This is a genomic window from Vibrio sp. SS-MA-C1-2 (genome assembly GCF_021513135.1).
Taxonomy (GTDB): Bacteria; Pseudomonadota; Gammaproteobacteria; order Enterobacterales; family Vibrionaceae.
Genome location: NZ_CP090980.1, coordinates 519,044 through 576,714, shown reverse-complemented (window position 1 = coordinate 576,714; position 57,671 = coordinate 519,044). Strand labels below are relative to the sequence as shown.

Annotated in this window: 48 protein-coding genes (2 of these 48 running past the window's edge); 24 read left to right on the top strand and 24 right to left on the bottom strand. The window is 38.4% G+C overall.

Features of this window, described 5'->3' with window-relative positions; translation table 11 throughout:
* Window positions 1–699, bottom strand: partial view of a plasmid segregation protein ParM domain-containing protein gene (parM, locus tag L0B53_RS02580; RefSeq protein ID WP_235058918.1) — the 5' portion only. The gene continues 303 nt to the left of window position 1, outside the view; the window shows 699 of its 1,002 coding nt (coding positions 1–699); it begins with the start codon at window positions 697–699; its stop codon lies off the left edge, out of view.
* A 593-nt stretch (window positions 700–1,292) separates the two neighbouring features.
* Here parM and melB point away from each other — a divergent pair.
* Window positions 1,293–2,666 (top strand): melibiose:sodium transporter MelB, encoded by a 1,374-nt coding sequence (melB, locus tag L0B53_RS02575; protein ID WP_235058917.1) that lies wholly within the window; start codon window positions 1,293–1,295, stop codon window positions 2,664–2,666.
* A gap of 146 nt (window positions 2,667–2,812) precedes the next feature.
* On the opposite strand, the gene L0B53_RS02570 is transcribed toward melB, so the two are convergent.
* Together L0B53_RS02570 and L0B53_RS02565 are read right to left on the bottom strand one after the other, a co-directional pair.
* Window positions 2,813–2,995, bottom strand: coding sequence for a hypothetical protein (locus L0B53_RS02570; protein WP_235058916.1), 183 nt, complete (start codon window positions 2,993–2,995; stop codon window positions 2,813–2,815).
* Between the two features lie 311 nt (window positions 2,996–3,306).
* Window positions 3,307–3,546, bottom strand: a complete 240-nt coding sequence (locus tag L0B53_RS02565) for a YdcH family protein (protein WP_235058915.1) — start codon at window positions 3,544–3,546, stop codon at window positions 3,307–3,309.
* 215 nt (window positions 3,547–3,761) lie between these two features.
* On the opposite strand from L0B53_RS02565, the gene L0B53_RS02560 reads away from it, so the two are divergent.
* Genes L0B53_RS02560 through L0B53_RS02545 form a run of 4 tightly spaced genes read left to right on the top strand, consistent with a single transcriptional unit; the run spans window position 3,762 to window position 9,358 of the window.
* Window positions 3,762–6,599: a xanthine dehydrogenase family protein molybdopterin-binding subunit gene (locus tag L0B53_RS02560; protein WP_235058914.1), complete on the top strand. Its 2,838-nt coding sequence runs from the start codon at window positions 3,762–3,764 to the stop codon at window positions 6,597–6,599.
* Window positions 6,600–6,601: 2 nt separating this feature from the next.
* A complete protein-coding gene (locus tag L0B53_RS02555; protein ID WP_235058913.1) occupies window positions 6,602–7,132 on the top strand; it encodes a (2Fe-2S)-binding protein in 531 nt (176 codons plus the stop codon).
* Window positions 7,129–8,394 carry a cytochrome c gene (locus L0B53_RS02550; protein ID WP_235058912.1) on the top strand — a complete coding sequence of 422 codons (1,266 nt, stop codon included), beginning with the start codon at window positions 7,129–7,131 and terminating at the stop codon, window positions 8,392–8,394. The genes L0B53_RS02555 and L0B53_RS02550 overlap by 4 nt, the downstream gene beginning before the upstream one ends.
* Window positions 8,381–9,358, top strand: a complete 978-nt coding sequence (locus L0B53_RS02545) for an XdhC family protein (protein WP_235058911.1) — start codon at window positions 8,381–8,383, stop codon at window positions 9,356–9,358. Before L0B53_RS02550 ends, L0B53_RS02545 begins: the two co-directional genes overlap by 14 nt.
* A gap of 93 nt (window positions 9,359–9,451) precedes the next feature.
* Here the strand turns inward: L0B53_RS02545 and L0B53_RS02540 are convergent, their stop codons facing one another.
* The 5 genes from L0B53_RS02540 to L0B53_RS02520 form a co-directional block, all read right to left on the bottom strand.
* Window positions 9,452–10,210, bottom strand: coding sequence for a hypothetical protein (locus tag L0B53_RS02540; protein ID WP_235058910.1), 759 nt, complete (start codon window positions 10,208–10,210; stop codon window positions 9,452–9,454).
* Window positions 10,211–10,841: 631 nt separating this feature from the next.
* Window positions 10,842–11,135, bottom strand: coding sequence for a DUF406 family protein (locus tag L0B53_RS02535; RefSeq protein ID WP_235058909.1), 294 nt, complete (start codon window positions 11,133–11,135; stop codon window positions 10,842–10,844).
* 392 nt (window positions 11,136–11,527) lie between these two features.
* Window positions 11,528–13,177 carry an AMP-binding protein gene (locus tag L0B53_RS02530; protein ID WP_235058908.1) on the bottom strand — a complete coding sequence of 550 codons (1,650 nt, stop codon included), beginning with the start codon at window positions 13,175–13,177 and terminating at the stop codon, window positions 11,528–11,530.
* Between the two features lie 180 nt (window positions 13,178–13,357).
* Window positions 13,358–14,302, bottom strand: a complete 945-nt coding sequence (locus L0B53_RS02525) for a LysR family transcriptional regulator (RefSeq protein WP_235058907.1) — start codon at window positions 14,300–14,302, stop codon at window positions 13,358–13,360.
* Window positions 14,303–14,373: 71 nt separating this feature from the next.
* Window positions 14,374–15,201, bottom strand: a complete 828-nt coding sequence (locus L0B53_RS02520) for a LysR family transcriptional regulator (RefSeq protein WP_235058906.1) — start codon at window positions 15,199–15,201, stop codon at window positions 14,374–14,376.
* Window positions 15,202–15,537: 336 nt separating this feature from the next.
* Here L0B53_RS02520 and glgC point away from each other — a divergent pair, with 336 nt between their 5' ends.
* The 4 genes from glgC to L0B53_RS02500 all read left to right on the top strand — a co-directional run bounded on the left by glgC (window position 15,538) and on the right by L0B53_RS02500 (window position 21,442).
* Window positions 15,538–16,755 carry a glucose-1-phosphate adenylyltransferase gene (gene glgC, locus L0B53_RS02515; RefSeq protein ID WP_235058905.1) on the top strand — a complete coding sequence of 406 codons (1,218 nt, stop codon included), beginning with the start codon at window positions 15,538–15,540 and terminating at the stop codon, window positions 16,753–16,755.
* Window positions 16,745–18,208, top strand: a complete 1,464-nt coding sequence (glgA, locus tag L0B53_RS02510; RefSeq protein ID WP_235058904.1) for a glycogen synthase GlgA — start codon at window positions 16,745–16,747, stop codon at window positions 18,206–18,208. The genes glgC and glgA overlap by 11 nt, the downstream gene beginning before the upstream one ends.
* A 411-nt stretch (window positions 18,209–18,619) precedes the next feature.
* A complete protein-coding gene (locus tag L0B53_RS02505) occupies window positions 18,620–20,026 on the top strand; it encodes a cation:dicarboxylate symporter family transporter (RefSeq protein ID WP_235058903.1) in 1,407 nt (468 codons plus the stop codon).
* Between the two features lie 90 nt (window positions 20,027–20,116).
* Complete coding sequence (locus tag L0B53_RS02500) at window positions 20,117–21,442, top strand: CoA-disulfide reductase (protein WP_235058902.1); 1,326 nt, start codon at window positions 20,117–20,119, stop codon at window positions 21,440–21,442.
* A gap of 124 nt (window positions 21,443–21,566) precedes the next feature.
* On the opposite strand, the gene L0B53_RS02495 is transcribed toward L0B53_RS02500, so the two are convergent.
* From L0B53_RS02495 to L0B53_RS02485, 3 genes are all read right to left on the bottom strand, one after another.
* Window positions 21,567–22,610, bottom strand: coding sequence for a GMP reductase (locus L0B53_RS02495; protein ID WP_235058901.1), 1,044 nt, complete (start codon window positions 22,608–22,610; stop codon window positions 21,567–21,569).
* A 317-nt stretch (window positions 22,611–22,927) separates the two neighbouring features.
* Window positions 22,928–23,473 carry a YaeQ family protein gene (locus L0B53_RS02490; RefSeq protein ID WP_235058900.1) on the bottom strand — a complete coding sequence of 182 codons (546 nt, stop codon included), beginning with the start codon at window positions 23,471–23,473 and terminating at the stop codon, window positions 22,928–22,930.
* A gap of 129 nt (window positions 23,474–23,602) precedes the next feature.
* Window positions 23,603–25,612, bottom strand: coding sequence for an exoribonuclease II (locus tag L0B53_RS02485; protein ID WP_235058899.1), 2,010 nt, complete (start codon window positions 25,610–25,612; stop codon window positions 23,603–23,605).
* Between the two features lie 387 nt (window positions 25,613–25,999).
* On the opposite strand from L0B53_RS02485, the gene L0B53_RS02480 reads away from it, so the two are divergent.
* A complete protein-coding gene (locus L0B53_RS02480) occupies window positions 26,000–26,299 on the top strand; it encodes a putative signal transducing protein (RefSeq protein WP_235058898.1) in 300 nt (99 codons plus the stop codon).
* Window positions 26,300–26,353: 54 nt separating this feature from the next.
* Here the strand turns inward: L0B53_RS02480 and L0B53_RS02475 are convergent, their stop codons facing one another.
* Window positions 26,354–26,758, bottom strand: a complete 405-nt coding sequence (locus L0B53_RS02475) for an ACT domain-containing protein (protein WP_235058897.1) — start codon at window positions 26,756–26,758, stop codon at window positions 26,354–26,356.
* A 129-nt stretch (window positions 26,759–26,887) separates the two neighbouring features.
* Complete coding sequence (locus L0B53_RS02470; RefSeq protein ID WP_235058896.1) at window positions 26,888–27,352, bottom strand: GNAT family N-acetyltransferase; 465 nt, start codon at window positions 27,350–27,352, stop codon at window positions 26,888–26,890.
* A 228-nt stretch (window positions 27,353–27,580) separates the two neighbouring features.
* Between L0B53_RS02470 and L0B53_RS02465 the strand changes: the two genes are divergently transcribed.
* The gene (locus L0B53_RS02465; RefSeq protein WP_235058895.1) at window positions 27,581–27,967 is read left to right on the top strand and encodes a type II toxin-antitoxin system RelE/ParE family toxin; all 387 of its coding nucleotides are present in this window, start codon (window positions 27,581–27,583) and stop codon (window positions 27,965–27,967) included.
* 235 nt (window positions 27,968–28,202) lie between these two features.
* On the top strand, window positions 28,203–28,541 hold the full coding sequence (locus L0B53_RS02460) for a PTS sugar transporter subunit IIB (protein WP_235058894.1): 339 nt from the start codon (window positions 28,203–28,205) through the stop codon (window positions 28,539–28,541).
* Window positions 28,542–28,642: 101 nt separating this feature from the next.
* On the opposite strand, the gene L0B53_RS02455 is transcribed toward L0B53_RS02460, so the two are convergent.
* Both L0B53_RS02455 and rluF read right to left on the bottom strand, forming a co-directional pair.
* Window positions 28,643–29,299, bottom strand: coding sequence for an OmpA family protein (locus L0B53_RS02455; RefSeq protein ID WP_235058893.1), 657 nt, complete (start codon window positions 29,297–29,299; stop codon window positions 28,643–28,645).
* Window positions 29,300–29,513: 214 nt separating this feature from the next.
* Window positions 29,514–30,470 carry a 23S rRNA pseudouridine(2604) synthase RluF gene (rluF, locus tag L0B53_RS02450; RefSeq protein ID WP_235058892.1) on the bottom strand — a complete coding sequence of 319 codons (957 nt, stop codon included), beginning with the start codon at window positions 30,468–30,470 and terminating at the stop codon, window positions 29,514–29,516.
* Window positions 30,471–30,669: 199 nt separating this feature from the next.
* Between rluF and L0B53_RS02445 the strand changes: the two genes are divergently transcribed.
* Both L0B53_RS02445 and hpf read left to right on the top strand, forming a co-directional pair.
* Complete coding sequence (locus tag L0B53_RS02445; protein ID WP_235058891.1) at window positions 30,670–31,002, top strand: PBPRA1643 family SWIM/SEC-C metal-binding motif protein; 333 nt, start codon at window positions 30,670–30,672, stop codon at window positions 31,000–31,002.
* A gap of 399 nt (window positions 31,003–31,401) precedes the next feature.
* Window positions 31,402–31,758, top strand: coding sequence for a ribosome hibernation-promoting factor, HPF/YfiA family (gene hpf / locus L0B53_RS02440; RefSeq protein ID WP_235058890.1), 357 nt, complete (start codon window positions 31,402–31,404; stop codon window positions 31,756–31,758).
* 115 nt (window positions 31,759–31,873) lie between these two features.
* Here the strand turns inward: hpf and L0B53_RS02435 are convergent, their stop codons facing one another.
* Window positions 31,874–32,674, bottom strand: a complete 801-nt coding sequence (locus tag L0B53_RS02435) for a helix-turn-helix domain-containing protein (protein ID WP_235058889.1) — start codon at window positions 32,672–32,674, stop codon at window positions 31,874–31,876.
* Between the two features lie 230 nt (window positions 32,675–32,904).
* Here L0B53_RS02435 and L0B53_RS02430 point away from each other — a divergent pair, with 230 nt between their 5' ends.
* Window positions 32,905–33,837 carry a DMT family transporter gene (locus L0B53_RS02430; RefSeq protein ID WP_235058888.1) on the top strand — a complete coding sequence of 311 codons (933 nt, stop codon included), beginning with the start codon at window positions 32,905–32,907 and terminating at the stop codon, window positions 33,835–33,837.
* 279 nt (window positions 33,838–34,116) lie between these two features.
* Here L0B53_RS02430 and L0B53_RS02425 read toward each other — a convergent pair whose 3' ends face one another.
* Window positions 34,117–34,776 (bottom strand): NAD(P)H-dependent oxidoreductase, encoded by a 660-nt coding sequence (locus tag L0B53_RS02425; RefSeq protein ID WP_235058887.1) that lies wholly within the window; start codon window positions 34,774–34,776, stop codon window positions 34,117–34,119.
* 593 nt (window positions 34,777–35,369) lie between these two features.
* Between L0B53_RS02425 and L0B53_RS02420 the strand changes: the two genes are divergently transcribed.
* A complete protein-coding gene (locus L0B53_RS02420) occupies window positions 35,370–37,244 on the top strand; it encodes a DEAD/DEAH box helicase (RefSeq protein ID WP_235058886.1) in 1,875 nt (624 codons plus the stop codon).
* Between the two features lie 107 nt (window positions 37,245–37,351).
* On the opposite strand, the gene L0B53_RS02415 is transcribed toward L0B53_RS02420, so the two are convergent.
* Window positions 37,352–38,089, bottom strand: a complete 738-nt coding sequence (locus L0B53_RS02415) for an EAL domain-containing protein (RefSeq protein ID WP_235058885.1) — start codon at window positions 38,087–38,089, stop codon at window positions 37,352–37,354.
* A gap of 455 nt (window positions 38,090–38,544) precedes the next feature.
* Here L0B53_RS02415 and L0B53_RS02410 point away from each other — a divergent pair, with 455 nt between their 5' ends.
* The 3 genes from L0B53_RS02410 to L0B53_RS02400 all read left to right on the top strand — a co-directional run bounded on the left by L0B53_RS02410 (window position 38,545) and on the right by L0B53_RS02400 (window position 42,085).
* Window positions 38,545–39,738 carry an acetate/propionate family kinase gene (locus L0B53_RS02410; protein WP_235058884.1) on the top strand — a complete coding sequence of 398 codons (1,194 nt, stop codon included), beginning with the start codon at window positions 38,545–38,547 and terminating at the stop codon, window positions 39,736–39,738.
* 315 nt (window positions 39,739–40,053) lie between these two features.
* The gene (locus tag L0B53_RS02405; RefSeq protein ID WP_235058883.1) at window positions 40,054–41,031 is read left to right on the top strand and encodes a GTP-binding protein; all 978 of its coding nucleotides are present in this window, start codon (window positions 40,054–40,056) and stop codon (window positions 41,029–41,031) included.
* An 82-nt stretch (window positions 41,032–41,113) separates the two neighbouring features.
* The gene (locus tag L0B53_RS02400; RefSeq protein WP_235058882.1) at window positions 41,114–42,085 is read left to right on the top strand and encodes a LysR substrate-binding domain-containing protein; all 972 of its coding nucleotides are present in this window, start codon (window positions 41,114–41,116) and stop codon (window positions 42,083–42,085) included.
* A gap of 207 nt (window positions 42,086–42,292) precedes the next feature.
* Here the strand turns inward: L0B53_RS02400 and L0B53_RS02395 are convergent, their stop codons facing one another.
* The 3 genes from L0B53_RS02395 to L0B53_RS02385 all read right to left on the bottom strand — a co-directional run bounded on the left by L0B53_RS02395 (window position 42,293) and on the right by L0B53_RS02385 (window position 47,804).
* Complete coding sequence (locus L0B53_RS02395; protein ID WP_235058881.1) at window positions 42,293–42,793, bottom strand: HPP family protein; 501 nt, start codon at window positions 42,791–42,793, stop codon at window positions 42,293–42,295.
* 1,128 nt (window positions 42,794–43,921) lie between these two features.
* Window positions 43,922–46,177 carry an acyl-CoA dehydrogenase gene (locus L0B53_RS02390; protein WP_235059706.1) on the bottom strand — a complete coding sequence of 752 codons (2,256 nt, stop codon included), beginning with the start codon at window positions 46,175–46,177 and terminating at the stop codon, window positions 43,922–43,924.
* A 502-nt stretch (window positions 46,178–46,679) separates the two neighbouring features.
* Entirely contained in the window at window positions 46,680–47,804 is a 1,125-nt protein-coding gene (locus L0B53_RS02385) for a M20 family metallopeptidase (RefSeq protein WP_409202775.1), read from the bottom strand.
* 889 nt (window positions 47,805–48,693) lie between these two features.
* Between L0B53_RS02385 and L0B53_RS02380 the strand changes: the two genes are divergently transcribed.
* From L0B53_RS02380 to secF, 3 genes are all read left to right on the top strand, one after another.
* A complete protein-coding gene (locus L0B53_RS02380) occupies window positions 48,694–49,143 on the top strand; it encodes a hypothetical protein (protein WP_235058880.1) in 450 nt (149 codons plus the stop codon).
* A gap of 246 nt (window positions 49,144–49,389) precedes the next feature.
* Window positions 49,390–51,207 carry a protein translocase subunit SecD gene (gene secD / locus L0B53_RS02375; RefSeq protein WP_235058879.1) on the top strand — a complete coding sequence of 606 codons (1,818 nt, stop codon included), beginning with the start codon at window positions 49,390–49,392 and terminating at the stop codon, window positions 51,205–51,207.
* A 3-nt stretch (window positions 51,208–51,210) separates the two neighbouring features.
* The gene (gene secF / locus L0B53_RS02370; RefSeq protein ID WP_235058878.1) at window positions 51,211–52,110 is read left to right on the top strand and encodes a protein translocase subunit SecF; all 900 of its coding nucleotides are present in this window, start codon (window positions 51,211–51,213) and stop codon (window positions 52,108–52,110) included.
* Between the two features lie 460 nt (window positions 52,111–52,570).
* Here secF and glgX read toward each other — a convergent pair whose 3' ends face one another.
* Window positions 52,571–54,538 carry a glycogen debranching protein GlgX gene (glgX, locus tag L0B53_RS02365; RefSeq protein ID WP_235058877.1) on the bottom strand — a complete coding sequence of 656 codons (1,968 nt, stop codon included), beginning with the start codon at window positions 54,536–54,538 and terminating at the stop codon, window positions 52,571–52,573.
* Window positions 54,539–54,788: 250 nt separating this feature from the next.
* On the opposite strand from glgX, the gene rbsK reads away from it, so the two are divergent.
* Window positions 54,789–55,715 (top strand): ribokinase, encoded by a 927-nt coding sequence (gene rbsK / locus L0B53_RS02360; protein ID WP_235058876.1) that lies wholly within the window; start codon window positions 54,789–54,791, stop codon window positions 55,713–55,715.
* A gap of 81 nt (window positions 55,716–55,796) precedes the next feature.
* Window positions 55,797–56,810 (top strand): substrate-binding domain-containing protein, encoded by a 1,014-nt coding sequence (locus L0B53_RS02355; RefSeq protein WP_235059703.1) that lies wholly within the window; start codon window positions 55,797–55,799, stop codon window positions 56,808–56,810.
* 105 nt (window positions 56,811–56,915) lie between these two features.
* Here the strand turns inward: L0B53_RS02355 and L0B53_RS02350 are convergent, their stop codons facing one another.
* Together L0B53_RS02350 and L0B53_RS02345 are read right to left on the bottom strand one after the other, a co-directional pair.
* Window positions 56,916–57,458 carry a manganese efflux pump MntP family protein gene (locus tag L0B53_RS02350; RefSeq protein WP_235059702.1) on the bottom strand — a complete coding sequence of 181 codons (543 nt, stop codon included), beginning with the start codon at window positions 57,456–57,458 and terminating at the stop codon, window positions 56,916–56,918.
* Between the two features lie 192 nt (window positions 57,459–57,650).
* Window positions 57,651–57,671, bottom strand: the 3' end of a protein-coding gene (locus L0B53_RS02345) for a succinylglutamate desuccinylase/aspartoacylase family protein (protein ID WP_235059701.1). 963 nt of this gene lie beyond the right edge of the window; 21 of the gene's 984 nt are visible here — the last part of the coding sequence; its start codon lies off the right edge, out of view — the gene reads right to left on this strand; its stop codon occupies window positions 57,651–57,653.

Sequence of the window (57,671 nt, the reverse complement as noted above, 5' to 3'; positions counted from 1 at the left end):
GATCAACTCATTGGTCACTAAGAAAGAGGCATCACTGTCTGCATTCGCTAATGAGTTTTTAGCCACATCAGTTACCCAACTTACCCCCATATTAGCATTGCCTTTAATTTCGGCAACTTCATCAAACTCACCAACAATAACGGCCATATCGATGCTACAACCGCCAATGTCGACAGCTAATGTGCGTGAAAATTGACTAACATTCTCTTTTAAGATTTCTGATAAGACGCCACAAACGCTCTCTGGCATCACTTCTACCTCTGCGATAGTAAACGTTTCCCCATTATTGAGCTCGACATCGTTGCGAAGAAGATTATTTTTTTTACGCTCGATATTCGTTTCATTCTTCTGACAGTCATCTGCATTATAAAATTCGGTAATTGGCAAAGTACAGATGATTTTGACAGGTTGAGGAGCCAGTCCTGTTTCTAATAACGCATGATGAATGGCCAGCAAATTCAAATCAGAATATTGATAATCGATATGAGTTGTCGGGAGTGAATGTTCAGAGGTCACATCATAGGTATATTTGTTACCATTGATTAAGTAGTTTGCCACGCGTTTATTTTGACGCAAGGCAGCTGACTTAAATCCTTTTCTCCATGAGTTTCCGATCGTTAGAGTTTGCATCTCACCAATGTCATTTATGTAAGATAATTTGGTATTTGTTGAACCGTCATCAATTGAAATCGTTAACATATCTATTCTATTCCCTGTTACTGAGTATTTTATTATTGGTAATACCGGATTTCTTCATTGTTATCCCGTTAAACTTTTTTACCAATAAACTTAGTCATTATGGTGTCAAAAAGTGAATAAAATCAATCCAATTTGTAAAATAAGCGTTGTAAATGTTAAGTGTGAATATTTGCCCAGTTATTGTTGAAAAGATTTGAACTCTTTCATATTGAGTTTGAATTTTACTTTTCATTGACAATATGTGTTTGTTTTCTTATTTGTGATGGGAAGATTATTGCTTGATAAGTTGATGATATGTTTTTGTTTTTTATTTTCAGAACCCATTTTGTAATCGTTCCCACTGGATTTTGTTAAAAAATTAAACAAAAAAGGTAATTTTGATGATAAGGGGAAACTAATATTGCATTTTTAGTGACGGGCTTCACAGTTCCAATTTATAGGTTGTAAACGTTTCCATTGATCGTGCATAGATCACAGAATCTATGTAATTAGTTACATACAATCCTTTTCGAAATTTACACCTGAATTGAATGAGTCACTGAGATAGCTAATTACACTAGCGATTTAATTGAAGATGACTAAAAGGAATAATGATGTCAGACCAAATTACACTAAAAACAAAAATGTCTTATGGCGTGGGTGCATTAGGTAAAGATTTTGCTTGTGCGCCAATCTATATCTTCTTAATGTTTTATTTTACGGATGTGGCTGGAATTTCAGCCGCCTTTGTTGGTACGATTTTCCTCGCGGCACGTATCCTTGATGCGGTTACCGATCCTATGATGGGGGTGATTGTTGATAATACTCGCTCTAAGTTTGGTAAGTTCCGTCCTTGGATTGTGATTGGTACACTATTAAATGCAGTGGTTCTTGTTGGCCTTTTCAGTACTCATAATTTTGAAGGCACTGCACTTTACGTTTATGCAACGGTTGCTTATATCCTTTGGGGTTTAACGTATACCATTATGGATATTCCATATTGGTCAATGATCCCTGCACTTTCAAGCTCTCGTCCTGAGCGTGAAAAATTAGTTGTATGGCCTCGCTTGTTTGCTAGCCTAGCATGGTTCATTACCGGTACTTATGGCCTTCATATTGTTGGTGTGTTAGGTGATGGTGATCAAGGCAAAGGCTTCTTTAACGTTTCAATCATTATTGCTGTTCTGTTTGTATTAAGTGCGATTCTTATTGCGCGTAATGTGAAAGAGAAAGTCGCAACCGCAACAAATACCGCACCAGAGAAATTTAACTTTAAAGATGTGATGGTCATTATTGGTCAAAATGATCAACTTAAAGTGCTAATTGGTACTATCTTATCGTTCCAAATTGCAAACTTATTGGTTGGTGGTTTCGCAATTTACTATTTCTCTTATGCGTTAGGTAATCCTGAACTGTTCCCAGTATATATGATGGTTGCTGGTGCAGCTGAAGTTGCAGGTGTATTCTTATTCCCTCGTCTAGCTGGCTTAATTCCACGTAATAAGCTCTGGTTAACGGCGTGTGGTTTCCCAATTCTTTCATGTCTTATCCTTCTAGCAATGACTATTCTTGCACCAGGCAATATTGTGTTAATTGGTCTAGCGGGCGCATCAATTAAGTTTGGTATCGGTATTGCAAACGCACTTCAAACGGTAATGTTAGCTGATGTTGTTGATTACGGTGAGTACAAAACAGGTCGTCGTAGTGAGAGCGTTATCTTCTCAGTACAAACTATGCTGGTGAAATTTGCGGGTGCTGCGGGTGGTTTCATCGTTGGTGTTGGTTTAACTGTTGTTGGTTATATCCCTAATGTTGAACAGTCATCAGAAACGATTATGGGCATTCAATTTATGATGGTGGGTTTACCAGCTATTCTAATGGCAGTAAGTGCAGTGATCTATAAGAGTAAATACCGTTTACATGAAGGCTTTGATCCTGAAACGGTAGAAGAGATTATTGCAGCTAAACCACAGCAAGTTGAAGCTTAAGCGATCTTTTTAAGCGAATCTTTTAAGTTGCTGATTGAGTCATGTATTAAAAGATATCCACTAGAGTAAAACCCCTGTTTATCCGTTTAATTATAAATAGATAAAGAGGGGTTTTTTGTTTAGGTTTTTTCATGATTCAATTGATATTAAAATATTAAGTGGATATCTTCATCATCATCGGTCGACAGAATGGCTTGATGTTCATTGATTAATCGAGAAGCACAAGAAGGAATGACAGCTTGTGTTTGTCCTTTGACGCGAAAGATTGGCGCTTCCCAAACTTGTTCTCGAAAATACCCTGTTTCTGTAAATTCAATTAAGACTTTCATAATTATCCTTAATAATTGAAGGTACCTATAATTCTAGTCGTTGATGGAATAATCGCCATGTTATTTGTGGGATCTATTTTTTCAGTATTAGATAGGTAAGATAATAAAATTACAAACAAGCTTAATGTATTGATATTAAACGGTATTTTTAGTTTGGGTTAGGCGATATATTTAAATTATTACATTGAACGTCTCAATAATTAATTAAATACATTTTAATAGGCACAAAAAAGGCTTAAATAATTGTCTCTAAACGAGAAATTATTTAAGCCTTTTCTATTTTAATTAAAAAGTACTTATACTTTATTAAGTTAAGCTTCTTTAATCATTTTTAATAGGTCATCTTTTAATGCAACACGCTGAACCTTTAATGTTTCCATTTCAGCATCTTCAATTGGGCTACCTAGCTCTTCTAAACGACGAATTTTATGATCAATTTCATCATAAGTAGCCGCTAGCTTTTGGAAGTGACGGTTAGATGTTTTTAATGCAGTGATCTGCTCTTTGTACTCAGGGAAGTCAATAAATAGTGCGTGGTTGTCATGTAACATAGTGATTCCTAAATTAATCTGCATTGGATAATGTGTTGAATTATAGCGTCGAAGCTTTAATTAACAACGATCAAAAATTCAATATAAAATTCACAAAAAAAGACCTTTTTATTTAACTCGGTATTTTTTGATATTTTATAAATAATTAGAATAGTTCAGAAATGTTTTTTTTCAACTATAGTTTAAATAACCTTGAATGTGCTATAGGGATAGAAATGACTAATTTATTTAAAACAAGTCGACGTTCGTTTATTAAACAGTGTGTCGTTGGGGGCGTTACTGTATATAGTGCGCCGATGCTTTTTAATAAAGCAGAAGCAGCAACTTCACCCGTCCATCAAAAATTAAAAGCAGATTGGAAGCAAGGCGATACACCACAGTATCGTTTTGATGCGTTAGAGAAAGTAACAGGGCAGAAAATTTATGGCCGAGATTATCGCGCCAAAGATATCCCCGGCTGGCCTGACAAACAACACTTTGGATATGTGGTAAGAGTGCCAATTGCTGACCGTGTTTATCTTGGGTTGAATTTAGATCTTCTTAGTGGTGATTTAAAACCATATCGTGTTGTAACCGCAAATGATCTAAAAAATAATGCAATTAAACTCCCACCTTATTACGGTGACAATATGTTACTGGCGGAAGGGCATGTCCCTGATTACCTTGGTCATGAAGTCGCTATTTTGTTGTTTGATTCCTTTGAGTCTTTCCAGAAAGCCAAAAACAAAATTCAATTTAATGAAAAATTTATCAACTTTGGCGATAAAGCCCCATTGGTTGCTCTCTCTAAAGACCCTTATGCTGCATGGCGAATTGTGCGTCAAGAGGGGGCTCAAGGTTCGATGGGGGAAGATAACTTTAGTACATTAAAGAATGGACTGTTCTTCCCTAATTATGTCGACCATAAACCGGTTTGGCCGACAGCAGATGCTAATAGTCATAGTACCGGTGGTATCGCGATGTCGTTAGCAGAAGGGCTTCGCAAAGAGATAACGCAGCGTGAAGATTGGCATGTCATTGATCGCCAGTTTAAAACACAGTCCATTGAACCGATGATGTTTGAAGCGGAAGCCTTTAATGGCTGGTATGACATTAATGATAAAACGTTACATGTCGTTATCACCACTCAATCCTCTCAAGATTTTCATCAACAAGCTGCCGAAGTCCTTGCCAATAGCCCACTGACATCGAGCATAAAAAATCTTGTGGTACATACCCCTTATATCGGTGGTGGGTTTGGTGCGAAAGATCATACGATTTTCCCCTATTACGGCATGCTAGCAACCCTGTTTGCTAAAGCACCAATTCGAATTGCCAATGACCGTTTCCAACAGTTCCAATCGGGTTTAAAACGTCACCCATTTGATATTAAAAATCAATTAGCATTTGATAAAAAGACCAAAAAAATTGCCGGTTTTGTCTCTGATATGGTGGTTGATGGTGGCGGTCGCGTAAACTTCTCCTCCTCGGTGACGATGGTAGGTGCAAGTGCAGTACAGGGGGTTTATTATTTCCCTCAAAATGACATTGAAGCGGTCTGTTATGCCTCCCAAACACCGCATGCGGGTTCGATGCGTGGTTACGGTACACTTCAGGCGATGCCGACTGTTGAGATGATGTTTAATGAAGCTGCGGCGGAGATGAATGTTGATCCTATCGAATTAAGAAAGATTAATGTTTTACGCTCAGGAGAGAAAAATACTCAAGGGGCCGTTCCGATTGGTGCTGTTCGTTATCATGAAATGTTAGAACTCGCTGAAAAACATCCTCTTTGGACTGAGAGAGATAAAAACAAAGCAGAGTTTGAGCAAGCAAATCCAGGTAAAAAATATGGTGTCGGTTTTAGTATTGTCACTAAAGATTATGGTACAGGTGGAGCGGCGCCGTCATCATCAATCGAGATCACCCCTGAAGGTGAGATTGTATTGAAAACCTGTTCTGTCGAGATGGGAACGGGTATCGATACTTCTCAAGGTGCATTAATTGCCAAGTATATGGGTAATTTTGCTGATCAGATCAAGATGGCGGTTATTCAAGAGTTTGATGCGATGGAGCTCTTTGAGACGGATGATCCCTACATGATATCTCAAAAGCAACAAGATAAAATGGCGAAAAACCCCCGTTGGACACCGGTTGTAGGAATGGCATCGTCGGCCAGTATGTCGAGCTTCTTCCAAGCGCACTCAACAGAGCAAGCAGCAAGAATTCTGTTTGAAGAGACGCTTTTCCCTGCCGCCGTTGAAATTTGGAACAGTCAGTATGCTAATGGTGCTTACGCTAGACCGGATTTTGATAATGCCAATGATGCTGAATGGGTCGATGGAAAATTGACTGTTGAAGGTTACCCACCTTTAGATTTTAAAACTTTGGCACTGAAAGCTCATGCGATGGGATTAATTACCAGTGTGATGACCCATGGTTTTAACCGCTGGGCATGGTCAACCGCTGATTTTGAAGTTAACGGTAAAGTAAAAAATTACCCACTTGATGGCCTTGCTGTGCAATATGGTATTGGCGCGAAAGGCAAAGGGCGTTCTAACAAGCACGGTTATCATGTCATTGAACGTAAAGCCGCTTTCTATCCTGATACCTCGCTCAATAATGCGATGGTTACGTATTATACCCCTTGTGCCACATTAGCAGCCGTTGCCATAGAAAAAGCAACGGGTCGTGTTCAGGTACTTGAAACGCAGACTTGGTTAGAGCCTGGTACGATGCACGTAGAAAAGCTGGTTGAAGGTCAGCTACAAGGTGGTTTGACAATGGGGTTAGGTCATACCTTATATGAATACCTTCCTGCCGATGAGACTGGCGCAGGTAATGGGACTTGGAACTTAAATCGTTACCAAGTGCCTTTGGCTAAACATAATGGTGTTTGGAATATGAATCACACGATTATGCCACCACTTTCAGCTTCAGATCCAGCTAAAGGGGTTGCAGAAGTTGTGATGATCCCGATTGTCGCTGCACTCGTTGAGGCCATTTACCAAGCAACCAATAAGCGTTTCTATCACTTACCAATTACACCGAAAGATATTATGGAGGGAGCATAATCATGGCGACTATTTCTTTAACAATTAATGATAAATTATATGGCCCAATTGATGTTGATCCACAAATTATGATGGTGGATTTTCTCCATGAATATCTTAATTTAACGGGAACAAAATTTGGCTGCGGGCAAGGTGTCTGTTATGCCTGCTCTGTGATTGAAGATAAAGCAGACGGCACCAGTGAAATTGTGCGTACCTGTATCACCAATGCCGTGGCATTTAATGGCAAAAAGTTAAGAACCATTGAAGGTCATGCCGAAGTGAATACTAACGGTGAAGTGACAGAAGTTCACCCTGTTCAAGAAGCCTTCATGAAGCATTTCTCATTCCAGTGTGGTTGGTGTACTTCAGGTTTTGTCAATGCGGGAGTTGCGTTAGTTGAAGAGCTAAAAAGAAACCCAATTAAGGCTGATGATGTACAAGGTGTGATTGAAGAGGCTCTGGGTGATCATGTTTGTCGTTGTACGGGTTATGTGAAGTACTATGAAGCGATGAAAGAGGTGATCTTAGCAACAGAAGGAACCACGGTATGAGTAGAAAATCACTGATATTAATGGCTGGTGTGCTGAGTTCTCCACTCTTTTTTAGTGCTCAGGTGATGAGTGCTCCAAATGCGAGTAACAGCTCAACAAGTCATGCAGAGTTAATTGCAAAAGGAAAGTATCTCGCGACCCTTTCTGATTGTTATGGCTGTCATACTACCCGTGATGGTGACCCTTTTGCCGGTGGTTTAGGGTTTGATTCTCCATTTGGTCTAATGTATTCCACTAACATTACACCGGATAAAGAGAATGGTATTGGGAATTACAGCTATCAAGATTTTTATGATGCAATGCACAGCGGTGTGGCACCTAAAGGAAATCTTTATCCTGCGATGCCTTATACCTCTTATAACAAGATTACTGAGGAAGACACGAAAGCACTTTATGCTTATATGATGTCGGTTACTCCATCTAGCCAGAAGAATAAAGAGAATGATGTATCATTTCCCGCAAATATTCGTTTTGGCCTAAAAGGGTGGAATCTATTCTTTAATGATCAGAGCCCAATCCCTGAAGATAGCAGTAAAAGTGCAGACTGGAATCGAGGTAATTATATCTTAAATTCATTTGGTCACTGTGGGGAGTGTCATACACCAAGAGACACCTTCTTTGCGATGGATGAGAGTCAGCACTTTAAAGGCGCAATTATTGAAAACTTACTTGCCCCTGATATTACCGCTGAAACCTTAAAAGCCAATGGTTGGGGAACTGAAGATGTTAAATCTTTACTCAATACAGGTTATTCTCGTAAAGGGACGGTAGTGGGTAATATGTATACCGCCGTTTATCATAGTTTGAGTCAATTTAATGATGAAGACCTTCATGCTGCGACTGTTTATCTATTAGATAGCGATCAAGATGTCGCAGGTAAGCCTTTTGTTGCCGATAGTGAGCAGAAAGATGGTGATGGTCATCAAATCTACATGAGTCATTGTATGGCATGTCATGGTGCAGAAGGGAAAGGTAAGCCCAACTTTGCCCCCGCACTTGCTGGCAATGCAACCTTAGCGCAAGAGAATATCAATAATACATTAACCAGTATTGTCTTTGGTATTCAGCCACAGTTTTACTCACACATTACTGCATTTGATGATATGCCGGGCTTTGATAAAGCGCTTAACGATCAACAATTAACCGATCTTATTAAATACTTAAAAGATCATTTCACTAATGACAAATCAACGATCACTGTAGACCAAGTGTCTAAGTTACGTGCTGATCTTGAAAAAGCGAGGAAAGATGCAGCTCACTGATATTAATCTTTTATCAGGACTGCAAAAGTGGTTGGCTGAGGGGGAAGAGTTCTGGTTGTGTACTGTATTAGCAACTTATGGCTCTGCGCCTCGGCCACAAGGTTCTCTTTTTGCATGGAATGGTAAAACAAGGTTAGGTTCTATCTCTGGCGGCTGTTTAGAGGACGCATTTATAGAGAAATTGAACCGCAATGAAATCTCTGATTTACCGGCTGTTTTTCGTTACGGCAAAGAGCTTATTGCTGATGATATTCAAGTCGAGCTACCTTGTGGTGGGACGATTCAATTATTGGTTGAGAAGATCTCTGATAAGTCGGAACATTTTACTAAAATGTTTGAATTAGCTGAGCAGCATCAATCATTTGTTCGTTATGTTGATCTTCAGAGTGGAGAGCGGAGTTATTTACCGCAAGATCATTCGATATCAACAGCAATTAAGCTGGATGATCGAGGTGTCACCATTCGCTACGATCAGGTTTGGTCGATCTTGATCTTAGGGATTAGCCAAGTCAGTGAGTGGGTCGCTAAAATGGCGTTAATGGCGGGTTATTCGGTCGAAATTTGTGATATGCGTGAATCGCTTGCTGCAAGCTGGACGTTTGATAAACAGGCGGGTGGCGTCGATGTCACATGGATCTCACCTGATCTTTTCATTGATAAGTTTGCTCACCGTCAATCAGCGATAGTTGCTCTGGCTCATGATCCTCGTATTGACGATTTAGGGCTAATGGCGGCAGTAGAAGGAGATGCGTATTATATCGGAGCGATGGGATCGTTAAAAACCAGTGAGAAGCGTTTTGAACGGCTTGAACGGATTGGTGACTTTACACCGCAACAACTTGATCGCCTACATGCGCCTATCGGTTTACCCATTGGCAGTAAAACCCCATTTGAAATTGCGATTGCCATATTGGCCGATATCATTAGTAAGCGTAATCAAATTGAGTTGGTGAAGGCGAATTAACTTTTTTAGTCTTCTCGTTATCATTAGTAATAAATAAAAAACCATAACTTGAAGTTATGGTTTTTTTTATAGGCATAGAATGGATTTTACTTTTTAAAAATGGGACTTAATAATAAAAGAGAAGGTATTTTGGTCAACACCGTCCGTATTCCCATAAATATTTTTCCAATAATCGTACTCAATACCGATTAATAGGGCATTTTTTTTATTTGATGGAAGTACTGCTTGGCCTAAATCATATTTAACCTGAGGGTTTAAGTGGAAGTTCTCTTTATAATCATCTTTTTCTGTGGCGAACACCCAGTCAATATAACCGTCAACGATAATTCGGCTATTACCGACAGGGATGTCTGCACTAAAGCTTGGTGTTAACTGCCAGCCATAACTCTCATTACGACTATCATTTAATGCTTCTCGACGATAGGTATTTAACTGGAAGTAATTGAAGTAGGGGATATCAAAGTCTAAACCGACACCATAAAGGAAACTCTCACTAGGGCCACGGCCTTCTTCTAAGGTTAACGCTAAGGAGACATCTGTTAATGGTCCGGCATGGATATTGGTGCCAAAGATTTTGTTCACACTAAAGCGTGGACCTATCTCACCATAAGTCGATTGTGCTTGGCCTGTATTTGAGTCGTTATAGAAGTAGACATCTTGGAAGGCAAACCAGTCTCCGTATTTCCAATCACCTGCAGTTTCGAAAGTTATTGTTGTTTCTTTATCTGATGGCGAGAATTCATAATTTTGTCCATATAATCCAGTTAAACTCATGTCCCACCAATTGATGAGGTTATCAGCCGTCGCTAATGGGCTAAATAGGATTGTGAGTGGAAGTAATTTTTTAATCATAGTATCCCTTATCGATTTAATTATCCTGATCATGTTAAATAATGAAGATATAAAATAAAACTTCATAGATAATATAACTATAGTTGAATAAAAATGGCTTATATATTTTTCTTACTTGAAATTGCTAGGTTGTTGGCTATATTCATTCGCCCCAATCATATAGAAAACCTAGACTCATGGGGCCTCATTCACTTGCCGCCTACTCGCAGCTCCAATTACTTTGGCTATATACCCTTCTTACTTGAAGTCGCTAGGTTGTTGGCTGCATTCGTTCGCCCCAATCATAGAGAACACCTATACTCATGGGGCCTCACTCATTTGCCGCCTACTCGCAGCTCCAATTACTTTGGCTATATACCCTTCTTACTTGAAGTTGCTAGGTTGTTGGCTGCATTCGTTCGCCCCAATCATAGAGAACACCTATACTCATGGGGCCTCACTCATTTGCCGCCTACTAGCAACTCCAATTACTTTGGGTATAGCTATAGCTAAATAATAAAAAAGCGCCATTATTATCCAACTGTAAAATACAGAATGATAATAACGACGCTTTTTTATTTGCTTCTAGCCAATATTATTTAGGGTAATACTTTTTAAGTAATACTCTTATAAATAATATTGGTTTATCAGCTTATCGATTTAAAGAGCGACTCTTTAATTCAAAAATGATTTTTTCTGCGCTACATTCAAATTGAATACGCGCATCAAGCTGAGTACTGTTTTCATCAACAGCGGTTGCTTCGTATTCCATGTTAGCGTTAACTTCGCGAGCGATAGCAAGGTACTGTTCTAGCTCAGCGAGTAAAACATTTGCTCCGTTAGCAAAAATAGTGACGGTTGCCACTTCGTCTCCAGCTTTAATAATAAAGCCCATTTCGCCTGCACAGCCGCAAGCTTCACATGGTGCTTCTACTTGATCAGTCATAAGATATCTCCTTAAAGTAATTGACCTAATTGTAAAGGGATATGTGTGGAGATGCTATTGATTAATGCTGAAACTTATATTTAGTTCCTTTGAATATGTATATAAATTTGGTGAGATGTTCTCGTTTCTGGTTTGGGTGTTATTATTGTGTTTCCGTATTGAGTTATATTCTGCATACTTGAAGCTGCAAGTTGTTGACCAAATTTGTTCGCCCCAATCATATAGAGTCTCTCGCATTTTCCATCTACTAGCCGCTCCAATTATTCTAGGTATATTGGTGACTATTAGACGAGATAACTTACTGTGGTGCCTCTTTCGGGCTTGATATTATCATCGAAGAACAACGCCAAGCCCGGTAGGTAATGCATGAGGTAGGAAGAGTGAGTCAGCCGTTACAGTTCATCCTCCCAGATAACCTGTTTATCATTCGGCCAATTTAGCCCTATATCGTGATAGTTCTTCTCTAACATATGACGACGAATTTTAAGTGTTGGTGTTAAGATGCCATTATCAATGCTCCATGGTTCATCAATCACTAAAATACCTCGAATTTTTGCGTGTGATTCTAGTTCACTATTGATCTGTTTTAACGCGCGATTCAGTTTCTTCAAATAACGTTGTCGATCAAAATTGGGAAAGTGGTGGGGGATAGCGAGCAAAATGGGTCCTGGCATCCCCGATCCAACCACACAAAGCTGTTCAATTTTTGTTAATTCAAAAATACGTTTCTCAATCGGTACAGGAGAGACAAACTTACCTTTGGCTGTTTTAAAGGTATCATTTTTTCGTCCTTGGATTGAGAGGTAACCTTGATTATCTAATGAGCCAATATCTCCTGTGTGGAGCCAACCATCAATAATCGTTTCAGCTGTCGCTTCAGGGTTTTTATAATAACCGGCAAATAACCCTTCGCTTCGAACAAGAATTTCCCCATCTTCTTCGGCAATTTTAATTTCTACACCGAGACTAGCATGACCGACAGTGCCTATTTTATCGCTGTTAAATGGGTAGTTAATCGTCCCGTATGCAAAAGATTCGGTCATTCCCCAAGCTTCAGTGATGTTCAGTCCGATCGATTCATACCAACGTAATAATCCTGCTGATACGGGGGCTGATCCACAACCGAGCACTCTCGCCTGATCAAGTCCTAAACCGTCTGCTAGTTTCTTCTTAATTAAAGAGGAGACAAATGGAATTTTGAGTAGAAAGTTCAGTTTCTTTTGTGGCAGTTTTTCAAGAATACGTTGTTGGAATAGTGTCCAAAGTCTAGGAACCGAAACAAAGAGCGTCGGCCTTTGCATCTTGACATCATCAATAAAGGTCTCTAATGACTCAGGGAATGCAACTTGAACCCCTCCAATCACAGAGGTACCTAGAATGTATACACGTTCAGTAATATGTGCCAGTGGTAGATAACTAAATAGGCGTTCATTGTCAGCTAATTGCAGATGTTTAATCAACTGGATTGATGTCCATGAAAACCCTTCATAGGTTAGCACCGCTCCTTTAGGGAGTCCTGAGGTACCAGATGTATATACAATAGACATAACATCCTTGAATTCAGGATGCTGGATATTAGTGATTGGTGTATTGCTCTCTAAAAGTGATTGCCAAGTATGCTGACACGAGGTTGTTGGATAAGGCAGAGAGATTGTCGTTAGATTAGTTAAATCAATCTCTTCAATGACCTTGGTACTGTCGAGTTTACCAATAAATAGGACTTTAGATTCACTATGAGACAACACATGCTCAATGGTCTCTTTTCCTGCCGTTGGGAAGATCGGAACGCTAATAAAGCCACCAAACATCATGGCTAAATCGGTAATAAACCATTCGGCACAATTTTTGGACATCAACGCGACTTTGTCCCCGCGTTCAAGACCTAAATTTTGTAATGCGGCTGTTATGGTGAGTGCTTGATTGGCAACATCTTGAAAGCGGTAATCAACAAATTGACGTTGATCGATCTGACGGAGAAACGTCGTATTAGGTTTCTCATCCTTCCACTGTAATAACGCTTGTGTTGGTAATATTTTTTCCACAGTTATCTCCTAATACGTTAACCCCTTCTTATTTTGAAGCTGCTAGGCTTGTACGGTGATTACGGTAGCGACTCCGACTATAGGGGGTATACAGACATTAATGTTATTATAATGTTAAATGCTCATTATTCATACGGATGAGAGAGATATTTAATATTTACAGGCTAGATTAATTTCGATTTACTTATTTATTAGAAGCTTATCTTGCTTTATTTGAGGGTGACTTTTGGCGGCAAAATTGAATAATTGCTGTCGAAACCATTGATGTAGTGGGTTTTGGTGTGATCGTGCATGCCAATAAACGAAAACGTCCAAATCAGGTAAGGTAAAGTTAACATCTAATTCAATGAGTTCATCTGTTAAGGTGTTTTGTGCGACAAAACCGACATGTTTTCCTGCTTTTAATGATGCAATTAATACCATCATTGAACTCGATCTAAAGGTAATATTACGCTTAAGATTGTGTTGTCTGAAGCGTTGTGAGACCGTTGCTTCACTAATACCTTTGGGGGTGTATTTTGCTTGTGGATATTGAGCAATATCAGCAAGAGTGAGTCCCCTTTTAGTTGCTAATGGGTGATCTCGGCTAGAGACTGCCACACAGGACTCTAATAATACTCGACGAGCATGGATAGACGCAGGCGGCGCATCTAGACCCCCAATAATCAAGTCAACTTCTCCTTGTTCTAATTGTTGATAGAGGTCCTCGGTAGTGCGAACAAATTTTAATTTTAAATTAGGGGCTTGTGGCTTAATTAATCGTAATAACCCTTCAATCATCGTGCTGGTGGAATAGTCTTGAGTTGCAAACTTGATCGTTCCTTGGCTATTTTGAGGATCAAATTGGGGCGGTTTTAAAATATTCTCAGCTTGGATGAGTATCTGCTGGAGTTGTGGTTTTAATTGGTTGGCAAGAGGAGAACATGTAAAGGTTTTACCCTGTTTAACTAATAGGGGATCATCAAAAAGTTGTCGTAATTTTACAAGCATCTGACTCATAGCTGGCTGCGTTATACATAACTTTTGCGCCGCATGGCTAATATGACACTCTTCTAAAAGTATCGTGAGCCCGAGAAGAAGGTTGAGGTCAAGTTGTTGTAGTTGTTTTGATGAGGTTGAAAACATTGATTATAAATCCTTTTAAAGTCCTACTTGTTAACGATATTTTCTAATGATTTTAAAAAACTGTTGAGAATCTACACTCTGTCATTTGATTGTTCAGTGATTATATTTGGGAATAATTGTTCTAAATAGATCCGTGATAATTGATTCCGAAACCAGTGATGTAGAGGGTTATCATGCCATTTTTCACTCCAAGCCATAACAATATCCATGTCCTCGTCTTCTGAGCTCGGTGTGTATTCTAACTGATCAATATTGGGTAATTTTTCCATTAAATACGCCATGTGAGAAGGAAGACGAACGCTATAATATTCAGACTGTAAACCATGTTGTAATACCAACATTGATTCTGACTCAAATTGGCAGTCATTCGTTAACAGAGATTGATTGGAGATGAGGTTAAATTGAGCGGAAGGGGCGGCTAACTTCAGCTGATTGCTAGATAACTTATTTTTTTGAGCGAAAAAACACCAGCTGTGATGAGCAATACGTTCTTGATGGATACCTAATAAGCGAGAAGGGTGGCCAATATATAGCTCAATTTTGTTTTCTTGAATCAACCAATCAGGATCGGCTATAAAAGGAACATACTCAATTTCGAGTAGAGGAGCTAGTTCAGCAACATAAGTGAGTAGAGGCGCGATGCATTTTTCAGCGGAGAAGTCACACAGAGTAAAACGTATTTTGCCAACTGCCTCTGAAGGATCAAATTTAGTTGTTTTAAAGAGCGAAGAGACTGAACTTAGCAGCTGCTCCAGTTGAATTTGCAACTCTTTTGCTCTATCAGTCAGTAACATCTCTTTTTGACCTCGTACCAGTAAGGGATCATTAAAAAGATCTCTTCCCTGATTTAAGATATGGCTCATTGCCGATTGAGAAATACCCAATTGATTTGCAGCCATTGATACTTGCTTGGCTTTCAATAAAATAGATAGTTTTATCAGAAGGTTAAGGTTGTTCCGCCTAAGGGCTAGTAGGTTGATATTATCTAATGACATACTGACTTTTATTGTGTGACAAATATCCAGCTTATCACTTTTTTATTTGTAATATGATTGTTTTCTTGAGCAAACGCATTGATATTATGAATATTGTTTCATTTTTGTAAATAATTTACAAAACAGTGATTTTTGTTTACAAGAAATTTTGTTATTATAAATAAGATCAAACCAATAGGTTTATTAACAAAAAAACAATAATTATAAACAGATAAAAATTTTATTTAGAAGGAATTAGATATGGCTGGAATTTTAGGTATGGTACTTGCGGGTGGCGAAGGCTCTCGTTTACGTCCATTAACAAACTCTCGAACAAAACCTGCAGTGCCGTTTGGTGGTAGTTATCGCCTGATTGATTTTGCATTGAATAACTTCATTAATGCCGATTTAATGCGAGTTTACGTTTTAACGCAATTTAAATCACAATCTCTTTATGGGCACATGAAGAAAGCGTGGACGGTTTCGACTATCACCGATCGCTTTATCGATCCAATTCCTGCGCAGATGCGTACCGGTAAAAACTGGTATGAAGGAACGGCGGATGCGATTTATCAAAATATGACTTTCATGCAAAATGCACAACCTGAACATGTATGTATTTTCGGTAGTGATCATATTTATAAAATGGATATTCGTCAGATGATTGATTTCCATAAAGAAAAGTCGGCTGTGTTAACGGTTTCAGCGATTCGTATGCCGTTGAGCGAAGCGTCTTCTTTTGGTGTTATCGAAGTCAATGAAGACGGTCGTATGATCGGATTTGAAGAGAAACCAGCAAATCCAAAATCACTACCAAATGATCCTGATCACGCGTTAGTATCTATGGGTAACTATGTCTTTGAAGCAAAAACGCTATACCGTGAACTAGAAGAAGATGCCGCGGATGAGAATTCGACTCATGACTTTGGTCACGATATCATTCCTAAATTATTCCCTAATAACCCTGTTTATGTTTATGACTTCAGCACTCACTACATTGATGGGGAAAAGAAAACGGTTTACTGGCGTGATGTTGGTACTATCCACTCTTACTGGCAGGCACATATGGATCTGCTAATGGATGATGCACCGTTTACACTGTATAACCGTAAGCATCCGCTACATACACATTACCCAGCGTTACCACCTGCCACCTTTATTGATAAGAATGGGGTTCGTGCTGAAGTTCACAACAGTTTAGTTTCTGCGGGTAGTTATATTCAAGCGGCACAAATTGACCATTCTGTTTTAGGTTTCCGCTCGAATGTGGCAGAAGGCTCAATAGTCACTGAATCTGTTCTTCTTGGTGATGTGAAGATTGGTGCAAACTGCGTAATTAAGCGTGCCATTATCGATAAATATGTTGAAATTGCCCCAGGCACGGTGATTGGCGAGAATATTGAAGAGGATCGTCAGCGTTTTCATGTTTCAGATGAAGGTATTGTTGTGATTGAAAAAGGAATGAAAGTTGGCTTCTAAACAATTGAAGATTCTTTTTATTGCATCTGAAGTTGAAGGGTTAGCGAAAACTGGAGGCTTAGCAGATGTTGCTAAGTCTCTGCCGCAAGCATTAATTGAACAAGGACATGATGTCCGTGTTGTAATGCCTTTCTATCGTTCAATTAAGAATCGTGAACAAGCAAAATTAGTTAAAGCATGCACATTGCCGAGTTTTTCTGGCTCTCCTGAGCAAGATTATAACTTGATGGAAATGCAGCTTGATCAAACTTTAGTTTATGGTATCGATGCTAGCCAGTACTATGATCGTAAAGAGCTTTATGCTGAAAATAATCAAGCATATCAGGATAACGGCGAGCGTTTTGCTTTCTTTAGTGCTGCCGCATTAGATTGTGCTGAACAGATCGGGTTTAAACCAGATATCGTTCACTGTAATGACTGGCATACCGGGTTAGTTCCTTATTTACTTAAATATCGCTACCAAGATAGTGCTTTTTATCAAAATAGTAAAAGTGTTATTACGATTCATAATGCGGTATTTCAGGGGATTTACTCCTATTATGAGCTTAAATTCATTCCTGAGTTATTGGCAAACTTTAATCTGCAATTTGAACAACATATCGATTACGTTAACTTCCTTAAAGCTGGCGTTTTATGTGCCGATAAGATCAATGCCGTTAGCCCGACTTATGCTGAAGAGTTAACGTCCTATCTTGGTGCTCATGGTCTGTCTGATCAGTTTGCTAGCCGCCGTGATGATCTTTCTGGGATTATTAATGGTTGTGATTATGGCGACTGGAACCCAGAGTTAGATAAAGACATTCCACAAAAATATCGTGCTAATTTAAATAGTATGGTTCGTGGTAAGAATGCTTGCAAAAAGGCCTTACAAGCCGAAGTGGGACTCCCTGTTGGTGATATTCCTATTTATGGGATGGTTTGTCGTTTAACCGAACAAAAAGGTATTCATTTTCTACTACCGATCCTGACTGAATTCTTGAAGAATCAAGTTCAAGTGGTGATTGTCGGGACAGGTGATCCGGTATTAGCAAAAGAGTTGCATGCCATTGCTGCTCAATACCCAAATAAGTTGGCATTTGTTGAAGCTTATAACAACCGTTTAGCCCACTGGGTTGAAGCTGGTTCAGACTTCTTTATGATGCCATCTTTATTTGAACCTTGTGGTTTAAATCAACTTTATAGCATGGTGTATGGAACGTTACCTATCGTACGAGCTGTCGGTGGTTTAGCCGATACGGTGATTGATTTTGATAATGAACCAGAAGAAGCAACAGGTTTTAGCTTCCTAACTCCTGAGCCAATGACGCTGTTAGTGACCCTACAACGAAGCTTACTTTTCTATATCCAAGAGAAGAATGAATTCCGTCAAGTTCAATTACGAGCGATGGGGAAAAAATTCCTTTGGAGTGATGTCGCAAAAGAGTATCATGCGCTATATAAGCAGCTAGTTTAATATTTATATTTTTCATTCCTTTGTTATTGCCAACTGTCTAATTCTTTAGGTGGTTGGCTTTTTATTTTCCTCTCAATTATCTTTATTTACTTTGTTTATCACTATTAATAATAATGATATAAGACAGGATTTATATCTACGTCTTATTAATATTGATTTATATCAAAAAGGTGACTAATATTTTATATTTATTAATGATGTAAAATTGAGACCTTTAATTATTTAATTAATAAATTAACCTTTATTTGTGTTAATTAACTCACAATGAAATTAATATTTTATGTTGGAATTGTGATATGAATTTAATTTCCTCTTTGCTTGATAATGTTGAATATCTTTTTCTCAAATCTATAATAACCGCATAAAATTTTTCTTTATTATTAATTATTTATGGATTGTTGAGGTGTACTGATGAGTATGGCGTTTATTATGTTAAGTCTTCTCTTTTTTGCTTTCTACTTTATGTTATCCAAGTTTAAAAAGCAGAAGAAGAGTTTTAATTATCGAGTATTAAGTGCGTTAGTGGGAGGTTTATTATTTGGTGGAGCAATCCAATTAGTCTTTGGTTATGGCAATGAATCACTGGCGGGTTTTTCTGAATTAATTACCGTTTTTGGTAAAGGCTATATTAAGTTGCTTCAGATGATCGTTATTCCATTGGTCTTTGTGGCAATGATCTCATCAATTATGAATGTTGATGGAAACGGTGCATTGTCTAAAATTGCGCCTAAAGTGATTGGGGTATTATTATTTACTGTTGCAATCTCTGCGATTATTGGTGTCGCTAGTATCTACCTATTTGGTATTGATGCAAATACGCTGGTTAACTCAATTGGAAGCAGTGATGCGGTTGCGGCACGTGGTCAATCTATTATGTCAGCGCAGAGCTCACTGGCAGATAAAGGACTTTCTGGTCTTGCACTTTCAATTATTCCTTCGAATATTTTTGATATGTTAACAGGGTCACAACGAACTTCAACGTTATCCACGGTTCTGTTTGGTATGTTCCTTGGTTATTGTGTACTCCAAGTTAAAAAGCGTAAGCCAGAAAAAATACAAAGTTTTATTGATTTTATCAATGCAGCGAAAGAAGTGGTACTTTCAATGGTTCGTGAAATCCTGAAACTGACGCCATACGGTGTATTTGCACTGATGACTAAGTTTATGATGACCAATAACTTATTTGCTCTTGCTGAAATGGGACGCTTCTTAGTGGCAAGTTATGCCGCTATCACTGCCATGTACCTTGTTCATCTTGTCATGGTCTCAATGTTTGGTCTTTCTCCTAAACAGTTTATGAAGAAGACTTGGCCAGTATTGGTGTTTGGTTTTGGTTCTCGTTCAAGTATGGCGGCTATTCCTCTTAATGTTGATACGCAAACCAAAACAATGGGGGTGGATGAAGAGACGGCAAATATGTCTGCGACTTTTGGAACAAGCATTGGCCAGAATGGTTGTGCGGGAATTTACCCTGCTATGTTAGCAATTATGGCGGCACAAGTGATGGGTATCCCTGTTGATCTTGGTTTCATCCTTCAGTTGGTTGTGGTGATTGCAATTGCTTCATTTGGTATTGCTGGTGTGGGTGGTGGTGCAACGTTTGCCGCTATCGCAGTATTAACGATGATGGGCTTAGATATTACCGTTGTAGCAATTTTAGTCTCGATTGAAGCATTGATAGATATGGCGCGTACGGCACTGAATATCTCTGGTTCTATGTTATCTGGCCTATTAACTGCGCATAGTAATAAAACATTAAATAACGAGCAGTTTGATGCTGCAGTGGTTCAACCACAAAATGAACAAGCAACAATTTAAGATTGATTGAATAAAATGATTTAATCAAAATAGAGTCCCTGTTATTGAACGAATAGCAGGGACTTATTCATGTTTATGGAAATAGAAAAAATGAAAAAAACAGTCGTGATTGGTGGTAATGCTGCAGGTATGAGCTTTGCTGCTAAATATAGAAGAAACTGTCGAGATGAAGAAATTGTGGTGATTGAGCAACGAGATTATGTCTCTTTCGGTGCATGTGGTTTACCTTATTTTACCGCCAATATGTTTGATGATACTGAGCGAATGATCTCTCGCACCCCAGAGCAAGCGATTAAATCTGGCCTAGATCTTCGTGTAAACAGCCAAGTTTTATCGCTAAATCGTGATAATCAGACACTATTTATTGAGTCAGAAGGGACAACCTATAGTGAAAGCTATGACCAATTAATTATTTGTACTGGCGCTACGCCGATTAAACCAAACTTTGGGTCGTATAACCCTAAACATGTTTATACTTTGACGACTCAAGAAGATGGTTTAGCGGTTAAAGAAGCATTTAATAACCTAGATCTTAAACGCATCTGTGTGATTGGTGCCGGTTTTATCGGATTAGAAGTCTTTGATAGCGCACATCATCTAGGTAAAGACGTGACGGTTATCGAACGCGAAGCCTCTATTTTAACCCATCAATTTAGCTCAGAAATGGTCAATATTGTTGAACAGGATATGATTAATCAACAGTGTGAATTAAAGTTAAATTGTACTGTAAATCGTATTGAAGATAATAGTGATGGTAGCTATAACGTGATCACCGATAGTGGCAGTGTTATTGCAGATATTATTATTCTCTCTCTTGGCTTTAAACCAAATACCGAGCTTTTTGATCTAGATAAAGCCCAAAATGGTGCGCTACTAACGGATAAATTGGGTCAAACGAATGATGCAAATATTTATGCGATGGGGGATTGTGCGATGGCGCATCATCAAGTGTTAGAACAGCCTGTCTACCTTCCTCTCGCGACAACGGCCAATAAACAAGCACGAATGATGGCGGACCATTTAGCGGGTAAAGAGACCTTTTTAGAGGGCTTCTTGGGTTCTTCATGCTTGAAGGTATTAGATCAAGAATTAGCCACAACGGGCATCACAGAAGCAACGGCTAAACGTTTTGATATTCCGTATAAGACGGTGTTGATTGAAGATAAGAATCAGACTGATTACTACCCAGGTCAAGAAGATATCATGGTTAAGCTGATCTATTCACCAGCCAGTAAAGTGTTATTGGGCGGAGAAGTAGTCGGCAAAAAAGGTGCGGTAGGGCGAGTGAATGCGCTGGCTGTTGCTGTGACGGCGAAAATGACAACCTCGCAATTAGGTTACCTTGATTTTTGCTATGCCCCTCCTTTTGCCCGTACATGGGATACGTTAAATGTCGCAGGTAATGTGGCTAAGTGATCACTGGAGTAAAAAGAACAGTTATTAATAACAAGATTAAATAGCAAAAAAAAGACCGCTAAAAATGCGGTCTTTTTCTATTCAACTCTGAAAAAATCTATCGAAAATTCCGAAGTGTTACGGCTTACTCGCGGCCGTAAACGTTATTCTCTTGCTCTTGAACACGGATGAAGGTTGTACGCTTCGTTAGCTCTTTAAGGCGCGCAGCACCGACATAAGTACAAGTTGAACGTACGCCACCCATGATATCTTGGATAGTGTTTGTTACTGGACCACGGTATGGTAATACCACGGTTTTACCTTCAGCTGCGCGGTAAGTTGCTACACCACCTGAGTGCTTGTCCATCGCGCTCTTAGATGACATTCCGTAGAACTTCATGAATGTTTTGCCATCTTCTTCGATTAACTGACCGCCACTCTCTTCGTGTGCCGCTAGCATACCACCAAGCATAACAAAATCTGCACCGCCACCGAATGCTTTAGAAACATCACCAGCACATGAACAACCACCGTCACCGATAATTGTGCCACCTAGGCCGTGTGCAGCGTCAGCACATTCGATAATTGCTGATAATTGAGGGTAACCTACGCCTGTTTTAACACGAGTTGTACAAACAGAACCTGGGCCGATGCCGACTTTAACCATGTCTGCACCTGCAAGGATAAGTTCTTCTACCATGTCGCCTGTTACCACGTTACCAGCACTGATAACTTTGTCTGGGAACTCAGCACGAACACGTTCAACATACTGGACTAAGTGCTCTGAGTAACCATTAGCAATATCGATACAGATAAAAATGAAATCATCGCTTAATGCCATGATATCTTTAGTTTTTTGGAATTCTGCTTCAGAGGTGCCTGTTGAAACCATCGCATTGTTAAGGACTGATGCGTCGTTATTCTTTACAAACTCAGCCCAATCATCAACGGTGTAATGCTTGTGAATCGCCGTCATTACATTGTGTTCAGCAAGTGATTTTGCCATTGCAAAGCTACCAACTGAATCCATGTTAGCGGCAATAATTGGAACACCAGACCACTGACGGCCGCTGTGCTTAAAAGTAAACTTACGATTTAGTTCTACTTGAGAACGGCTCTTCAACGTTGAGCGTTTCGGGCGGAATAATACATCTTTAAAGCCCAGTTTAAGATCTTGTTCAATACGCATTACGTTATTCCTTCAGAGTTACAGTATAAAGTTACAATAGAAAGTACAGGCAAAAAAAAACCGGAGGCTTTTGCAAGCTCTCCGGTTTTCAGTATTATATGAATAAAAACTTTTCATACAAGACTGCTTTTTTTATTTTATTTGTGATATCTTTGATTGAATAACCAGTAACAAATCGAGTTTTAAACTTTCAAGTTGTTGATTTTTATTATTATTTTGTTTTTTGTTGTTAATTTTTTCTCGATCTAGCTCAAATTTTTTCATTTTTATAATAAAAAAAGATCATATTTTTTATTTTTTCTGCCGATTTCTCTTCTTTAGTCTCTTTTTAACCACCATTCAGGGTTAATCGTTAAACTATCATCACCACTGCTTAACCATACTTGCTCACTTTCGATTGTGAATTGCAGCTGCATTGATCGATCAACAATTTTTTCTAATTGAGATAATGTTTGGTTATCGATAAACACGATAGAAACATTTTTAATCATTTCAATTTTTGCTTTATTCTGCTTCCACCACACTTTTGCTGCATTATCGTTATAGGCATAAATGATGACCTTTTTAGCACGACTTGCTGCTTTCTTAATGCGCTTTTCATCGGGTAAGCCAAGATCAATCCAGAGTTCAATTTCATCACTTAAGCTTTTTTGCCACAGATCCGGCTCTTCGGTCGAACTTACCCCTTTGGTAAACTGTAATGCTTCATCTGCGTTCAACCCCCACGCCACAACGCGTAACATTAGACGTTGCAATGTTTCTGAGGGGTGACAAGCAATAGTATGTGGGATGTCGAGATAAACGTGTTTATCTAAGTCGACAACATTGATATGCGCTTTGTAAATGGTCGATTTTAACGCCATAAGTCCTGCTTTTTTAACTATTTGAATAAAATAACGCTCGATAAGAGAGATGGTCTCCTATCGAGCGTGAGAAGTGATTACTCGCTTTCTATTTGGTTTTCTATTTTCCGCAGAAAGTGATGATGCCTTTTACTTATTTTCTTCAGTAATTTGTGTTGGCTCTAAAAAAGCCAATACGGGAGCGGCGATTAAGTTACGACTCTCTTTCTTTACTTCTGAAAGATAAACGTCGACAACATCACCCAGTTTGAATTCAGGGCGGTTATCTATCAATATCATTCCTTTATCTGCACTACACTCGATACGTGATTTTGTATCACAAATTAATGAACCAGGTATAAAGGCCGCTGCGCCATTTTCTAACAGACGAACACGCATTCCTGCACGGTTAATGTCAAAAATCTCAGCAGAAAAAACCGTTTTCTTTTCGACATCGTCAGCGAGTAGCATGGTATATAACCAATCCGAAATCGTACGCTCTGCCATACGGTGATGACGGCGATGTAGCATTAACTCTTCTGCAAGATCTTGAGGGATAGTTTGCTCATCTTGGTGATCAAGAATTGCAGCTTTGATTAAACGGTGGTTAATCATGTCGCCATATTTACGTATAGGAGATGTCCACGTTGCGTAAACCTCTAAGCCCATGGCGTAATGTGGCGCAGGATCTTGGGCAATTAAGCTATAAGATTGATGCTTGCGTAGGCGGCTATCCCAATAAGTGGAAGGTTGCTGATTTAACCAACGACGTAGTGCGCTAAAGCCTTCAACAGTGAGAAGTTGTTCTTTCTCAAAAGGTGCTTCAGTCTCTTCTAAAATAGACATTACATCATTAAATCGTTCAGCAGAGAATCCCGCATGAGTATTAAATATACCCAGATTAAATTTCTGTTGCAGTAATTTACCGGCACAGATATTGGCAGTGATCATCGCTTCTTCAACCATGCGATTAGCAATTCGACGCTCATCAACATGGATAGCTAACACTTCACTATTTTCACCCAATTCAAAACGATAATCAGGGCGATCAGGGAAGGTGACCGCATGCGTTTCACGCCACGTTGTACGAGCCTTTGCTAGCGCACGTAATGCTAACAGTTGTGGTGCAATTTCAGATGATGGTTGCCAAACGTCATTATTCAATGAGCTTGTAGACTCTTGTTGTTCGATAAAATCAGAGACATTGTTATAGCTTAATCGACCGTGAGAAACGATATTGGCAGCAAAGAAATTGAAATCATCTTGGATAGTACCATCTTCTGCAATAGTGACTTCACAACAAATGGCTGGTCGTTGTTGATTATCGATCAATGAACATAGGTCGTCAGCTAATTCACGAGGCAACATCGGGATATTTTTACCCGGAAGATAGATGGTAAAGCCACGAGAGCGAGCTTCAGCATCTAATGCGTCATCGGCCGCGATATAAGCTGTTGGATCCGCAATGGCAATGGTTAATGTGAATGTCCCATCGTCATGTTGTGTCGTATGAAGTGCATCGTCCATATCTTTGGTTGAATCACCATCAATCGTAATGAAAGGCAATTCGGTGAGATCTTTACGGAGTAGGCCTTCATCAAGTAGTGGCCATTCACTTCGACCTTCAGGCTCACTATTCGGGAGATCGTTATGAGCAAGTGTTACCCACCATGGTGCAATATGATCATCACTAGCCGCAATTTTTTCACTGATTTGGCATTGGAAACCGCCTTCATCCGCAGTTAATGGATGTCGGGTTATGTTAGCAACAACCCAATCGCCTTCGACAAATTGATCTTTCGTTAATCCTTTGACTAACTTAGCAGCAATAGGATCATTACGTTGTTGGTGATCGGGTACGACAAATAAACGTTTCTTAATCAGCTTAATACGGCCGACAAAACGGGTCATACCTTGTTCGACTAAGGTTTGAGGTTCCGCAATTTCACGCTCTTTTTCGGTACGAACAATGGCAGTAACACGGTCACCATGTATGACTTTTTTCATGTAGGGAGGGGGAATAAATAGATTATCTTTTTTGTCATCAGTTTCTAAAAATCCGAAGCCACGATCGGTTCCTTTGATCGTTCCTTCTTTTTTAGGTAACTCGTCTTGCATCTGTTTTTTTAATTGTGCTAATAACGGATTGTCTTGAAACATATTAGTCGCCGTAACTGATTGATTTGATATGTATTGTTAATGCTCTCAATCTTGTTTATTTTAAGATCTTGAGCAATTATGGGGTTATCTTACCGTGAAACCGTGCTTTTGTATATTTGTGGGACGGATTGAGGTTTGTTTGCTGCTAGGTTCTGAAAAAAAGTAAAGTTACGATTCCCCTTATACTTGAAGTCGCTAGGCTAGGTTTATAACAATAATGGCTTTAGTCGTTAGCGCCAATTATATAGTACACTTATACTCATGGAGCCTCACTTGCTTGCTACCTACTAGCAACGCCAATTATTTTAGGTATATACTCTTTATATTTAAAGTCGATATACTCTTCATAAAAGCATAATTTGGTTAATGTTCATTTAGAGGAATTCAATGGAACAGACAAAACGGCTATTAATTAGTGGCAACTTAATTCAAGCTCATATATGGAAAGGGCTACTTGAATCCTCGTATATTGATGTTGAAATGAGAGGGGAAGCTTTAATTGGTGGGATTGGTGAGTTACCCACAGACCTACAAAGTGTAGAGCTTTGGGTCACTCAAAATCAGTTTCAACTAGCTGAAGATGAGTTAGCTGCACTACAAACAAAGACCGAACCGTGGTGGTGCTCACATTGCCATGAAAAAAATGAGCCCAGCTTTGAAATCTGCTGGAATTGCCAAGGTTCTTAGATTAAATCGGGTAAATCTAGACTTTTTTGTCTTTTAAGTGACCGGTTTATTCTCTTATTTGTCCTGAACGTTAAATTCTTTTAGGGCTAAAATCGCCGCGTCAGCTTTATGTGTTTGAACAAAAATATGGTCATGGTAATAGGCGGCAATCACATTGGCACTGATGCCTTTTATCGCAAGTTTGTTTGCAACGGCGGCGGTAAGACCGACAGCATCTAAACTCGAATGAACCGTTAATGTAATCTGACGATACGTGCCTTCAAACGATAAATTTTTCTTCTCTGCGATTGATTTTTCAAGTATCAGTGTTAGGCCTTCTGACTCTGCAAATGTCGCAATCGGGTTTAGCTCTATATACTCAAAGAGCGAGCCTGACACCGTACAAAAAGCGAATTCATCGCTCATTAATTTTGGGCTCATTGAACGTAATAGTTGATCTAAATCGGTCATTCCTGCCATCGATAATCTTTCCTTATTTTGTGCATAGGTCATTAAGTTACAGATCAACGGTAATCTGAACCTAATTATTTCTTTTTTAGTGGCTATACCTTATAGTAAGAAGGGGGTATATCTTACATATAATTTATATTACCGCTTTATTTGCTTTGACATATTATACCCAGAAATATTAAAACCCACTTCTTGGTATAGCTTCAATGCTCTTTGATTGTGATAGGCGACCCGTAATTTGATCTGCTGTATGCCAATTGTTGTTAATTGTAACTCAAGAGCCGCAATAGCTAATTTACCATACCCATTATTACGTTTGTTTGAATAAATATAGAAGTCATAAATAAATGTCGATTTATTATGTATATTTAGTGAGTGCCACAAATAACCGACTAACTCTGAACCTGATTCGATACACAATAATTCATGCTCAATAGTATCCAAACCATTAGGAAAACATCGAATGAGCTCCTTATTTGCTAGGTCTCTAGCTTTCTCCATGGAGTGGCCATAATTATCAGCTATTTCACGACTATAATCATCAATGAAATAGTCACTGTATATTAAAAATTCGCTGGGGGTCATTTGTCTGAGATTAATCATCTATCATTCTTTATGTAATAAATTCGCTAGAGTGATTATACCTTTATTATTTGAAGGTACTAATAAATTGAATCATAGTTTAAAAAAAGATGACTATTCCCTTCATACTTGAAGCTGCTAGATTGTTGCCTGTGTTCGTTCGCCCCAATCATAGAGTACATTTATACTCATGGGGCCTCATTCACTTGCCGCCTACTAACAACTCCAATTATTTTAGGTGTAAATCAAATGATGGTTCAAGTTTATCAAAATAGTTATTCCTCAAAATTAACAACATATTTAATGAACGTTCCGGTTTATCATAGAGATAAAATCGTTAAAAAATTACAACAATGTCAAGAGGTTGATGATAAGCATCATATTCGAAATCTAAAAGTCCTTAAAAATCGGATCTGGCATTACAAGGGGACGATTTATAAATTAAGAGTAGACTCTGTTGGGATCTCTTCGAGAGTGTTATTTTGTGTAAAAAAAGAAAGGTTAATTCTACTTCATGCTTTTACTAAAACGACAGCTAAAACACCAAGCAAAGAGGGTAAATTGGCAGTGAGACTTTTTCAGTTATGGCAGCAAGATGAGAGTTGTGTTGAAAACTTATCTTTTATGACTTATTGAGTCATTTTATTGATGCTTAAATTATAATTTATTTAAAGTTAATTTTATTAATCACTTCTATTAATATATTATTACGATTGTTTGAGTTTGTTCTCTTTTTGTTTATATATTTCATTCTTATAATGTTTATTTTTTCTTAATTATAAAAATAACCTTTGAATTCATTTTTTGATCTTTCATTTGAGGTGAGGTTATCTAATTTTCATTGGTTAAATTAAATATAAGGGTGTAGATAATGTTTAAAGTACTTCTTTGTTGTGAGACAGGTGTATCAACTGCACTGTTAGTGAAAAAAATGAAAATAGAGGCAGAGAAGCGAAGGATAGAGTGTCAGATTACGGCTTATCCGTATGACTCTTTCTATGATCATGTAGAGCAGTATGATATTTGCTTAATCGCTCCTCAAATAAAAAGACACTATCATGAGATTGAACAATATTGTCTGCAGAATCATAAAGCATGTGGGTTAATTCATATTAATAATTTTGGCATGCTACGTGGTGATTTAGTGCTTAATAATGCGATTAAAGTCTATAACGAGTATTTAAACCGCCATACAGGTTATCTTGATTGATAAAAAAGCGCCTATAACGACTTTTGTTATAGGCGCTAATATCTAGTGTTCAATTAGTCTGAAATCGAAATAGGGGAAGGGTAGACTAACTGTTTTATCAATTATTGTTGTGGTGTTGTAATGGTAATCTCTACTCGACGGTTACAAGTACGGCCTTCTGTTGTGTCATTAGTACAGATTGGATTACGCTCACCAAAGCCACGAGATACGGCACGGTTTGCTGCTAGACCTTGACCAATAAAATAGTTCTTAATTGATTCTGCACGCTTTTCTGACAGAATTTGGTTTGATTCAGCACTGCCAACACTATCGGTATAACCATTAACGATGATGTTACTTTCTGGGTATTTATTTAATACTTCAACAATTGAGTCTAATGTTGGGTAGATAGCAACTTGAGGATAGAAAGAGCCTGTTGAGAAGCCGATACCTTTGGCAAGAATAAGAACAAGTTGGTTGTCGCCAACACGTTTCACTTGTACACCAGTATTTAATAGGTGTTGTCTAAATTCTTGTTCTTGATTATCCACATGATGACCAATTCCGCCACCAATAAGAGCCCCCGCTGCAGCACCAATTAAAGCCCCTTTGCCATCACCTGCGATAGCACCAATTAATGCCCCCGCTGCTGCACCACCAACGGCTCCTTTTGTTGTTGCATTTGTTTCGTATTGGCCCGTGGTTGCATCTTGACGCTGAGTTGCTTGACAGCCTGTTAATGCGATAGTGATAGCGAATGCTAGCGTGATCTTTTTCATTTCAACACCATTATTTATTGTTGGTTTAAATTAATTCTTTGATTATATCACTGATTTTATGACAAAAGAGATATTTGGTGGGGTATTTTAACGGATTGTTGACATTTCAGAAGGTTATATATCAATAACAAAGAGTTAAGTTTTGGCTGACTTTACTCTTTGTTAATAGCTGGTGCTTTTAAACGGCAAGTTATTGTTAATGGTTATATTTCAGTTAGCGATTATAACTGCGTTGAGACGTATTAAATTTTTTGCGTTTTGGTTTGCTCTTTTTACTCTCAGAGTTATCATCTTGCTGAGTGCTCTTTACCTTTGTTGGCAGTTTTAATACTTTTTTCTTTGTGTTTTTTGCTTGATCAAGAACACGTTGAGTGATCTCTTGCTGTTGTACTTCTTGGTTGATTTTGCTTTTTTTCGTCTCACTAACAGTACGATCAGTGGTGCTTTTTGAACCCGCAACGGCTTGATTGATCTCGTCCATCTCTTGTTCGGTTAGATTACGCCATTGACCTGGTTTTAAGCCATCTAATGTCACATTCATTATACGGCTACGTTTTAGTGAAGTGACTTCGTAATCTAAATATTCACACATACGGCGAATTTGACGATTTAATCCTTGAGTTAAGATAATCGTAAAGACAAACTTACTTACCATCGTGACTTTACAAGGCTTAGTGACTGTGCCAAGAATAGGAATACCTTGAGACATTCGTTTAATAAAGCGTTCGCTAATTGGCTGATCAACATGAACGATATACTCTTTATCATGTGCATTTTCAGCACGTAAGATTTTATTAACAATATCCCCATCACTGGTTAAAAAGATTAATCCTTCAGACGGCTTATCTAAGCGACCAATAGGAAAAATACGTTCACGGTGTTTAATCGCATCAATAATATTTCCATGGACATGACGTTCTGTCGTACAGGTGATACCAACTGGCTTATTATAAGCGATGTAGACGCGATCCGTCTTATCTTCTGCAACGGAGTTAATTGCTTTACCATCAACTTCAACAATATCGTTAGTTTGAACTTTTGTGCCTAATTCAGGATGCTTGCCATTGATAGTCACTCTATTTTGTTCGATCAATTTATCGGCTTCACGACGAGAGCAAAAACCAGAGTCACTAATAAATTTATTTAGGCGTTTTTCTGTAGGGTTATTCACGATATTGTCCAATTGAGGGTGTTATGGCGCGATTATACTATTTATCTTTGTGATAGCTATTTTTATCTTTGTCGTTATGAGGTCTTTATCTAGAGTTGTGATACTTTCCGCTACAAATGTGGCCCACTTTGCTGTATAAAGCGAGGCTGATTCGATTTCCCGTATTTAAATAAGTTAAAGATTAAGTGAGAAGGTTGCTATGTCTAAGTTTTTCTATAAAGGTCGCATTGAAAAGAAACCAAAGCATGAAAGTTTTGGATATAACACCAAGCGTGAGGCAAAATTAGGAACAGAAGAGCAGCCTTTAACTCTACATCTCTCTTCTGAGACACGTCGTGCTGACGTTGAGCAACGACTCGAGCAGCATCAATTATTTGCTAATATTATGATTGATGAGTCTCAAGAAGAAGACATTAGTGAATTGACAGCGATATTAAATAAGCCTGAAACGACCCGCTTTGATAAGACGCCTAACCGCAACGATCCTTGTTCTTGTGGGAGCGGTAAAAAATATAAAAAGTGCTGTGGTTAAACCGTCATTTAAATCTGTTTGATTTATCACCAGTTATTGTCATTACTCTTGAATAATAACTGGTAATACCCTTAAATTTGATCCATTTCTCATATTATTTTATTGCATTTTTGTTTGGGTTGTGTGTTCTATACTTCCCTGAAATCTTCCTGGATATGCTATTTTTTTTTTATCAATATCTTATAATTTAATTCTATTTTTACGCAATAACTGTATTCTTTTTAATATGAAACCAAGAAACTGAACTATACTTTGATCGTTACCGTTTTTTTATTAAAAGAAAGTGGATTTTCTAGGAAAACGGAGTATTGTAGAAATTGTACTTTAAAAGATGAATTTCTTTAATTAGTTATACATTTATAGACAGTTAGGTCATTTGTACTAGAGAGGCGTTACTATATGAAAATAAATATTCAAAACCCACATGTAGCTATCAACGAAGATACCCGTAAAGATATTGAAGGAAAGTTTAGTAAAATCATCTCTCATTTCCCCGACCTTGTCAGCTCAGACATTATTATCTCAAAAGAGCACAATGAGCATCACGTCGAAGTTTTCACCAATTATGAGGGTGCACGCATTTCTGCAAAAGCATCGGATAAAGTCATGTACCCAGCAATTAATGCCGCATTGAAAAAGCTAGAAACGGGTCTGCATAACCGTAAAGGCCAATTAAAAGCAGATTTACACAGCAAACCAACAAGCACTGCACCAGAAATTGCCTCTGATTACATTCAGGACATGAAACTGGTTTAACTCCTATTTCATTGGTGTCATTTATCTGTTTAGTTTTTTGATAAATGACACAACGTAAAGCAAGAGCATCACTTTGTTTTAACATTAACGTGTTGAATTCAAAGGGTGCTCTTTTTTATTGACTGCTTTTTAGTTTTAAATTCCACCGTTGTCGATACTGTTCTGGTGTTGTGCCGGTATGCTTCTTGAATAGCGCAATAAAAGGGGAGGATTGGTTATAACCTAAATTAAAGGCGATTTCTTTTACTGATTCGCCATTACGTAATTGCTGCAGTGACATAATAAACTTTCTTCGCTGCCGCCACTCCGTCAAACTCATTCCTAGTTCAGATTGGCAGTGTCTAGCTAGCGTCCTTTCTGTGGTATGCCTCTCTTCAGCCCATTGCGCTAATGATTTTGGACAGGCTGGATCTTTTTGTAGCTCCAGTAAAATGGGCTTTAATAGCTTATGGTTGCTGGTGGGAAGAAACTCCTCATGTTGTTTTGCTGTTAGCATTTGGTCAAAAATAACCTTAATTAATCGTTGATCTTCTTCAACTTCCGCAATGGTTATTTTTCTCTCAATAATGTGGTTCATTATCGCGGTAACAATGGGAGAAACTTCAAGCATACAAGAGTAATTAGGAAGCTGATCGGCATATTGGGTCGTAATATTCATTGAGCAGTAATCAACCGTGCGCCGAATATAGCTTTCATGATCAATATTTGCTGGAACCCAAACAGCATATTGGGGAGGAGATAAAAAACGTTTCCCTTCTGCTTTTATCTCTAAAATTCCACCTTTAATAAACTGAATTTGACCCCATGAGTGACGATGTTTTTTAGTCACCGTATTTGGCAGAAAAGAGGCGTGACCAAAAAAGATGTCGCCAGGTGGATTATCGTCTGAAAATAACGGGTGATAAACTCTGCTCATAAAGTGTCCGATAAATCATAATGTATGTCCGTTTAGAGATATATCAATGTGAAAAGACGTATTAAACTGTGACCTATATCACTAAGGCTCGACAATCTTCTTTGATTGAATCTATCTCTTGCTAAACCATTTCCTTGGTTTACCTCTGATAATAGCACAAGCGTCCCAACTGATTAATATTAATGCTTTTTTATCACTATTTAATTCTTTTCGGAGTAAATCGAAATACCATGTTCTATTTCTTACCTATCATTGCGGTTGCTATTTGGTCTGGCAATGCAATTATTAATATTATGGCATCTTCTATTATTGAGCCGGGTGCGATTGCCTTTTACCGTTGGTTTTTTGCGGTATTAGTATTAACTCCATTTTGTGCTTATTCATGTTGGAAAGCGCGTCATAAAATTCGTCCTTATCTCACTAAATTAGCATTTTTGGCACTACTAGGTATGGTATTGAATCAATCTCTGGGATATTTTGCAGCCCAGACGACAACGGCTACCAATATGGCACTGTTAACGTCATTAGTTCCTTTGGTCAGCATGATTTTTAGTATTTTCTTATTGAAACAAAAGCTAACTAAGAGTGCGATGATTGGCGCGGTACTTTCAATTTTAGGGGTGGTATTAATGCTGAGTAAAGGGGATTTGCACAGCTTAATTTCTCATGGGATCTCGGTTGGTGATGGAATGATTTTAATCGCAACGACAGTTTATGCACTTTATTGTGTGTTGCTCAAGCGTTGGGATATCCCATTGAGCACATGGCAGTTGGTTTATATGCAAGGATTTATTGCTTTAATTATGCTGGTGCCAATGCTTTGGTATAGTGAGCATCATGTATTACCTCAATCGTCTATTCCTTTAGTGCTTTATGCTGCGTTATTAGGTTCGGTGGTTGCACCTTGGTGTTGGATGAAAGCTGTTAAAGTATTAGGAGCAGATAAAACGGCAACGTTTATGAATTTAATGCCAATTTTAACGGCAATTATTGCTTTTATTGTGTTAGGTGAAGAGTTATCTAGTTACCATTACGCGGGCGGTTTACTTGTTTTGACAGGTGTAGCATTGGCTCAAAAACGTCGCAAGAATAAGCTGTCAGTATTAACTGCAGATATTGATTTTGAGATGTTAGCACTAAAACATAAGCGTAACGTGAACTAACCGTTTATCCCCTTCTTACTTGAAATTGCTAAGTTGTTGGCTATATTCATTCACTTTCCGCCTACTAGCAACTCCGATTACTTTGGGTATAAATTGGAAGATTCAAAAAAAGAGCAGATGACCATTTATTGATTATCTGCTCTTTTTGTATCTTATTCGTCATTGTTATTTTATACCCATTCATAAATGAAACATCTATACCCTTCTTACTTGCCGCCTATTAGCAACGCCAATTATTTTAGGTATATTATTTCAATCGATGAATATAAGATAAGTTGATTAAATGATAGTGATCACTTTTTCTGCTGCTAGACGAGATTTTGGTGCATTTAGGTTGTAATCTTTATCTTCTGCACGATAACCAATCGCTAATGCAACATTACACTCATAGCCTTCAAGCTCTGCTGCAAATTCTGCATTCACTTTCTCGCTATCAATACCTTCTAAAGACGTTGAATCGATTTTCATGCGAGCAAGAGTATGTAGGGCATTACCAAAAGCAATATAGGTTTGGGCTTTGGTCCATGGTGCTGTATTTCCATTCTCATCGGTATTTAGCTCGGCAAAGGCAAAAGCACCGAATGCTGCTTCTTTATTTTCTAGTTTCGTGCGATTGTTAGCGATGTCAGTGTCGATCACTTCTTCATAATCAGAACGCTTATAAGCAGGATTGTGAGCAAATAAGATAATATGAGAAGACTCAAAAACATGATGCTGATTAAACTGAAACTTATCTGCGAAGGTATTATTCATACGTTCTTTTGCTGCATCACTTTCAATAACCACAAATTTCCATGGTTGTGAGTTGATTGATGAAGCAGATAGACGAAGTGCTTCTAATAGTGTAGCTAAATCTTCAGCAGATACTTTTTTACTCGCGTCATACTGTTTAGTGGTATAGCGGCTACGAAGGTCTTCTAAGATCTGTTCATTGTTCATGAGTTGTCCTTTAGTCTAAACGGAAAAATAGTCTGTTGCTTACTGTATGTTGATGTTATTTCGATGACAACAAGGAGTAAGGTAAGTACTTTACCGTTATATGGTATAGCGAAAAGAATAAAATGTCTCAAGGTCGTATCGATTTAACCATGAAATTTTATTCTACCGTTTAACACTTCCTTTATGACGATGGATGAACTAGGCTGGTATGCAGATATTTTATATTACTAGAGGATGTTGATTTTCTGGTTACTCGTCACGGCTATCTGCTTTTGATGAATGCCTAACTGCGTTAATGTAACAATGTCGCTTTATATTGAGTGTCTTAACTATTTGAAAGTGCGTAATCCTTATTTGCTTAACTAGCTCGCGTATATACCTTTTTTTTAATAAAAAAAGAGCATCGTCGCCTTTTTTAGTGCGAAAATGACAAAAACTGTGAACTTTCTCAAGTTTTTACTGGCTTTTTACTCAAGTTTAATGGACAATGCGCGCCTCCTTAATGAGGCCCACCGCTATTGCTGAATACTCAGCCGGAATGGAACTGGCATACGGGCCCCGTTTACATACTAATTATTGATATTGGGTACCCGATGCAAGAAAATACTATTACTGAATTTCGCCAACTTGATCTATCTGAAAAATTACTTTCTGCTCTAGATAAGATTGGTTTTATCTCTCCAACTCCAATCCAGGCAGCATCTATTCCACTTCTTCTTGAAGGTAAAGATGCGTTAGGTAAAGCACAAACAGGTACAGGTAAAACGGCTGCGTTTTCTCTACCTATCCTTAATAAAGTCAACCTTTCTCAGTACAAACCACAAGCAATCATCATGGCTCCAACCCGTGAACTTGCGATTCAGGTTGCTGCTGAAATTAAAGTGTTGGGCCAAAATATTAAAGGTCTTAAAGTTTTAGAGATCTACGGTGGTGCATCTATCGTTGATCAAATGCGTGCCCTTAAAAATGGCGCTCACATTGTTGTGGGTACTCCGGGTCGTGTTAAAGATTTAATCTCTCGTGATCGTTTACATCTTGATGAAACTCATACATTCGTACTTGATGAAGCTGACGAAATGTTAAAAATGGGTTTTGTTGATGATGTAACTTGGATCATGGAACAAGCACCAGCATCTGCACAGCGTGTTCTGTTCTCTGCAACGATGCCTCCTATCGTTAAAGATATCGTTAACCGTTATCTACGTAGCCCTGCACACATTGATGTCGCGGGTGAAAACCGTACTGTTGCTAAAGTTGAGCAGCAGTTCTGGGTTGTTAAAGGTGTAGAGAAAGATGAAGCAATGGCTCGTCTACTTGAAACTGAAGAGAGCGATGCAAACATTGTTTTCGTACGTACTCGTCAAGATACTGAGCGTCTAGCTGATTGGTTATCTGCTCGTGGCTTTAATGCAGCAGCACTTCACGGTGATATTCCTCAGTCTTTACGTGAGCGTACAGTTGAGCACCTGAAAAACGGTACAACTGATATCCTTGTTGCAACAGACGTTGTTGCTCGTGGTCTTGATGTGCCAAGAATTACTCACGTATATAACTACGATATTCCTTTCGATGTTGAATCGTATATTCACCGTATCGGTCGTACAGGTCGTGCTGGACGTAAAGGTAAAGCGATTCTGTTAGTTCGTACTAACCAGATCCGCATGCTTCGTACTATTGAGCGTGTAACTCGTACTCACATGGAAGAGATTCAACTTCCAATGCGTGACAAAGTTGCAGAAGCTCGTTTAACACGTTTAAGCGCTGAATTGATAACGCATAAAGAAGATGACAGCCTAGCGTCTTTTGTTGGCCTAATCGAAAAAATGCAAGAAAGCATGGAGATGGATGCTGCAACACTTGCTGCTATCCTTCTTAAGAAACAACAAGGTAAGCGTCCTTTATTCTATAAAGGTCCAGATCCAATGATTGCAGCTATTGAACGTGACAACAAGCGTCGTTCAGAGCGTCGTAATGATCGTGGCGACCGTGGTGATCGTGGTGATCGCGGTGGACGTGGCGAGCGCGGTGGACGTGATGGTGGTCGTGACAACCGTCGTAGCCCTGCTGATTGGGATACTTATCAGTTGCAACTTGGTCGTGATCAAGGTGTTCAAGTTAAAGACATCGTAGGTGCAATTGCTAACGAATTAGGTCTAGATAAGAACAGCATTGGTGCAATTAAGATGCAAAATGCACACACTTTAGTTCAACTTCCTAAGACGATGACCAAAGAGAAGTTACAACAGCTTCAGAAGCTACGTATTCGCCAGAGTGAGACTCAAGCACGCGTTGTTGAAGGTGAAGTACTTCGTGAACATCGTCCACGTAGTGGTAACGGTGGCGGCCGTGGTCGTGATGATCGTCGTGGTGGCAACGGTGGAAATGGCGGTGGTCAACGTCGTTTTGATCGTAACCGTAGCGATAATGGCGGCAGTCGTCGTCCAAGCAAGCCACGTAGTGAAGGTTAATCCTTAGAGATTAGTCATTAAGATATAAAAAAAGCCGTGAATTATTCACGGCTTTTTTGTATCAGAATTCCCATAATTTAGGACACTGGTTAGACTATTCATTGATGCTATTGAGGTTTTCCAATCCAAAATCCTTGAAAGAATGCGATATCCAATTGTTTTAATCGATTAAAATAAACTTCTTGCTCTATCCCTTCCATGAGTAATTCACTATTGATCTCTTTTGATAAGCTAATCAGTTGTTCCAATGGTTGTGTATGACCAGTTATGAACTTTTGTAAAATTGATTGATCACATTTGATGATATTTGGCTGAAGTTCTGAGGCGCGCCCTGCATGAGATGCCTCAACACCATAATCATCTATCGCAATCTGAAAACCTAATTTTTTTAAATTCTTAACTATTTCTGTTAAATAATCGGGTTTTGAATAACTGTATTCAAGAACTTCAAAACAGATTTGATCTGTTGTGATCTTCTCTCTTTCTAATTTATCTAATAGCTTTTGAAATAGAGGATTATGGAAAAAAGAGACTAAACTTGCTGGAGAGATATTTAAAAAGAGTTTAGTGTGAATAGGGAAAGGTTGGGTTAAAAAATTACTAATGTGCAAAAAAATTACCGCAATTTCGACTTCAAATAATTTATTCCCTTCAAAGCGCTGTAAGAAATCTGGTGTATAAACCGCTTGATTCTCTGTATCCCTAACGCGTAGCAAAGCTTCAACCCCAAAGAGTTGTAGTTGACTATTAACAATGGGCTGAAATGCTGAAGAGAGCATATTGTCATTATGTTCGAGTTGAGTTTTTGCTGATAAAGGGTCCACTCTGTTTGATTTTCGATTCATATGGTCTCAGATAGTGATGATGATTGTACAGCAACGATGAGTTGTAAAGTATACCTACTTCGTAAAGTTTAGACTAATAATGAATTGTATTTACTTTGTGGTGATTGTAATTAACTCGCCTTATGTTTAGGGTTGAGTGTTGAGTTATTGTTAGTGCTTGGTGTCTTGCCTGCAGCATAATGTGAGATTTTTTAATTTACGTTGATGGTGTTGCTAACCAAAATTGAGAATTGAAATTTTATTTTCATTAGTATTTGTAAGGACTTAGTTTTTAAATTAACTTAAAAAACAGTGGGTTAAAAATATTTCTATTTCTTTCTTTGATTCTTTCAAGCCCTAAAAAAATATTTGATATCTTACAGCTATTTTTTAATTATGAGTTTTATTGTATGATTTGTGCATAGATTAAGGGTCAGACCAATGATCCATACTGATGTTCACTTAAGAGAGAAACCATGAGCAATTCACTCGTTCTAGTTATTAATTCAGGCAGTTCTTCATTAAAATTCTCGGTTATTGATTCAAAAACAGGAGATGCTGAGTTATCCGGCATTGGCGAATGTTTTGGATTACCAGAAGCAAATATCAGTTGGAAGTATCAAGGTCAAAAATCAGAGCAAGTGCTAACTGCGGGAAGTAATCATCACCAAGAAGCAATTGCGATTATTGTCAATTTAGTTAAAGAACTTGGTTTAACAGAGAAGTTAGTGGCTATTGGTCATCGCGTTGTTCATGGTGGTGATAAATTCTCAACTGCGGTTCAAATTGATGATAAAGTGATTAATGAAATCGAACGTATCAGCGACTTAGCCCCACTTCATAACCCGGCTCACTTAATTGGTATTCGTGCTGCAATTGCTGCATTCCCTCAACTTCCTCAATTTGCTGTTTTTGATACCGCTTTCCACCAAACTATGCCAGAGCGTGCATTCTCTTACGCTATATCTCAAAAGCTATACCGTGATTATGGCGTTCGTCGTTATGGTTTCCATGGTACAAGTCATTACTACATTAGCCGTGCTGCTGCTGAATATTTAAATCGTCCAGCGAAAGAGTGCAGCTTTATTACTGTGCATTTAGGTAATGGTTCATCAATTTGTGCGGTAAAAAATGGTGAGAGTGTAGATACAAGTATGGGTTTAACTCCACTTGCTGGTTTAATGATGGGGACTCGTAGTGGTGATTTAGACCCAATTATTCCAGAGTATTTAATGTCTAAAGGCATGACGATGCAAGAAGTTCATGATGAGTTGCATAATAACTCTGGCTTCTTAGGTGTGTCCGAGCTTACCAGCGATTGTCGCGGTATTATCAGCGCAGCTGCTGAAGGTCATCATGGTGCGCAACTAGCAATTGATATCTTTACTTACCGTGTCGCTAAATATATTGCGTCATACATGGTTGCACTTGATCAATTAGATGCGATCGTATTTACTGGCGGTATCGGTGAAAACTCCGTTCCTATGCGTAGCGAAATCTTACGTCATCTTAAGATGTTCGGTTATAAAGAAGATGTCGCAGCAAACAAAGCGGCAGCATTAGGTGAAATGGGGCCAATTACGCAACCAAATACTCCATTAGCACTGGTTATCCCAACGAATGAAGAGTGGGTTATTGCTAAGCAGTCTGTTGAGTTGCTTGAGCAGTAATCTTGAATGATGAGAGGGTAAAACCTCAATAATCTTTCATATTAAAAAACTACCGGTGAACGTTTAACTCGAAAAGGTTAAATCGCTTATCGGTTTTTTTTTGCCTGTTATCCCTGGCATACTTGAAGTCGTTAGGTTGTTGACTTCACTCGCTCTTCCCAACCATATAATGCCCCGATACTCATGGGGCCTTACTCACTTGCCGTCTACTAGCAACATCAATTATTTTGAATATATTTGGCAATTTTACTGCTCTAATTCAAACCGAATATATGGTACTGTAGAGACAGAATCTTCGATAAAATAAGTGATTAAATGAAAATCCCAACCAATATAATAACTGGCTTTCTTGGTGTCGGTAAAACCACCTCAATTCTTAATTTATTACAACAGAAACCTACAGATCAACACTGGGCTGTACTGGTGAATGAATTTGGTGAGATCGGGATAGATGGTGCAATCTTGACGGAGTCAGGAGCGATGATCAAAGAAGTGCCCGGTGGATGTATGTGTTGTACTGCAGGCGTGCCGACGTCGGTGGCGATAACAACACTATTACGTCAAAAGCCCGATCGTTTGATTGTTGAACCAACGGGGTTAGGGCATCCTCATAAGATCATTAGCTTATTAACGTCACCTCAATTTCAAGATTATATCGATTTGAAAGCGACGATCGCATTGGTTGATCCGCGAAATTTAACCAATAATAAATATCGAGAGAATAGCAATTTTAATGATCAACTCGACGTTGCTGATATCGTGATAGCCAATAAAGTCGATCAATGTTCTGAAAGTGATAAAAAGAGCTTTAATCAATGGTTAGAGATGCAATACCCTGCAAAGCTTGATGGCCTTTTTGCCGAGCAAGGAGAGTTCTCTCTCTCGTTATTAGATAAAGAGAGAACACGGTTAACTGAAGCATCAGAGATTGCTGATCATCATCATGAACATGCTGAGATGGAGCCTCAATTTCAATTACCACCGAATGCGCGCTTTATTCGTAAAGAGAATCGAGGGCAAGGCTATTTTAGTTGTGGGTGGATTTTTGGCTCAGAGATCAGTTTTGATTTTGATCTTATCTTTTCTATGCTCAACGATTTAACGGCAGAACGAGTCAAAGGGGTAATGAATACCAATAAAGGTTGCTATGCATTTAATGTTAATAATGGGGTTCTCTCTCTGAATGAAATGACCCTAGAAGGGTTTGAGTCTCGATTAGAGGTGATTGATAATCAATTGTTACCTTGGGATGAGCTAGAGAGCATACTGCTACATATTTCGGATATTCAATAGTTTATATCCTTCTTAGCTACCGAATAACCATGATTATTTGGAGTATAATGACTCTGTGAACCGTTAATTTGAAAGGATATCAATGAAATTACAACAATTACGTTATATTGTTGAAATCGTCAACAGTGAACTCAATATGTCATTAGCCTCTGAACGCCTGTTTACGACTCAGCCGAATGTTAGTAAGCAGGTGAGATTATTGGAGCAAGAGCTTGGTGTTCAGATTTTTGAGCGGAATGGTAAACATTTAAGTACCGTGACAGCGGTAGGAGAGGAGATCATCACCTCTGCGATTCAGACGTTACTTAATGCTGATAAGATCAAGGTGATGGCAAATAATTTAACAAACCCTGACGAAGGGGTATTAAATCTATTTACCACCCAAACTATCGCGAATTATATTCTGCCTCCTGCGATAACTGAATTTATTAAGACTCACCCTAAAGTAGAACTCAATATATTTCCTTCTACTTCTCAACAAATTAATAGTAATGTTCCGACAGGACTTTTTGATCTTTCGGTTGTAGCTCAAGATATGCCAAACGATGAAGTGGTTTCTCTTCCTTGTTATATCTGGACATTGTCATTAGTTGTTCCTAAAGGTCATCCTTTAACTGAGGTTCCAAATATTACCTTAGAGCAGATTAGTCAGTATCCTCTGGTCAGTTATGATGAAGGCTCTACCGGGCGTAATACCCAAGATACCGCTTTTAAGCAAGCAGGGTTAACCCCTTCGATTTCGATGACAGCAATTGATGCCGATGTGATTAAGACTTATGTGGAATTAGAATTTGGTATCGGGATTATTGCGACGGTGTCGGCTAATGATTTAGTGAATTATGAGCTGGATGTGATCGATATCAGCCATCTATTTTCTCCAAATCAAGGGTTACTCTGCTTTAAACGTGGGATTTTTATCTGTGAATATATGTATCAATTTATTTTTGCATTAGCCCCTCATTTAACAAAATCATTGATTGAGAGAGCGACAGAAGCAAAAACAGAACAGCAGATGATTGATATTTTTTCTGATGTGAAGCTACCAGTATATTAAGTCTATTTTAAGCTTATACCCGAAGTAATTAGCCAAATTAACGTACCACTATATTGTTAGTAGGCGGCAAATGATTGATGCCCCATGGGTATGGGGTTCTATCTGATTGGGGCGAATGAATATAGTCAACAACCTAGCAACGTCAAGTAAGATGGGTATAGAGAATAATTAGCTCTTAATATTACTCTCTAAGTTTAAAGAAAAACCTTATTTATCGCTATTAAATGGATATTGGTACTTTGAACCATACTTATGGAAGACATAAGCGATTAGCACAATAATAACAGAGCCTAATAAAAATGGTGTAATTAAAAATGACCAACTTGTATGCCCTGTTAACATGATTAATAAAGGGTTTCCACCCGCTGGCGGATGAGTGATTTTTAGTATAATCATAAAAAATATTCCTAACCCAACAGCGACACCTAAACTGATCGCATTTACTTCCACATAATTCACAAAGAGCAGCCCAATAAATGCCGTTAATAGATGACCAAAAATAATATTTTTTGGCTGAGCAAGAGGGCTTTGATGGACGCCGAACGCTAATACCATGGTGGCACCAAATGGTGCGGCTAATAAATAAGCATGATTAGTGAGTTGATCAATCCCAGCAAGGATAGATATACAGATTGTTGAACCTAAAGCCGCAATAAGGGCAACTTTAACACGATTGTCGGGATGAATCGTATGGAAGATGTGTTTCATGTAGTTATAGCCTTTAGATATTAATATCTGTTAACTATAGTTCAGTTGTTATTGAGTCGCAGAGATATTGAATTTTTTTAGTCGAATATATAGGGAATAGTTGTAATAGCGGCTAAGTGAGTTGGTTTTCTGTGCTCTAGATACAGAGCGGGCGCGACTCCTGTCGCGCCCTGTGTTTCTGTTGCAGCCTATCCCGCTACTATATGGTGCTCCCTGCATCACACTCAATGTGATTTTTTTTTGCTAGTTTCCGTTAGCGAAGCTTCTCTATCCTAGAGGTGTCCATTACTTCATCCTGAAGTGATCCTTGTGTCATCCTGACTGTAAGCAATCCTACTTACGTTAACCTCATCCTGAAGTTGTTCCTTGTTTGTCATCCTGACTGTAAGCAATCCGACTTACGTTAACCTCATCCTGAAGTTTGTTCCTTGTTTGTCATCCTGACTGTAAGCAATCCTACTTACGTTAACCTCATCCTGAAGTTTGTTCCTTGTTTGTCATCCTGACTGTAAGCAATCCTACTTACGTTAACCTCATCCTGAAGTTTGTTCCTTGTTTGTCATCCTGACTGTAAGCAATCCTACTTACGTTAACCTCATCCTGAAGTTTGTTCCTTGTTTGTCATCCTGACTGTAAGCAATCCTACTTACGTTAACCTCATCCTGAAGTTTGTTCCTTGTTTGTCATCCTGACTGTAAGCAATCCGACTTACGTTAACCTCATCCTGAAGTTTGTTCCTTGTTTGTCATCCTGACTGTAAGTAATCCTACTTACGTTAACTTCATCCTGAAGTAGTTCCGTTCACTGTCCATGTTGATAACTCATCCTGAATTATCTCTCTTAAATCCTTTAAGAGATTTACTGTCCTTAGTGTTTGGTGTCGTGTTTCCCTTCGACACAGTTAGAATAAGCTATTGAGACAAAAGGACAAGCCTATTTTTAGCATTTTTTACTATAAAATAGTGATGTAAAATGGTTTGTCACGATAAGGTGTTGAAATTATTAATTATTAAATGTTATATAAAGGTTAATCTCGCGTGTTAAATTTGTTTTCTCTTACAGCTTTGTAAGAGATCTCTCACAAAGCTGTAAGTGCATTTTTCTTTAGTGATTAATTATTCATCTCTTTTATTTTGTTTCTGTTAATTCGTGATTAAAATTATCCACTTGTATTGCATAAGAACGCATCTTTTCAGCATGATTAATCTCATTTACCTCTTCTTGTGAAAGAATATTCAATGCTAATGCTTGGTTTAACTTCTCACTTAATGGACTTTTAGCCGAGATTCTTCCTGCCTTTATTGCTTGATAAATCAGTTTTTCATGATTTTTAGTCTTATGCATAGCAATAAATGCTCTTTCAATAATCGCGACTGGATCCTTTTGATTGTCAATATCGTAATGACAAAGGTGGGTCAACTGATCACGATGGGTTCCTGGTGTCATTAAAGAATTTGCTATCTCTAAGGCAATGCTATCTTTTGGTGCGGAATAATGAATACCAATTGGAAAGGTCAATGTTCTGATTAATCGACCGACTCCTCTCTTAGGAAAGTTGTTAAATAATTCATCAAATGCAACACCGGATTGATGTAAACAGTGTTGAAGTGCATAGTGTACAAAAGGGAGGTCAGCTTGAGGGCGACCTTGATCTTCAAACCGTTTGAGAGTGGCAGACGCAAGGTATAAGAAACTTAAGACATCACCTAAGCGTGCGGAAACTAACTCTTTACGTTTTAATTCCCCACCTAAAGAGAGCATTGAGAAATCTGATGCGACAGCTAAAGCGCGACTCATTCGATTTAAATGTTTATAGTAAATAGCGGTTTCACCACTATAGGGCGTTGTGTTAAAGAAAGAGCGAGTTAGTGAATTAAGTAGTCCTTTTAATATGTTACCTGTAGTGTATTTGATATGTTGAAAGAGAAGCTTATCAAACTGTTCTTTGGCTTCATCTATATTTGGGGTTGCAGCGGCTTCCATTTCAGATAAAACATAAGGGTGGCAACGTGTCGCACCTTGTCCAAAAATCATTAAGTTACGGGTTAGTATATTTGCACCTTCAACGGTAATCGCAACAGGGATCCCATAGTATTGATGCCCTAAATAATTCATTGGCCCAAGTTGAATAGCTCTGCCTCCGTGAATGTCCATCGCATCATTTAAGATCGTTCGACCAAGTTCCGTCATATGGTATTTGGCAATGGCTGTGACAATGCCGGGTTTTTCACCCATATCCAGTGCGGTCGTGGTTAATGTGCGGGCTGACTCTAAGAGATAAGTTAGCCCGCCAATACGGCCTAAAGGCTGAGCAACACCTTCGAACCGTCCTATAGATAAACCAAACTGTTTGCGAATATAAGCATAAGCTCCGGTTGTTCTAGCCGTTAGATGTCCAATAGATGTCCCTAATGCTGGGAGGGAAATTCCACGACCAGAAGAGAGGCACTCCACTAACATTCGCCATCCTCGGCCCGCATAACTTGGGCCACCGATAATCCAGTCGATTGGAATAAATACATCATCTCCACGAGTTGGGCCATTCATAAAAGCAAGACCAATAGGATTATGACGATCACCGACTTCAACGCCGGGGTGGTCGGTTGGAATGAGTGCACAGGTGATCCCTAAATCGATCTCTTTGCCAAGCAGTTGTTCAGGGTCTGAGAGTTTAAAAGCAAGACCAAGTACCGTTGAGACAGGGGCTAAGGTAATATAACGCTTATTCCACGTTAATTTTATACCTAATACTTGTTCACCTTGATAGTCGCCATAACAGATCTCCCCTCTGTCTGGAATACTTCCAGCATCTGAGCCTGCTTCTGGGCCAGTTAAAGCAAAGCAGGGGATTTCTGTTCCATCGGCAAGACGGGGTAGCCAATACTCTTTCTGTTCATTGGTACCGTAATGTGACAGTAACTCTCCGGGTCCTAATGAATTAGGTACCATAACCGTTACCGCTGCGCTAATACTACGAGTAGATATCATGGAGACAATGGTTGAGTTTGCAAGGGCTGAAAATTCTAATCCCCCAAATTCTTTGGTAATATTGAGGGAAAAGAAGCGTTCCCTTCTAAGATAGTCCCAAACTTCGGGTGATAAATTATTATCAGTATGGACAATTTTGTAGTCATCTAACATTGAGATTAAAGGGCGAACTTTATCATCTATAAATTGTTGCTCTTCTGGTGTTAGCTGTGGTTTTGGATATTGATGAAGTTTATCCCATTGTGGTGTACCAGAAAATAATTCGCCTTCCCACCAGACACTACCCGCTTCCATTGCTTCACGTTCAGTCGCTGAAAGGGGAGGTAATACTTCTTTAAATAGTTTAAATGCAGGATCACTTATTCTTTTCTTTCGGAAATTGGCTAGTGCACTCATCATCGATTCCTTTACATGAATTGGGCTAATATTCTCTTTTTATTTAGCGCAGCAGGACGAGGTTTATTTCCATAATGGTTACATGTATTCGCCTCGTCGCAACGTCAATAATCTTGGGTATAAATAGTGCTGCATGAATACCATTTTTTATCTGATGTGATTGATTATAGGCATCTGTTTTTGATACTGATTTTTATTATGCAGCTATTTAAATCTATACCCAGTTAAAGTAAAAGTACAAAAAATGGTGGGTTAATATACGAAATGGTCGTGAAAATCATTCAATTGAATTGTTTTTCTTATGGATTATACAAATTTTTTTTGTAAGGAAGTATCGATATTAGGTTGTTATGTTTAAGACGATATTTATTGTAATAACGGTGTTTGAGTTGAACTGTTCATCTCAGTACCAATAAGAAGAAACCCCACTTTTCATTGACTTTAAATCACAATGGAAAGAGGGGTTAAAACACATGTTGTTAGAGTGTAAGTTTATCGCTAATTAAGCCAAAACCTCTTGCATAACAGCGGTCAGTAATTTAATACGAGGTTCAATTGAATCTAAAACAAGGTACTCTTTATCACTGTGGAATCCTGCGCCCATGGGACCAAAACCATCAAGGGTTGGAATTCCTAATGCAGCGGTAAAGTTACCATCCGAACCGCCACCTGCATCTTCCCAACCATGAGGGATATTTAACTTATTTGCTTGTTGAGAAACCAATGATATTAATGCTTCTGTTTTTTCTGTTGGTACCATGGATGGCTTAAATGCCAAGCGATTAACGGTGATTGATGCTCCCTCAATAAATGGATTTTCACTCATCGTATTTAATGTGTTGTGGATCTCTTCTGCTTCATCATTATTCCAAAAACGAAGGTCAACAATCGCTTGAGCAGAATCAGGTACGACATTGACCGCGACACCACCGCTGATAATACCGACATTCATGGTTGTGCCTGTTTCAAGGTTGACTAAATCTTTAATCGCTAATGACCAATGGCTCAGCTCATAGATAGCATTGACGCCTTCAGCCAGTGCTGAACCTGCGTGAGATGCTTTACCATGGAAATCGATTTGATATTTTGCATTACCTTTTCTTGAACGGATGAGATTACCGGTTGGGCGCGCAGCCTCACACACGAGAACTAATTCACTCTTCTTTGCTATAGACTCAATCCAAGGGCGTGAATAGTAAGAGCCGATCTCTTCGTCACAGTTTAAGGCCACAACAATGGCTTTATTTGCTAATGTCTCTTTTGAAAGTCCTTGTAAGGCATACCAAGCACTTAAAATGCCTGACTTCATATCCGTTACACCAGGACCATAAGCCATTTTATCATCCATAGAGAATGGTCTATTTTCGACAGTACCATCAGGGAAAACGGTATCCATGTGACCACTTAACATGATGTCATAATGATCGGCATCAGGTTGATTGGTGATATGAAGACAAGGACCTGCTGCATCATCAATATGGTGACGGGTGACAGTAAAACCAATAGATTCAAACATTGGCGTCAGAATATCAGCAATTTTTGCGACACCTTGAGGATTTTTGGTTCCACAATCCACATTGACTAATTGCGTTAACTCTTTTAAGTAGGTGGCGAGTTCAAAGTTCATATTTATGCCTATCATTCATTAAGGTTGATATATCCCTCATACTTGAAGTCGCTAGGTTGTTGGCTGCACTCGCTAGCCCCAATCATATAGTCGATCTACATTCATGGGGCCTCACTCACTTGCTGATTACTAGCAACTCCCATTATTTGGGGGATAGATATATATTTGTTATTAATATGACAAATAAGAGTAGTGAGAGTACTGATTCATATCATAATGGCAGCATGATTTTTGTTTTCTGCTGTACTTTTTTTGTGTTTTTGATGTTTTATGAAAAAAATTAAAAAAAGTTTGAACTAAATCGGATAAGGTGACTCTTACTGTACATGAGTTATGAAGAGTGCTAATTATCTTGATAACTACTGCTTTATGAAATCCTTATTTATGTGTAATGAAATTATTTTTCCCCGTACAATTTGTGCGGGGTTTTTTTTGCTTCCTATCTTTTAGCCTTGAGCATTAAAATCTCACGTATTCTGATGTTGCTCAACGCCATGTAATCGCATTTTGATATTTTAGTGATGTTTTACAGTGATAAACACCAGTGTTATCTCCTTTTTATTTGAAGTTGCTAAGCCGTTGGCCATACTCGCTTTCCCCAATCATATAAGAACAACTATGCTCATGGGGCTTCATTCACTTGTCATCTACTAGCAACTTATACTGTGCCGGTGACAATTTATGTTGTTCCTTTCTAATTTTTAACTTTATTACTTTAAGTAAAATATTATTTAATTTTCTTATCATGAATATGTTTATATCTTCATGGTATTTAGATGATTGAGTAGATATTAATTGATTTTATTTTAACTTTTATATAATTATTGTCTTGATGTTTTATTTAAATTATCCCATAATTGCGGCTCTTTATTAAAATGAATGAGTGAAAATGTTTTCTCGTGTTTTTCTATTATTAATCTCACTAACACTATTACCATTATTTGGTTATGGTGAGGTTAGTCATAGCATAGGCAATCAATATTTTTCACTTCCTGATTCACTTCTTCAAAACTCGACTGATCAATTAATCGAGCATACTCCTTTAGAATCTAACAACCCTGTTTCAACCAATGAGATCCATTATAGTGAGCATGGAATTATTAACTCACACCGGCTAAACCAGACGATTAAGGTTGTTTTTGAACTCTCTAATGAACCTCTATTTCTTGATCTGTGGCAATCCAAAAATCGTGATATTATTTTAGCTTTTAGGCTTAAAATAAGCAATAGATTCAGGCAATTAAGTTGTTATTTTAATTTCATCGCTAATCATAGAATACTCGGCTGGAAGGAGAGTAATGCTATTTACGCCTACCTTGATGCCACCTCCTATTTATAACTCTAATTGAAAATGACTTTTTATACTCGTCTTACTAGAGGGTGCTAGGTTGTTGTCTGTGTTCGTTCGTCCCAACTATATAGTATATCTATACTTATGGGGCCTAACTCACTCGCTGCCTTTTAGCAACGCCAATGACTTTGAGTATATTAAGCTTTATTTTTAAATGAATTAAAAATAAAAGTTAAATAAAATTTAGCTTTTAAAAACTATTATTTCACTTTGCAAAAGCGAAGGTTGAGTTATATGAAAAAAAGACAAAAAAATAACGATATATTTAACCATTACTCTATTTGGAAATATGTCGTTATTATTATAACAATTATACTATTAACTTTAAGTGCGCTACCAACATGGTATGGTGAAAAGCCTGCCATTCAGGTTTCTTATCATGACTCTAATAATACTCCTACGTTATTAGATGTGAAAAAGATGCTTGGATATGAGCATATTAACCCACAAACTATTTCGTTATCAGACCAAAAGTTGACTGTCATGTTAGCTGATGAAGATCAACAGGCGAAGGCGAAAAAAATCATCTCTCAATCGTTAGCACCAAAAGATGTGATTACCTTCTCGTATCTCTCTTTAGCTCCACAATGGTTTCAAGAGTATGGTTTTAAACCACTCAAATTGGGCTTAGATTTAAGAGGTGGGGTTCAGTTTCTGCTCAATGTGGATTTGGATCAGGCATTAAATGATAAGAAAAATGCACTATTTAATGATTTAAAAATTAAGGTGAGAACCGATCATTTAAGCGGTGTTCGAGTTGTATTGAGTGGTCAAAATAATATTGAAGTTCAGAGTGCATCATCGTCATCGATAAAAGAGATCAAAGATTTTATCAACGCTCATTATCCTGAGTGGCAATGTAATATTACTCGTCGAGGTGTGATAGTAAAGTTGATGCCACAAAGTATTCAAAAATTTGAGACGGAAACAATTAATCAAAATTTAAAGATTATGCGTAGCCGTATTGAAGAGTTAGGGATTACTGAAGCGTTAGTTCAACGTCAAAATTCAAACAGCATTCGTATTGAGTTACCTGGCGTCCAAGATCCAACCCAAGCTAAAAATATTATTGGTGCGACGGCGAGCCTAGCGTTTTATAAGGTGAATCACGAACGTCAATATAACGATAAAGTCCTTAAAGATGAACGTGGTCAATTGATAAGCTTAACCAAGCAACCTGTGTTGAAAGGAGAGCATATTATTGATGCGCGTGCCCGAATGGGTGAAATGGGATCTGCTGAGGTTAATATCTCTTTGGATCAATTCGGTGGTAAAAAAATGAGTGCCTTTTCTGCTACTCATATTGGTAAACCGATGGCGACCGTTTTTAAAGAGTACAGAACGGATAATACAGGTAAGATGCAACGAAATGAGAAAGTTATCAGTGTTGCCACTATTCAATCTCAATTAGGTAACCAATTCCGAATTACGGGAGCAGGTAGTTTACAAGACGCGCAAGAGTTAGCACTTTTATTACGAGCGGGCTCGTTGACTGCGCCAGTAACGATTGTGGAAGAGCGAACAATCGGTGCATCTCTTGGGGCTGAAAATATTTCCAATGGATTTGCCGCGTTGGCTTTAGGTATGGGGTTAACATTGAGTTTTATGGCACTTTGGTACCGTCGATTTGGCTGGGTAGCGAATGTCGCATTGATCTTTAACATGGTCTCTTTATTGGGGCTTATTGCGTTATTGCCAGGTGCGATTTTAACTCTTCCTGGTATTGCTGGCTTAGTTTTAACTGTCGGTATGGCGGTTGATACCAATGTTATTATTTTTGAACGGGTTCGAGATAAATTAAAAGAGGGTTATAGCTTGGCTCAAGCGGTCAATATTGGTTTTAGCTCTGCATTTTCGACGATTTTAGATGCCAATGTCACTACTATGATCTCTGCGGTTGTGCTTTATGCTATTGGTAATGGACCGATTCAAGGCTTTGCATTAACGCTAGGTTTAGGGTTGGTCACCAGTATGTTTACAGGCATATTTGTTTCAAGATCGATTATTAATCTGGTTTGGGGTCGAGATAGCCGTAAAGAGGTGAGAATTTAAATAATGCTAAATTTATTAAAAAGTCATATTCGTAAGATCCGTTATGCCACAATGATTATCTCTGTAATATTAACACTGGGAGCCATTGGGTCGTTTTTCTCTTATGGTTTAAATCTTGGTTTAGATTTTACTGGTGGAGAAGTGACTGAAGTTAATCTTGATAAAGGGATTTCTAACCATCAATTGTTATCTGTTTTACAACCCAAGTTAGGTGATTTTGTTACCGTGACACCATCTGGCGAAAATGGGCGTTGGATGATCCGTTATGCGACAGAAGAGAAAGAAATTTTACCAATATTAGATCAGACATTGAGCCAAATTTCGACTAAACATGAGATTGTGAGTAATAGTCAAGTGGGCTCACAGGTTGGTGTTGAATTGCTAGAGCAGGGCGGAATGGCACTGTTTGTTTCTTTAACTTTGATTTTAATTTACCTCTCCTTTCGTTTTGAATGGCGACTGGCGAGTGGTGCACTTTTTGCTCTTTTCCATGATGTGATTTTGGTTCTTGGCTTTTTTACATTTACTCAACTGGAGTTTAATCTAACGGCATTCGCCGCAATTTTAGCGGTTCTAGGCTATTCATTAAATGACTCGATTATTATTGCTGACCGAATCCGAGACTCTTTGATTAATAAACCAAACGGTGATATTAAAGAGATTAATGATCATGCCATTATTTCGACGTTTTCTCGTACCATGGTAACGTCTGGTACGACTTTAATTACGATCAGTGCGTTATGGATCATGGGCGGAGAGTCTTTAAATAGCTTCTCTTCTGCGATGTTTATTGGTGTCTTGGCTGGGACATGGTCATCGATCTCTATTGGTACAGTGATTCCAGAAAAACTAAAATTAAACCCCATTCATTATCAAAAGATTAAGGTTGATACTATGCCTTAAGTGTTAAGGTTCAGTACGTTTTAGTTAATTAAGCGTTTTCTTGTTTATATCTTGTCCACTTATCCATCACGGTTAAGTAGATTATCGTAATAAAAGCAACGCTTAATAATAATGAATATAAGATGTGAGTGTGATTGTGATTAAAGTAGATATACCAGCCATGTATAAAGCGAAGAATGAGAGTGAGTAATAATAAGAGTGTTGGAAATAGGCTGCTAATTAAAATAAGCACAACTAATGAAAAAATCGAGACGCAAAGCTTAAAAGCGTAGTAGAAAGGCGAGTAAGGTTCACTTCCTGTATTGGTTGTTACAGCGATTAAGATTAAGGCTGTAACAACCAAAACAAGATCTCGACTTAAAGAATTCACAAATAAACGACCAAATAGAAACAATGTAGCAATTATAGTTATAAATAAAAGTAATTACTACGTAAAGGTTTTCTATTTGAGGCTATTTTTTTACTCAACGCCTCGACGATAAAAAATAGAGATAGACTGCGCAGCTTGTGAATAATCACGATGATGTTTATCGTTTTCCTTACCCAGTACGCTGGTGATAGTATCACTGATTAATTGCCAATCAGATCCCGCAGGTAATCGATAACGAACCGGAATATTGGTTGGATTGATTAACCACAATAATTCATCGCCTTGTTTATCCAAACCAATATGAAGGGAAAGAGATTGAATATCAAACCAATCGTTATGCGTCATCACTTCACCATCGGGACGTCGCCAATTGATGCGATGTAACTCTCTTCCTTTTCCGCTGAAGGCATTAATAATAGGTAACATGTATTTTTTACGAGCTTCAACCATCTGACTCTGCCATCGGCTAAAATCTTCTGCTTTTGGATCTAATTGCCAGTCTGGCCAGCTCAGCTCATTATCTTGGCAATATGCGTTGTTATTCCCTTTTTGGCTATGAGAAAAACTATCGACGGCCAATAGATGAGGAATACCAAAAGAGAAGAGCAAACTAGTGATCATATTTCGCTTTTGACGCTGACGAAGCTTAATAATCGCTGGGTTAATTGTTACCCCTTCAATCCCATTGTTCGATGAGCGATTGTCGCCGTGACCATCTCTATTGTCTTCACCATTGGCTTCATTATGCTTATTTTGATAACTCACCAAATCTTGCAAGGTAAAGCCATCGTGATAAGTAATGTAGTTAACGGTTAATTTCTGAGGCCAGCGCCCTGCACTAAAGAGATCTCGAGAACCCATCAGTCGCGTCGCAAAATCTTTCATACAGTTATTGTCACCACGCCAAAAACTACGTGTGGTATCTCGATATTTATCGTTACACTCATGCCAGCGGTCGGGGAAGTGACCTAGTTGATAACCGTTTGGACCAATATCCCAAGGTTCGGCAATTAATTTTGTGGTTCGTAAAATAGGATCTTGTGCAATCGCTTTAAATAGTGCCGATTGAGAATCAAAGTTCTCACGTTGACGCCCCAGTGTGGCTGCTAAATCAAAGCGGAAGCCATCAATATGGAAGTATTCAACCCAGTAGCGCAAAGAGTCCATGACCAAGTTTAACGTGGGTTGATGAGTTAAATCTAACGTATTGCCGCAACCACTGTAGTTAAAGTGACTACCACTGGCTGGATTATGAATATAGTAGTTAGGATCTAATGCTTTGAGGTTAAGTATTGGCCCACCTTTTCCACTTTCCGCTGTATGGTTATAGACAACATCTAAGATAACCTCGATACCATTTCGATGCAGTTCTCGTATCGCAGTTTTGAGTTCATTGACTGGATCACTGACTGCATATCTTGGCTCTGGTGCCATAAAGAGTAATGGATTATATCCCCAGTAATTTATTTTATTTAATCTCTCTAAATGAGGCTCAGAAAGAGAAGCTGCAACCGGCATTAATTGAATAGAGGTAACGCCTTGCTGTTTAATAAAATCAATGGTGGCGGGGTCTGCAAGACCTAAATATGTGCCACGTAGCTCTTCAGGAATTTTGTTGTTGAGCTTAGTCAATCCTTTTGGGTGAGCTTCAAATAAGATGGTTTCATTGACGGGAGTATAAGGGGGTTCGATATCTTGCCAATCAAAGTTATCATCAATAACTACTGATTTGACAAAATCCCAGCTTGTTTCAGCTGTAAACTGCCCCGTATACGTTGCACTCTTATCTGTTTTTTTCGCATAAGGGTCAATAAGTAGATAAGACTCTTGATCTTGAATAACTCTAAAACCATATTTAGTTTCTGCTGAAATGCCTTCAACAAAGGTGTAATGAACACCTAGATACTCATGGTCAAGAGGATACGTAATTGGATTATCTTGTTGGTCAAAGATAACAAGTTCAATACTTTGGCAATGTGGTGCATGAATTGCAAAATTACATCCATTATTTCTAATTGTCGAACCTAATGGATAAGGCGTTGCTGATTTTAATAACATGTATTTGTTCCTAGTGAACGTGGCATTCACTTATTATTTATGGATTATTTCTGCAATTTAATCTGATATCAATGATCCAACAGACTCTAGATTTAGTTTATGTTATTTTATTTGGCTTTATCGCGTGAAACCCAAAAAACATTAGATCAATCTCATTTTTTACGCTTTCTTGATTCTAATTGTTGAATATTTGCTCAACCTAGCAACTTCAAGTATGAAGGGAATATATGGATTTTAATAAAGGTGTAAAATGAACAAGCTAGTGGTTTTAGGTAGTGTTAATGCGGATCATGTTCTGCAAGTTAATCAATTCCCTCGTCCTGGCGAAACATTATTAGGCAAAGGGTATCAAGTTATTCCTGGTGGCAAAGGCGCTAACCAAGCGGTTGCTGCGGCACGTTTAGGTGCAGACATTGCTTTTATTGCCTGTGTAGGTAATGATCACTTTGGTCATCAAATTATTAAAGATTTTGCTGCGGATGGTATTAACGTTGATGCAGTGATGATCGATGAAAATAAGCCAACAGGGATAGCGATGATTCAAGTGGCCGCTTCTGGTGAAAACAGTATTGCACTTTCTGCTGAAGCGAATGACAGCTTAACGGTTGAAAGGCTGACAGAGCATAATGCCTTAATTGAGCAAGCCGATACTTTATTAATGCAACTAGAAACACCAATGGAAACCATTGAGGCTGCCGCTAAGATTGCTTCAAAGGCGGGAACACAAGTTGTATTAAACCCAGCTCCGGCACAATCATTATCCGCCGACCTATTGGCGATGATTGATGTGATCACGCCTAACGAAACTGAAGCTGAATTACTTACTGGGATTAACGTTATTGATCAAGCAAGTGCACAACAAGCTGCAGATAAGCTTCATTTAATGGGTGTAGACCTTGTGATGATTACCTTAGGCAAAGAGGGGGTTTGGGTCAGCCGTCAAGGATCTATTAGCGAACAAATTAAAGGTTTTGTCGTTAAAGCGGTTGATACGACTGCTGCAGGTGATACATTTAATGGCGGTTTACTTGCAGGGCTACAGCAAGGTTTATTGTTAGATCAAGCGATCCGTTTTGCTCATGCTGCTGCTGCCATCTCAGTGACTAAATCGGGCGCACAAACATCGATTCCCACCTATTCAGAAGTGGAACTTTTTTTAGTCGAAAATAGTTATTAATATGCTGTCGACTTGCCTATCTAGTTTGATGCTCAGATTTAGGTTTTGATAAATGTGGTGTCAATGAGGGTTATATATTAAATGGCAACCATGAAAGATGTCGCAAAGCTAGCCAAAGTATCTACGTCCACCGTAAGTCATGTTTTTAATAAGACTCGCTATGTGAGTGATGAGATCGCTCAAAAAGTGATGGATGCAGTCAAAGAGCTTAACTATACCCCTTCGGCCTTAGCACGAAGCCTTAAAGTTAATCATACTAAAACTATCGGTATGCTAGTGACAACATCAACCAATCCTTTTTATGGTGAAGTCCTAAAAGGTGTTGAAAACCGTTGTTATCAACAAGGGTATAATTTAATTCTCTGTAATACTGAAGGTGATGTTGAAAGATTGAGTGCCAGTCTTGATATCTTGTTACAGAAGAAAGTCGATGGTCTTCTCTTAATGTGTAATGATTATGGGCTTAATCTGTTCTCTCAGCATGCAGTCGTCCCGACGGTTATGATGGATTGGAGCTCATCCAATTTCCCTTGTGATAAAATAAAAGATAATTCTCACGCTGGTGGTTACTTAGCTGGGCGTTATTTGATTGAAAAAGGACACCGAGAAATTGGTTGTATTACTGGGCGTCTTAATCGGTCAACATCACAGCAACGCTTATCTGGTTTAGAACAAGCACTGTCTGAATCTGGTTTGGACCTTAATCGTCAGTGGCTAGTAGAAGGCGACTTTGAGTGTGAAGGTGGTTATAACGCATTTAATCAGCTTTATCAGCAAGGTCAATTACCCTCTGCGCTATTTGTGTTTAATGACATGATGGCGATGGGTGTCATCAATGCCGCATCTAAGCTAGGTATTTCTATTCCAGATGACCTGTCTCTGATCGGTTATGATGATGTGAAGCTCGCCTCTTATATTACCCCTTCGTTAACCACTATTCATCAACCGAAATATCGATTAGGTGAGCAAGCCATCGATATGCTGTTAAATAAGATTAATCAACCAGATAGTGAAGAGTTAATGGTTCAGTTAGAGCCTACACTGGTTGAACGAGACAGCGTAAAAAAGGTAACAATTTCATCCAAATTTAAGTAGATCAAAGCCAAGACGATAGCGATTACATACTTTCAACTAGAAAGAGCTTCGCAGTCATTGCCTTCTTGGCTTACTTTATCGACGATACGTATTAAATCGATAAAACTAAATAAATAACATCTTTATCGACATAATAATCAATATCACACCGCCCAATAATTCCGCTTTACTTTCCAACCAATGATTACTCTTATTACCAATCAACACCCCAATAAAGCTAAATATAAAAGTAACAACACCAATAATTAAACAAGAGATAAGTGGATCTACCGGTAATAGGGTTAAAGAGAACCCTGCTGCCATTGCATCAATGCTGGTTGCAACTGCTAATGTAAACAGTATTCGATGCGTTAATTTTGCTAAATCATCATTGTCATCATCGTTAGTACATGACTCATAGACCATTTTTGAGCCAATTAATAGCAGAAGAACAAAGGCAATAATTGAAGCATAATGCTCAACCCAACCAAAAACAGAATTACCACCCAGATAACCAAATAGCGGCATTAAGCCTTGAAAAAAGCCAAAGTAGAGTGCTGTTTTTAAGGCAACTTTATATCTTTGTTGTTGATTTCTAGTGCCAATACCGATAGCAACAGCAAAGGCATCCATACTTAAGGCAACGGCAAGAATTAATACTTCAAACATCTAATGGGATTCCAGTGATTAAACAGGCAAAAATTAGGACGAGTATTATAACTATTTTTCCTATTTGTTCTAGAAATGTTTTTGCATTCGTTATTTGTAATTTTGCATTGATAAAAGCGAATGAAGTTTCAGAGTAATCAATACTTAAACACGAGTTATCAATGACTCTGAATGATCGCTTTAAAAGAAAAATTATGAGATAAGTAAACGGGT

Coding starts and splice junctions, on each gene's coding strand:
- melB (WP_235058917.1), top strand. CDS start 1,293: ATGTCAGACCAAATTACACTAAAAACAAAAATGTCTTATGGCGTGGGT.
- L0B53_RS02570 (WP_235058916.1), bottom strand. CDS start 2,995: ATGAAAGTCTTAATTGAATTTACAGAAACAGGGTATTTTCGAGAACAA.
- L0B53_RS02565 (WP_235058915.1), bottom strand. CDS start 3,546: ATGTTACATGACAACCACGCACTATTTATTGACTTCCCTGAGTACAAA.
- L0B53_RS02560 (WP_235058914.1), top strand. CDS start 3,762: ATGACTAATTTATTTAAAACAAGTCGACGTTCGTTTATTAAACAGTGT.
- L0B53_RS02555 (WP_235058913.1), top strand. CDS start 6,602: ATGGCGACTATTTCTTTAACAATTAATGATAAATTATATGGCCCAATT.
- L0B53_RS02550 (WP_235058912.1), top strand. CDS start 7,129: ATGAGTAGAAAATCACTGATATTAATGGCTGGTGTGCTGAGTTCTCCA.
- L0B53_RS02545 (WP_235058911.1), top strand. CDS start 8,381: ATGCAGCTCACTGATATTAATCTTTTATCAGGACTGCAAAAGTGGTTG.
- L0B53_RS02540 (WP_235058910.1), bottom strand. CDS start 10,210: ATGATTAAAAAATTACTTCCACTCACAATCCTATTTAGCCCATTAGCG.
- L0B53_RS02535 (WP_235058909.1), bottom strand. CDS start 11,135: ATGACTGATCAAGTAGAAGCACCATGTGAAGCTTGCGGCTGTGCAGGC.
- L0B53_RS02525 (WP_235058907.1), bottom strand. CDS start 14,302: ATGTTTTCAACCTCATCAAAACAACTACAACAACTTGACCTCAACCTT.
- L0B53_RS02520 (WP_235058906.1), bottom strand. CDS start 15,201: ATGGCTGCAAATCAATTGGGTATTTCTCAATCGGCAATGAGCCATATC.
- glgC (WP_235058905.1), top strand. CDS start 15,538: ATGGCTGGAATTTTAGGTATGGTACTTGCGGGTGGCGAAGGCTCTCGT.
- L0B53_RS02505 (WP_235058903.1), top strand. CDS start 18,620: ATGAGTATGGCGTTTATTATGTTAAGTCTTCTCTTTTTTGCTTTCTAC.
- L0B53_RS02500 (WP_235058902.1), top strand. CDS start 20,117: ATGAAAAAAACAGTCGTGATTGGTGGTAATGCTGCAGGTATGAGCTTT.
- L0B53_RS02495 (WP_235058901.1), bottom strand. CDS start 22,610: ATGCGTATTGAACAAGATCTTAAACTGGGCTTTAAAGATGTATTATTC.
- L0B53_RS02490 (WP_235058900.1), bottom strand. CDS start 23,473: ATGGCGTTAAAATCGACCATTTACAAAGCGCATATCAATGTTGTCGAC.
- L0B53_RS02485 (WP_235058899.1), bottom strand. CDS start 25,612: ATGTTTCAAGACAATCCGTTATTAGCACAATTAAAAAAACAGATGCAA.
- L0B53_RS02480 (WP_235058898.1), top strand. CDS start 26,000: ATGGAACAGACAAAACGGCTATTAATTAGTGGCAACTTAATTCAAGCT.
- L0B53_RS02475 (WP_235058897.1), bottom strand. CDS start 26,758: ATGGCAGGAATGACCGATTTAGATCAACTATTACGTTCAATGAGCCCA.
- L0B53_RS02470 (WP_235058896.1), bottom strand. CDS start 27,352: ATGATTAATCTCAGACAAATGACCCCCAGCGAATTTTTAATATACAGT.
- L0B53_RS02465 (WP_235058895.1), top strand. CDS start 27,581: ATGATGGTTCAAGTTTATCAAAATAGTTATTCCTCAAAATTAACAACA.
- L0B53_RS02460 (WP_235058894.1), top strand. CDS start 28,203: ATGTTTAAAGTACTTCTTTGTTGTGAGACAGGTGTATCAACTGCACTG.
- L0B53_RS02455 (WP_235058893.1), bottom strand. CDS start 29,299: ATGAAAAAGATCACGCTAGCATTCGCTATCACTATCGCATTAACAGGC.
- L0B53_RS02445 (WP_235058891.1), top strand. CDS start 30,670: ATGTCTAAGTTTTTCTATAAAGGTCGCATTGAAAAGAAACCAAAGCAT.
- hpf (WP_235058890.1), top strand. CDS start 31,402: ATGAAAATAAATATTCAAAACCCACATGTAGCTATCAACGAAGATACC.
- L0B53_RS02435 (WP_235058889.1), bottom strand. CDS start 32,674: ATGAGCAGAGTTTATCACCCGTTATTTTCAGACGATAATCCACCTGGC.
- L0B53_RS02430 (WP_235058888.1), top strand. CDS start 32,905: ATGTTCTATTTCTTACCTATCATTGCGGTTGCTATTTGGTCTGGCAAT.
- L0B53_RS02425 (WP_235058887.1), bottom strand. CDS start 34,776: ATGAACAATGAACAGATCTTAGAAGACCTTCGTAGCCGCTATACCACT.
- L0B53_RS02420 (WP_235058886.1), top strand. CDS start 35,370: ATGCAAGAAAATACTATTACTGAATTTCGCCAACTTGATCTATCTGAA.
- L0B53_RS02415 (WP_235058885.1), bottom strand. CDS start 38,089: ATGAATCGAAAATCAAACAGAGTGGACCCTTTATCAGCAAAAACTCAA.
- L0B53_RS02410 (WP_235058884.1), top strand. CDS start 38,545: ATGAGCAATTCACTCGTTCTAGTTATTAATTCAGGCAGTTCTTCATTA.
- L0B53_RS02405 (WP_235058883.1), top strand. CDS start 40,054: ATGAAAATCCCAACCAATATAATAACTGGCTTTCTTGGTGTCGGTAAA.
- L0B53_RS02400 (WP_235058882.1), top strand. CDS start 41,114: ATGAAATTACAACAATTACGTTATATTGTTGAAATCGTCAACAGTGAA.
- L0B53_RS02395 (WP_235058881.1), bottom strand. CDS start 42,793: ATGAAACACATCTTCCATACGATTCATCCCGACAATCGTGTTAAAGTT.
- L0B53_RS02390 (WP_235059706.1), bottom strand. CDS start 46,177: ATGAGTGCACTAGCCAATTTCCGAAAGAAAAGAATAAGTGATCCTGCA.
- L0B53_RS02385 (WP_409202775.1), bottom strand. CDS start 47,804: ATGAACTTTGAACTCGCCACCTACTTAAAAGAGTTAACGCAATTAGTC.
- L0B53_RS02380 (WP_235058880.1), top strand. CDS start 48,694: ATGTTTTCTCGTGTTTTTCTATTATTAATCTCACTAACACTATTACCA.
- secD (WP_235058879.1), top strand. CDS start 49,390: ATGAAAAAAAGACAAAAAAATAACGATATATTTAACCATTACTCTATT.
- secF (WP_235058878.1), top strand. CDS start 51,211: ATGCTAAATTTATTAAAAAGTCATATTCGTAAGATCCGTTATGCCACA.
- glgX (WP_235058877.1), bottom strand. CDS start 54,538: ATGTTATTAAAATCAGCAACGCCTTATCCATTAGGTTCGACAATTAGA.
- rbsK (WP_235058876.1), top strand. CDS start 54,789: ATGAACAAGCTAGTGGTTTTAGGTAGTGTTAATGCGGATCATGTTCTG.
- L0B53_RS02355 (WP_235059703.1), top strand. CDS start 55,797: ATGGCAACCATGAAAGATGTCGCAAAGCTAGCCAAAGTATCTACGTCC.
- L0B53_RS02350 (WP_235059702.1), bottom strand. CDS start 57,458: ATGTTTGAAGTATTAATTCTTGCCGTTGCCTTAAGTATGGATGCCTTT.